General features: G+C 69.8%; 45 protein-coding genes and 1 pseudogene (1 of these 46 running past the window's edge). 11 read left to right on the forward strand and 35 right to left on the reverse strand.

Annotated features, from left to right (window positions below; all coding sequences use genetic code 11):
- Window positions 1–35: 35 nt before the first annotated feature.
- Complete coding sequence (locus ABZY11_RS10795) at window positions 36–1,151, reverse strand: GTP-binding protein (protein ID WP_356478807.1); 1,116 nt, start codon at window positions 1,149–1,151, stop codon at window positions 36–38.
- Window positions 1,152–1,172: 21 nt separating this feature from the next.
- Window positions 1,173–2,324 (reverse strand): citrate synthase/methylcitrate synthase, encoded by a 1,152-nt coding sequence (locus tag ABZY11_RS10800; RefSeq protein WP_356478854.1) that lies wholly within the window; start codon window positions 2,322–2,324, stop codon window positions 1,173–1,175.
- Window positions 2,325–2,443: 119 nt separating this feature from the next.
- Between ABZY11_RS10800 and ABZY11_RS10805 the strand changes: the two genes are divergently transcribed.
- From ABZY11_RS10805 to ABZY11_RS10815, 3 genes are all read left to right on the forward strand, one after another.
- The gene (locus tag ABZY11_RS10805) at window positions 2,444–3,760 is read left to right on the forward strand and encodes a citrate synthase (RefSeq protein WP_356478808.1); all 1,317 of its coding nucleotides are present in this window, start codon (window positions 2,444–2,446) and stop codon (window positions 3,758–3,760) included.
- 161 nt (window positions 3,761–3,921) lie between these two features.
- Window positions 3,922–5,688: a sensor histidine kinase gene (locus ABZY11_RS10810; protein WP_356478809.1), complete on the forward strand. Its 1,767-nt coding sequence runs from the start codon at window positions 3,922–3,924 to the stop codon at window positions 5,686–5,688.
- Window positions 5,685–6,368 (forward strand): response regulator, encoded by a 684-nt coding sequence (locus ABZY11_RS10815; protein ID WP_356478810.1) that lies wholly within the window; start codon window positions 5,685–5,687, stop codon window positions 6,366–6,368. Before ABZY11_RS10810 ends, ABZY11_RS10815 begins: the two co-directional genes overlap by 4 nt.
- Before the next feature lie 51 nt (window positions 6,369–6,419).
- Here the strand turns inward: ABZY11_RS10815 and ABZY11_RS10820 are convergent, their stop codons facing one another.
- The 6 genes from ABZY11_RS10820 to ABZY11_RS10845 form a co-directional block, all read right to left on the reverse strand.
- Complete coding sequence (locus ABZY11_RS10820; protein ID WP_356478811.1) at window positions 6,420–8,012, reverse strand: cation acetate symporter; 1,593 nt, start codon at window positions 8,010–8,012, stop codon at window positions 6,420–6,422.
- Complete coding sequence (locus ABZY11_RS10825; protein ID WP_356478855.1) at window positions 8,009–8,452, reverse strand: DUF485 domain-containing protein; 444 nt, start codon at window positions 8,450–8,452, stop codon at window positions 8,009–8,011. The genes ABZY11_RS10820 and ABZY11_RS10825 overlap by 4 nt, the downstream gene beginning before the upstream one ends.
- 143 nt (window positions 8,453–8,595) lie before the next feature.
- On the reverse strand, window positions 8,596–9,261 hold the full coding sequence (locus ABZY11_RS10830; protein ID WP_356478812.1) for a response regulator transcription factor: 666 nt from the start codon (window positions 9,259–9,261) through the stop codon (window positions 8,596–8,598).
- Entirely contained in the window at window positions 9,258–10,421 is a 1,164-nt protein-coding gene (locus ABZY11_RS10835; RefSeq protein ID WP_356478813.1) for a histidine kinase, read from the reverse strand. The genes ABZY11_RS10830 and ABZY11_RS10835 overlap by 4 nt, the downstream gene beginning before the upstream one ends.
- Complete coding sequence (locus tag ABZY11_RS10840) at window positions 10,418–10,936, reverse strand: DUF1453 domain-containing protein (RefSeq protein WP_356478814.1); 519 nt, start codon at window positions 10,934–10,936, stop codon at window positions 10,418–10,420. The genes ABZY11_RS10835 and ABZY11_RS10840 overlap by 4 nt, the downstream gene beginning before the upstream one ends.
- 128 nt (window positions 10,937–11,064) lie before the next feature.
- Window positions 11,065–13,185 carry a DNA topoisomerase IV subunit B gene (locus ABZY11_RS10845; protein ID WP_317862319.1) on the reverse strand — a complete coding sequence of 707 codons (2,121 nt, stop codon included), beginning with the start codon at window positions 13,183–13,185 and terminating at the stop codon, window positions 11,065–11,067.
- Window positions 13,186–13,620: 435 nt separating this feature from the next.
- On the opposite strand from ABZY11_RS10845, the gene ABZY11_RS10850 reads away from it, so the two are divergent.
- Window positions 13,621–13,854, forward strand: a complete 234-nt coding sequence (locus tag ABZY11_RS10850) for a hypothetical protein (RefSeq protein WP_024489001.1) — start codon at window positions 13,621–13,623, stop codon at window positions 13,852–13,854.
- A 109-nt stretch (window positions 13,855–13,963) separates the two neighbouring features.
- Here the strand turns inward: ABZY11_RS10850 and ABZY11_RS10855 are convergent, their stop codons facing one another.
- The 10 genes from ABZY11_RS10855 to ABZY11_RS10900 all read right to left on the reverse strand — a co-directional run bounded on the left by ABZY11_RS10855 (window position 13,964) and on the right by ABZY11_RS10900 (window position 27,559).
- The gene (locus tag ABZY11_RS10855; RefSeq protein WP_356478815.1) at window positions 13,964–14,785 is read right to left on the reverse strand and encodes a serine protease; all 822 of its coding nucleotides are present in this window, start codon (window positions 14,783–14,785) and stop codon (window positions 13,964–13,966) included.
- Window positions 14,786–14,918: 133 nt separating this feature from the next.
- A complete protein-coding gene (locus tag ABZY11_RS10860) occupies window positions 14,919–16,466 on the reverse strand; it encodes an RNA polymerase sigma factor (protein WP_356478816.1) in 1,548 nt (515 codons plus the stop codon).
- A gap of 324 nt (window positions 16,467–16,790) precedes the next feature.
- Window positions 16,791–17,678 (reverse strand): FadR/GntR family transcriptional regulator, encoded by an 888-nt coding sequence (locus ABZY11_RS10865; protein WP_356478817.1) that lies wholly within the window; start codon window positions 17,676–17,678, stop codon window positions 16,791–16,793.
- A gap of 124 nt (window positions 17,679–17,802) precedes the next feature.
- Window positions 17,803–19,707, reverse strand: coding sequence for an ATP-binding cassette domain-containing protein (locus tag ABZY11_RS10870; RefSeq protein ID WP_356478818.1), 1,905 nt, complete (start codon window positions 19,705–19,707; stop codon window positions 17,803–17,805).
- 112 nt (window positions 19,708–19,819) lie between these two features.
- The gene (locus ABZY11_RS10875; RefSeq protein WP_356478819.1) at window positions 19,820–20,584 is read right to left on the reverse strand and encodes an NUDIX hydrolase; all 765 of its coding nucleotides are present in this window, start codon (window positions 20,582–20,584) and stop codon (window positions 19,820–19,822) included.
- Window positions 20,585–20,942: 358 nt separating this feature from the next.
- A complete protein-coding gene (locus ABZY11_RS10880) occupies window positions 20,943–22,241 on the reverse strand; it encodes a DUF4192 domain-containing protein (RefSeq protein ID WP_356478820.1) in 1,299 nt (432 codons plus the stop codon).
- 135 nt (window positions 22,242–22,376) lie between these two features.
- Complete coding sequence (locus ABZY11_RS10885) at window positions 22,377–22,856, reverse strand: hypothetical protein (RefSeq protein ID WP_356478821.1); 480 nt, start codon at window positions 22,854–22,856, stop codon at window positions 22,377–22,379.
- A 1,091-nt stretch (window positions 22,857–23,947) separates the two neighbouring features.
- On the reverse strand, window positions 23,948–24,244 hold the full coding sequence (locus tag ABZY11_RS10890) for a sulfurtransferase TusA family protein (RefSeq protein ID WP_356478822.1): 297 nt from the start codon (window positions 24,242–24,244) through the stop codon (window positions 23,948–23,950).
- Entirely contained in the window at window positions 24,241–24,906 is a 666-nt protein-coding gene (locus tag ABZY11_RS10895; RefSeq protein WP_356478823.1) for a class I SAM-dependent methyltransferase, read from the reverse strand. Before ABZY11_RS10895 ends, ABZY11_RS10890 begins: the two co-directional genes overlap by 4 nt.
- Before the next feature lie 493 nt (window positions 24,907–25,399).
- Entirely contained in the window at window positions 25,400–27,559 is a 2,160-nt protein-coding gene (locus ABZY11_RS10900) for a RecQ family ATP-dependent DNA helicase (protein WP_356478824.1), read from the reverse strand.
- 379 nt (window positions 27,560–27,938) lie between these two features.
- Between ABZY11_RS10900 and ABZY11_RS10905 the strand changes: the two genes are divergently transcribed.
- Window positions 27,939–28,577 (forward strand): hypothetical protein, encoded by a 639-nt coding sequence (locus ABZY11_RS10905; protein WP_356478825.1) that lies wholly within the window; start codon window positions 27,939–27,941, stop codon window positions 28,575–28,577.
- Between the two features lie 66 nt (window positions 28,578–28,643).
- Here the strand turns inward: ABZY11_RS10905 and ABZY11_RS10910 are convergent, their stop codons facing one another.
- The 6 genes from ABZY11_RS10910 to ABZY11_RS10935 form a co-directional block, all read right to left on the reverse strand.
- Window positions 28,644–29,258 (reverse strand): hypothetical protein, encoded by a 615-nt coding sequence (locus ABZY11_RS10910; RefSeq protein WP_356478826.1) that lies wholly within the window; start codon window positions 29,256–29,258, stop codon window positions 28,644–28,646.
- 60 nt (window positions 29,259–29,318) lie between these two features.
- Window positions 29,319–30,029 carry a ribonuclease HII gene (locus tag ABZY11_RS10915; protein ID WP_356478827.1) on the reverse strand — a complete coding sequence of 237 codons (711 nt, stop codon included), beginning with the start codon at window positions 30,027–30,029 and terminating at the stop codon, window positions 29,319–29,321.
- A gap of 205 nt (window positions 30,030–30,234) precedes the next feature.
- A complete protein-coding gene (locus ABZY11_RS10920) occupies window positions 30,235–31,965 on the reverse strand; it encodes a DUF4173 domain-containing protein (protein ID WP_356478828.1) in 1,731 nt (576 codons plus the stop codon).
- A 217-nt stretch (window positions 31,966–32,182) separates the two neighbouring features.
- On the reverse strand, window positions 32,183–33,094 hold the full coding sequence (locus ABZY11_RS10925) for an ADP-ribosylglycohydrolase family protein (RefSeq protein ID WP_356478829.1): 912 nt from the start codon (window positions 33,092–33,094) through the stop codon (window positions 32,183–32,185).
- Between the two features lie 12 nt (window positions 33,095–33,106).
- Window positions 33,107–33,766, reverse strand: a complete 660-nt coding sequence (locus ABZY11_RS10930; protein ID WP_356478830.1) for a histidine phosphatase family protein — start codon at window positions 33,764–33,766, stop codon at window positions 33,107–33,109.
- A gap of 61 nt (window positions 33,767–33,827) precedes the next feature.
- On the reverse strand, window positions 33,828–35,438 hold the full coding sequence (locus tag ABZY11_RS10935; protein WP_356478831.1) for an ABC-F family ATP-binding cassette domain-containing protein: 1,611 nt from the start codon (window positions 35,436–35,438) through the stop codon (window positions 33,828–33,830).
- A gap of 151 nt (window positions 35,439–35,589) precedes the next feature.
- Between ABZY11_RS10935 and ABZY11_RS10940 the strand changes: the two genes are divergently transcribed.
- The gene (locus tag ABZY11_RS10940; protein ID WP_356478832.1) at window positions 35,590–36,249 is read left to right on the forward strand and encodes a TetR/AcrR family transcriptional regulator; all 660 of its coding nucleotides are present in this window, start codon (window positions 35,590–35,592) and stop codon (window positions 36,247–36,249) included.
- Between the two features lie 59 nt (window positions 36,250–36,308).
- Here ABZY11_RS10940 and ABZY11_RS10945 read toward each other — a convergent pair whose 3' ends face one another.
- Entirely contained in the window at window positions 36,309–36,914 is a 606-nt protein-coding gene (locus tag ABZY11_RS10945) for a YdbC family protein (RefSeq protein WP_356478833.1), read from the reverse strand.
- Window positions 36,915–37,003: 89 nt separating this feature from the next.
- Between ABZY11_RS10945 and ABZY11_RS10950 the strand changes: the two are divergent.
- A pseudogene (locus tag ABZY11_RS10950) lies at window positions 37,004–37,970 on the forward strand (DUF1152 domain-containing protein).
- A gap of 177 nt (window positions 37,971–38,147) precedes the next feature.
- A complete protein-coding gene (locus tag ABZY11_RS10955) occupies window positions 38,148–38,684 on the forward strand; it encodes a TerD family protein (RefSeq protein ID WP_356478834.1) in 537 nt (178 codons plus the stop codon).
- Window positions 38,685–38,778: 94 nt separating this feature from the next.
- Here the strand turns inward: ABZY11_RS10955 and ABZY11_RS10960 are convergent, their stop codons facing one another.
- The 5 genes from ABZY11_RS10960 to nrdR form a co-directional block, all read right to left on the reverse strand.
- Window positions 38,779–41,175 carry an excinuclease ABC subunit UvrA gene (locus tag ABZY11_RS10960; RefSeq protein ID WP_356478835.1) on the reverse strand — a complete coding sequence of 799 codons (2,397 nt, stop codon included), beginning with the start codon at window positions 41,173–41,175 and terminating at the stop codon, window positions 38,779–38,781.
- 186 nt (window positions 41,176–41,361) lie between these two features.
- Window positions 41,362–41,772: a VOC family protein gene (locus ABZY11_RS10965; protein ID WP_356478836.1), complete on the reverse strand. Its 411-nt coding sequence runs from the start codon at window positions 41,770–41,772 to the stop codon at window positions 41,362–41,364.
- Between the two features lie 10 nt (window positions 41,773–41,782).
- On the reverse strand, window positions 41,783–42,226 hold the full coding sequence (locus tag ABZY11_RS10970) for a helix-turn-helix transcriptional regulator (protein WP_356478837.1): 444 nt from the start codon (window positions 42,224–42,226) through the stop codon (window positions 41,783–41,785).
- Between the two features lie 191 nt (window positions 42,227–42,417).
- On the reverse strand, window positions 42,418–45,321 hold the full coding sequence (locus tag ABZY11_RS10975) for a vitamin B12-dependent ribonucleotide reductase (protein WP_356478838.1): 2,904 nt from the start codon (window positions 45,319–45,321) through the stop codon (window positions 42,418–42,420).
- A 160-nt stretch (window positions 45,322–45,481) separates the two neighbouring features.
- Window positions 45,482–45,994 carry a transcriptional regulator NrdR gene (gene nrdR, locus ABZY11_RS10980; RefSeq protein ID WP_356478839.1) on the reverse strand — a complete coding sequence of 171 codons (513 nt, stop codon included), beginning with the start codon at window positions 45,992–45,994 and terminating at the stop codon, window positions 45,482–45,484.
- Window positions 45,995–46,514: 520 nt separating this feature from the next.
- Between nrdR and lexA the strand changes: the two genes are divergently transcribed.
- Complete coding sequence (gene lexA / locus ABZY11_RS10985; protein ID WP_356478840.1) at window positions 46,515–47,309, forward strand: transcriptional repressor LexA; 795 nt, start codon at window positions 46,515–46,517, stop codon at window positions 47,307–47,309.
- A gap of 80 nt (window positions 47,310–47,389) precedes the next feature.
- On the opposite strand, the gene ABZY11_RS10990 is transcribed toward lexA, so the two are convergent.
- Genes ABZY11_RS10990 through ABZY11_RS11010 form a run of 5 tightly spaced genes read right to left on the reverse strand, consistent with a single transcriptional unit; the run spans window position 47,390 to window position 55,525 of the window.
- Window positions 47,390–49,360, reverse strand: a complete 1,971-nt coding sequence (locus ABZY11_RS10990; protein ID WP_356478841.1) for an ATP-dependent DNA helicase — start codon at window positions 49,358–49,360, stop codon at window positions 47,390–47,392.
- 38 nt (window positions 49,361–49,398) lie between these two features.
- The gene (locus ABZY11_RS10995; protein ID WP_356478842.1) at window positions 49,399–51,312 is read right to left on the reverse strand and encodes an IucA/IucC family siderophore biosynthesis protein; all 1,914 of its coding nucleotides are present in this window, start codon (window positions 51,310–51,312) and stop codon (window positions 49,399–49,401) included.
- Between the two features lie 60 nt (window positions 51,313–51,372).
- Window positions 51,373–52,197 carry a GNAT family N-acetyltransferase gene (locus tag ABZY11_RS11000; protein ID WP_356478843.1) on the reverse strand — a complete coding sequence of 275 codons (825 nt, stop codon included), beginning with the start codon at window positions 52,195–52,197 and terminating at the stop codon, window positions 51,373–51,375.
- Window positions 52,198–52,241: 44 nt separating this feature from the next.
- Window positions 52,242–54,116: an IucA/IucC family protein gene (locus ABZY11_RS11005; RefSeq protein WP_356478844.1), complete on the reverse strand. Its 1,875-nt coding sequence runs from the start codon at window positions 54,114–54,116 to the stop codon at window positions 52,242–52,244.
- A gap of 29 nt (window positions 54,117–54,145) precedes the next feature.
- Entirely contained in the window at window positions 54,146–55,525 is a 1,380-nt protein-coding gene (locus ABZY11_RS11010) for a diaminobutyrate--2-oxoglutarate transaminase family protein (RefSeq protein WP_356478845.1), read from the reverse strand.
- A 327-nt stretch (window positions 55,526–55,852) separates the two neighbouring features.
- On the opposite strand from ABZY11_RS11010, the gene ABZY11_RS11015 reads away from it, so the two are divergent.
- Together ABZY11_RS11015 and ABZY11_RS11020 are read left to right on the forward strand one after the other, a co-directional pair.
- Window positions 55,853–57,073, forward strand: coding sequence for a hypothetical protein (locus ABZY11_RS11015; RefSeq protein WP_356478846.1), 1,221 nt, complete (start codon window positions 55,853–55,855; stop codon window positions 57,071–57,073).
- A gap of 261 nt (window positions 57,074–57,334) precedes the next feature.
- Window positions 57,335–57,671 carry the 5' portion of a hypothetical protein gene (locus ABZY11_RS11020; RefSeq protein ID WP_356478847.1) on the forward strand. It continues 833 nt past the right edge of the window, so only the first 337 of its 1,170 coding nucleotides appear in the window; it begins with the start codon at window positions 57,335–57,337; its stop codon lies off the right edge, out of view.

The following is a 57,671-nucleotide window of genomic DNA, read 5'->3' on the forward strand; positions in this document are numbered from 1 at the left end:
GGTGTAGCCGGCCGGCCCGGCGGCGGCGCCCGGCGCTACGCGTCGTCGCCGGGCCGTTGTACGTACCGCAGGACGCCCCACATGCTTCGCTCATGTGCGGCGTCCTGCGTCGTGTCCGGGCCCGGCGCGGCGCTCTCGCGGCAGTCGGCCAGCTCCTTGTGCAGGGCCTGAGGGGCGATGCCCGAGCCGATCAGCACCAGCTGGGTGCGGCGTGGTTCGTCGTGCTTCCAGGGCTGCGGGTCGAACCGCAGGAACCTGCCGACCGCGTGCAGGACGTACTTGTTGGCCCGGTCGCCCACGCCGAAGTCGACGAACCCCTTGATCCGGTAGAGGCCCTGCGGCCGGGAGTCGAGGAAGTCCATCAGCCGGCGGGGGTTCATGGGCACGTCCGCGGTGAAGGACACGCTGTCGTACGCGGCGTGGAGGTGGTGCGCGTGCCCGGCTTCGCCCTCCGCACCGTTCCACTCCGCCTGGAGCAGATCCTCGAAGGTGAGCTGACGCGCCTTCTCCTCGCTGTCCGGCCGCAGTGCCGGGTCGAAGAGCAGCTCGGGGTCGATGCGTCCGTACGTGGCACGGATGACGGCCGCCGCGCCGCCGGCGGTGGCACCTGCCGCGGCGATGACATCGCCGATGCGGGTCAGTTCCTCGCTCCCGACCCGGTCGGTCTTGTTCAGCACGACGAGATCGGCGACGGCGAGATGGCGGTCGATCTCCGGGTGACGGTCCCGGGTGGCGTCGAACTCGGCGGCGTCGACGACCTCCACCAGTCCCCCGTACACGATGCGCGGATTGTCGCTGGCCAGGAGCATGCGTACGAGTTCCTGCGGCTCGGCCAGTCCGCTGGCCTCGATGACGATCACGTCGAGGCGGGCGGCGGGCCTGGTCAGCGTCTCCAGGAAGGTGTCGAGTTCGCCGGCGTCGACCGCGCAGCACAGGCAGCCGTTGCCCAGCGAGACCGTGGAGCCGACCTGGCCCGAGACCGTCATGGCGTCGATCTCGATGGCGCCGAAGTCGTTGACGATCACGCCGATCCGGTTTCCCGCACGGTTGCGGAGGAGGTGGTTGAGCAGTGTCGTCTTGCCCGACCCCAGGAACCCCGCAAGGACGATGACCGGGATCTGCTGCTTGCGGGGCGGGGACGACGGGTTCAACGGGGACCTCTCTCGGGGACCTCAGGGCACGGGGACCGGCTGCGGCGGGGGCGTACCGACGTAGCGGGCCGCCGGGCGGATGATCTTCGAGTCCTCCGCCTGCTCCAGGATATTGGCGCTCCAGCCGACCACTCTCGCCGCGCAGAACGTCGACGTGAACATCTCGCGCGGCAGCCCGCACAGCTCCATGACGACTCCGGCGTAGAACTCCACGTTGGTGTGCAGCTCCCGGCCCGGCTTGAGCTCGGCGAGGATCGCCTCGACCTGGTGCTCGACCTCGACGGCGAGGTCGACGAGCGGGCCGCCGAAGCCCTGGGCGATGCCCCGCAGCATCCGTGAGCGGGGGTCCTCGGTGCGGTAGACGGGGTGTCCGAAGCCCATGATCCGCTCGCCCGCGAGTACCCGTTCGCGGATCCAGCCGTCGATGCGGTCGGGGGTGCCGATGGCGTCCAGGGTGTCGAGTGCCCGGCTGGGTGCTCCGCCGTGCAGCGGTCCGGAGAGCGCGCCGACGGCCGCCACCAGGCAGGCCGCCACGTCGGCGCCGGTGGAGGCGACGACGCGGCCGGTGAACGTCGAGGCGTTGAAACCGTGGTCGATGGTGGAGATCAGGTACTGCTCCACGGCCCTGACGCGTGCGGGGTCGGGCACGGAGCCGGTCAGCATGTAGAGGTAATTGGCCGCATGGGGCAGGTCGTCGCGCGGCTCGACCGGTTCGAGGCCATGGCCGAGCCGGTGCAGGGCGGTGAGCACGGTGGGGACGGCGGCGCAGGCAGTCAGTGCGTCGGCGCGGCGCCGGTCGGCGTCGATGTCGTACACCGGCCGGAAGCCGGCCGAGGCTCCGAGCAGCGAGAGGGCGGTACGCAGACCGGCCAGGGGCCCGGAGACGGCACCCGCGCGCGCGATGGCGGGCAGCGCCTCGTGCACCTCGGCGGGCAGCCGGCGCAGAGCGGCGGTACGGGCGGCGAATTGGGCACGGGCCGCGGCGTCGGGCAGCGTGCCCTCGAACATCAGGTACCAGACGTCCTCGAAGCTGCGGGTCTGTGCCAGTTCGATGGCCGAGTACTGCCGGTAGTGGTAGAAGCCCTCGCGTCCTCGGACATCGCCGAGGGCCGTGTCGGTGACGACGACACCTGCGAGTCCTCGGGGTACATCGAGCGGGGTTCCGCTGGTCATGGTCGGCATCTCTTCCTCCGTGAGCGTCCCTGCGGGTCTCATTAATATTGATTTCGACCTTCCATGATTGACTTGAATCCTGTCAACATTGATTCAATCAACATGGATACGGTTGCGACATGAAGGATCAAGCAACACCCGGCAACGGTCCGGAGGCGACGGCTCCGCGACGGCTCAGCACCCGGGAGACGGCCGAGCGGCTCGGGGTGAAGCCCGAGACGGTGTACGCGTACGTCAGCCGGGGCCAGCTGAGCAGCAGGCGCGCTCCGGGCGGACGGGGCAGCACCTTCGACGCCGCGGAGGTCGATGCGCTGGCCCACAGCACGGGCCGCAGGACTCCCTCCCCCGCCGCCGGTGACCTGGTCTTCCGTACCGGCATCACGCTGATCGAGGACGACCACTATTACTTCCGTGGTGTCGACGCGACCGAGCTGGCCCGGCAGTACGCCTACGAGGAGGTCGCCGAGTGGCTCTGGACCGGCGAGCTGCGGCCCGGTGTCCGCTTCACGGCACCGGCCGAGGCGCTGTCCGCGGCGCGCCGGGCGGTCGACGCGCTGCCCGCGCACAGCGGGTCGACGGACCGGTTGCGGGTGGCGGTGGCCGCCGCGGCGACGGCCGATCCGCTCCGTTTCGACCTCTCGCGCGAGGCGGTGCTCGCCGGCGCGCGGAACCTTGTTCCGACCCTGGTCGGTGCACTGCCCATGGTCGGAACCGCACCGCCGGCGGCCGGGGAAACCGAGGGACGGGCGGCGGCGAACGGCGCCGGACTGGCCCGGCAGCTGTGGCCGAAGCTCACCGCCTGGCCGGCCGACGAACCGTTTCTCGCCGCACTGGACACCGCCCTCGTCCTCCTGATCGACCACGATCTCGCGGCTTCGACACTGGCCGCCAGGGTCGCCGCATCCGCCCGCGCCCATCCGTACGCGGTGGTCTCCGCGGGTCTCGGAGTCCTGGAGGGCCCGCTGCACGGAGCGGCGAGCGGGCTGGCGCACCGGATGCTGACCGAGGTCCTGGAGCGGGGCAGCGCGGTCCCGGTGGTCGCGGACCATCTCCGTACCGGACGCAGAGTGCCCGGACTCGGCCACCGTCTCTACACCGCGGAGGATCCTCGGGCGCGTGCGCTGTTCACCCTGCTCGCGGAGGTGCCGCAGGCGGCCGGGGCGCTCGCCGCGGCGCGCGACGTGGTCGCCACGACGGCCCGGCACGCTCCCCTGCACGCCAATGTCGACCTGGCGCTCGCCGTGCTCTCGGTCTCCTGCGGCATGTCCGCCGAGGCCGGCGAGACGGTGTTCGCGGTGTCCCGCACGGCCGGCTGGATCGCCCATGCCCTGGAGGAGTACGGAGAACGGCCCCTGCGGATGCGGCCCAGCGGCCAGTACGGCGGCCCCCGTCCGCCTCAGCCGCTGCCCACCGCCACGGGTGAACCACCGCAATAGACGGCTCGCACGAGGCGCAGTCGCGATGGCCGGCCCGGTGCGGTTCATGGGGACCGAGTCGTCGGCGGGCACCGGAGGCCGCAGGGATGTGGAGCGCCGGAAGTCGACGCATTACGAGGGGAATTTCAGAAAGCACCGGAATGCCCTTTACCGTTCATACGATGAGCGCCCCACCGCCCACCGCCAGGAGAGCACGCCGGCTCGGCTGGCCGCAGCGGGTCTTCTCCCAGGTCCTGCTGATGCAACTGGCCATCGCCACCGGCGTCACCGTGCTCGCCACCGGCCTCTTCCTGGCGCCCCTCAGCGCCCAGCTCGACGACCAGGCGATGCGCCGTGCCCTGGCCATCGCGCAGAGCACGGCGGCCCAGCCGCAGATCACCGATTCGCTGCTCGCCACGGACCCGTCCCCCACCGGACCCGTGCAGTCCGCGGCCGAGCGGGTCAGGCGCGCCACCGGCGCCGAGTACGTCGTCGTCATGGACCGGCGCGGGGTGCGCTGGTCGCACACCGACGCCGACGAGGTCGGCAAGGTGGTCTCCACCGACCCGAGCGACGCGCTCGCGGGCCGGAACGTCATGGAGATCGACAGCGGGACGCTCGGCCGCTCGGCCCGCGGGAAGGTGCCGCTGCGCGATGAGGCGCAGCACATCGTGGGCGCCGTCTCCGTCGGTATCGCGTACGACAGTGTCCGCGCCCGGCTCCTCGCCGCGATCCCCGGGCTGTTCGCCTACGCGGGCGGTGCGCTCGCCGTCGGGGCACTGGCCGCCTATCTGATCTCCCGGCGTCTCCAGCGGCAGACCCATGACCTGGCGTTCTCCGACATCTCCGCGCTGCTGACCGAGCGCGAGGCGATGCTGCACGGGATCAGGGAAGGAGTCGTCGCGCTCGACCGGACGGGCCGGATACGGCTGCTGAACGACGAGGCGCAACGGCTGCTCGGGCTCGGCCCCGACGCGGCGGGCCGCCCGCTGGACAGCGTGCTCGGCGCGGGACGGACGGCCGATGTGCTGGCGGGCCGGGTGCTCGGCGACGATCTGCTGACGGTGCAGGGCAACCGGGTTCTGCTCGCCAACCGGATGCCGACGGACGACGGCGGTGCCGTCGCCACCCTCCGCGACCGCACCGAACTCGAACGCCTCGGCCGCGAGCTCGACTCGACGCGCGGCCTGATCGACGCGCTGCGGGCCCAGGACCACGAGCACGCGAACCGGATGCACACGCTCCTGGGACTGCTGGAACTGGACATGCACGAGGACGCCATGGAGTACGTCACCGAGGTCGTGGGCGTCCACCGGGCGACCGCCGAGCAGGTCACCGAGAAGGTGCACGATCCGCTGCTGGCCGCACTCCTGGTCGGCAAGGCGACCGTGGCGGCGGAGCGCGGTGTCGCCCTGCGCATGGCCCCGGGGACGCTGCTCCCGGACCGGCTGGTGGACCCTCGCGGGCTGGTCACGGTCGTCGGCAACCTCGTGGACAACGCACTGGACGCGGCGGCCGGAGCGGACGGCGCTCTGGTCGAAGTGGGCCTGCGCGCCGAGGGTCGTACGGTGGTGCTGCGAGTCCGCGACAGCGGCCCCGGGGTTCCGCCCGAACAACGCGAATCGATCTTCACGGAGGGCTGGTCGACGAAGGAACTCCCGGCGCACGGCAAGCGCGGCCTGGGCCTCGCCCTGGTGCGGCGGCTGGCGGAACGGCAGGGTGGCAGCGTCACCGTCGACGGAGCCGCGGACGGCGGCGCCGAGTTCACCGTCGTGCTGCCGGAGGCCCTTGCCGACACGGACCTGACGGAACCGGGCCTGGCGGAAGCGGACCTGACGGAAGCAGAAGTGCCTGAATCCGACGTGACTGGACCGTCAACGACCGAACCAGGGACTGCCGGACCGGAAATGACCGCATCGAATACCGGCATCACGGGAGAAACACAGTGATCGAAGTCCTGGTCGTGGACGACGACATCCGGGTCGCGAAGGTCAATGCGGCCTATGTCTCCAGGGTGCCGGGATTCCGGGTGACCGCCCAGGCGCACTCCGCCGCCGAAGCCCTCGCCACGATCGAGAGCCGGCGCGTGGACCTGGTGCTGCTGGACCACTACATGCCCGACCGCAACGGCCTGGCCATGGTGCGGGAGCTGCGCAGGCTCGGCCACCACACCGACGTGATCATGGTGACGGCGGCGCGCGATGTCGCCACTGTGCAGGAGGCCATGCGACACGGCGCCCTTCAGTACCTGGTGAAGCCGTTCGCGTACTCGGGGCTGCGCACCAAGCTGGAGGCGTACGCGGCGCTGCGCCACACGCTGGAACGCGGTGGCGAGGCCGAGCAGGGTGAGGTGGACCGGCTCTTCGGCGCCCTGTGGGCGGCCGGCGAGCCCGATCTGCCCAAGGGGCACTCGCCGACCACGGCGGAACTGGTCAGGCAGGCGCTCCGGACCGCGGACGGGCCGCTCTCCGCGCAGGAGATCGCGGAGAGCGCCGGCATGAGCAGACAGACCGCCCAGCGCTATCTGAAGCTGCTGGAACGAACCGGCAGGGTGCGACTGACGCTGCGGTACGGCGAGACGGGCCGCCCGGAACACCGCTACACCTGGTCCACCGGCACACAGGCCTGACCGCTTCTCCGGACCCGTCCGTATGGTGCGGTGTGGTGCGGTGGCGTGGGGCTATACCGCACCTGCCCCGGTCAGTGCGCGGACCTCGGTCTCCGCGTGCTTGGCTTCGTCGGGCGGATCGGTCGAGGTGACCGTTCCGACCCAGCCGGCCAGGAAGCCCAGGGGGATGGAGACCAGCCCGGGGTTCTCCAGCGGGAAAAGCTGGAAGTCGACGCCGGGGAAGAGCGAGGTGGGGCTGCCGGAGACAACCGGGGAGAGCAGCACGAGCAGCACGGCGGGGATCAGCCCGCCGTAGACGGACCAGACCGCGCCCCGGGTGGTGAAGTTCCGCCAGAACAGGGAGTACAGGAGCACCGGAAGGTTGGCCGAGGCGGCGACGGCGAAGGCGAGCCCCACCAGGAACGCCACATTCAGGTCCTGGGCGACCAGACCGAGCCCGATGGCTGCCACCCCGATCGCGGCCGCGGCCACCCTGGCCACGGCGACCTCGCTGTACTGCTTGGAGTCCGGGCGCCTGAGCGAGGCGTAGAGGTCATGGGCCACGGAGGCGGACGAGGCGAGGGTGATCCCCGCGACGACCGCGAGAATGGTCGCGAAGGCGACTGCGGCGACCACGGCGAACAGGATCGCGCCCCCGGTGGACCCCTCACCACCGCCGAGCTCCATGGCCAGCAGCGGAATCGCGGTGTTGCCCGCGGCGTTGGACGCCCGCACATCGGCCGAGCCGACCAGAGCGGCTGCCCCGAATCCGAGCGCGATCGTCATCAGATAGAAGCTGCCGATGAGTCCGATCGACCAGACGACCGAACGGCGGGCCGCACGGGCGGTCGGTACGGTGTAGAAGCGCGACAGGATGTGCGGCAGCCCGGCGGTACCCAGTACCAGGGCCAGCCCCAGGCTGATGAAGTCGATGCGCGCGGTCCACGTTCCGCCGTACCGGAGACCTGGCGCGAGGAAGCGGCTTCCGTGTCCGCTCCGATCGGCGGCGGAGTTGAGCAGGGCGTTGAAGTCGCCGTGGAAGCGGAGCAGGACGAGAACAGTGAGCACGACCGCTCCCCCCATGAGCAGAACGGCCTTGACGATCTGGATCCAGGTGGTGGCGCGCATCCCGCCGAGCGATACATAGATGATCATGAGCGCCCCGACACCGATGACGGTCCAGGAGCGGGCGGCGCCGCTCGTACCGCCGAGAAGCAGAGCGACCAGGCTGCCCGCACCCACCATCTGTGCCACCAGATAGAGCACGGAGACGGTGACGGACGAGGTGCCCGCCGCGATCCGGACCGGGCGCTCCGCCATCCGCGCCGCCACCACGTCGGCGAGCGTGAACCGGCCGCAGTTGCGAACCAGTTCGGCGACCAGCAGCAGGACGACGAGCCAGGCGACGAGGAAGCCGACCGAATAGAGCATGCCGTCATAGCCGAAGAGGGCGATCAGACCGGAGATACCGAGGAACGATGCGGCCGACATGTAGTCACCCGCGATGGCGAAACCGTTCTCCATGGGGGAGAACAGGCGGCCGCCTGCGTAGAACTCCTCCGCCGAGCCATGGCGGTTACGGCTCACCCGGGTGGTGATGGCGAGCGTCACTGCGATGAAGGCGCTGAACAGCAGGAGCGCCAGCGTCTGGTGGTTGCCGCTCAACGCCCGACCCCCCGCGTCATCTCCTGTGTCTCCCAACGCAGATCGAGTGCGGCCCGGTCCCTGCGCAGCCGTGCGTGGCGCGCGTACGCCCCGGTGACGAGGAAAGTCGTGAGGAACTGCCCGAGCCCCGCGACCATCGCGACATTGACCGCCCCCGCCACCGGGCGGGCCATCAGTCCGGGCGCGGTGATCGCGGCGACGACATAGACGAGGTACCAGGCGAGGAAGGCGAGGGTGGCGGGAATGACGAACCGCCGGTACCGGCGGCGCACTTCCTGGAATGCCGCGCTGCGCTGCACCTCCAGATAGATGTCGGCCGCACTGTGGCCGCGCCGCGGGTCCGCGGTCCCGGGTGGTCCGGCGGGAGCGAAACTCCCCGTACCGTCCAGCTCGCCCCATCCGGAGGCCAGCGCGTCGTACCACGGGTCGTCGAGTCGCATCGCTGCGGCCTCACGCCCTGCTTCCTTCTCCACGGAACAACTCCCCTTGTCCACGGACCACTTCGGCCGTGTACCCAAGAATGGGCAGATCGGGAAGATCCCGGGCACTTCATTCGCCGGTCTTCACCTCTTCAGGTGACGGTTCATCCGGGCGGCTGTGCGAGACCCCGAACGTACGCATAGCGGACGGCCTGTGCCCGGTCACGCACTCCGGCTTTGGCGAAGAGGTTGTTGATGTGGCTTTTCACGGTGGCCTGCGAAATATGCAGTCTGCGGGCGATCTCCAGATTGGACAGGCCCTCCGCGATCAGCACCAGCACTTCCAGCTCACGTGGCGTCAGTCCGTCGGGCAACTGTGGCTCGGGGGCCGTCGGGGGCAGCGGCGGGCCCGTGGTCACGCGCTCCAGCAGCCGGCGCTGCACGCTCGGCGAGAGTCCGGCCTCGCCGGACAGCACAGCCTGAATGGCCCGCACGATCTCTTCGCCCCCTGCATCCTTGGTGAGATAGCCGCGGGCTCCGGCCCGCAGCGCGGGGAAGAGCGAGTCGTCGTCCGCGAATGTCGTGAGCACCACCACCTGCGTCCCTGGATGGTCCCTGCGGATCCGCCGCGTCGCCTCCGCCCCGTCGCACCGGGGCATCCGCAGATCCATCAGCACGACATCGGGGGCCAGTTCGGCCACGAGCGCCACGGCCTCCTCGCCGTCCTTCGCCGATCCGACCACCTCGATTCCGGGCAGCAGCCCCAGCAGCATCACGATCCCTTCACGCACTACCGACTGGTCGTCGGCGACCACGACCCGCGCGTTCACGCCGGCACCCGCAGACTCACCACGAAACCCTCCTCACCGGGGCCGGCCTCCAGCGTCCCGCCCATCAGCTCGGCCCGTTCCCTCATCCCGAGCAGACCGTATCCGGAGCCACTGCCGGACAGCTCTCCCTCGGGTCTTCGTCCACCCGAATCCCTGACCTCCAGGGCGACTTCGCCCGGCAGATACTCCAGCAGCACGAGAACCCTGGCCCCCGGTGCGTGCTTGCGCACATTGGTCAGGGCCTCCTGCGCCACCCTCCGGACCGTCTGCGACGCCTCGGCGGTCAGCGTCCGCTGCTCACCCGCCACACTGACCTGGGCCGGATCCGCGGCCACCAACTGCCGCAGGAAGTCCTCCACGGGAGAGACCTCCCCCCGGAGTGCGGAGAGCGCCTGGCGGGTCTCCACGAGCCCCTCACGCGCCATGGAGCGCGCGGCCACGACCCGTTCCAGCACTCGGTCCCGGAACTCCCCCGCGGGCTCCCGCTCGATCAGCAGCCGCGCCGCTTCCAGATGCACCAGCTGCGCGGAGAGGCTGTGGGCGAGCACATCGTGTATCTCCCGCGCGATCCTGGCCCGCTCGTCCAGCGCGGCCGTCTCGGCCTCCGCCGCGCGGGCCGCACGCTCCTGCACAAGGAGCCGCTGGGCACTGCCCCGCGCCTCGGCATCCAGCCGGAGCACGTAGCCCGCCAGCGAGAGACCCACTGTGGACATGGCGGTGGAAAGCCAGCCATCGGTGTTGACGGCGGCGTACGCGCCGAGTGCGACGGCCGTGGCCGGGAGGCCCGCCGTGAGCGGCAACCGCTCCAGTGCGGCGACCGCGCAGCCGCACCACAGGATCACCGCGGGCACACTGGCACCGGCCTGTTGCGCCCCGAATGCCGCCAGCATCAACAGCGCCAGCAGTCCGAGCGACGGCCACAGCCGGTGTTCCAGGCTGGTCCGGAAGAACGCCCATGAGGCGAGCGCACAGCCCAGTACGCCCACCAGACCGAGCACGATCTCCCAGGGCCCGAACTGCCCGCCGCTGAATGTGCCCCAGAGCATCGCGGTGAGCAGCCCCACCCGGACGGACCAGGTGATCGCCTTTCGCGGACGGGTGCTGCTCGTCCCCGAGAGAGCCTCCACGGACGGCCAGCTGGTCCAGGTCGTGCGCGTCACACGCGGTCCTTCCACACCGGCCGCGACATCATCCCGTCGGCGACGCCGCCGTACGCCGGACGCATCTGCCCGGCCCGCCACATCAGCACACCGCCGCGCACCGCCAACGTCACCGCGAGGGCCGACAGCAGGGCCGCGGTGCCCTGGTGTATGCCCATCAGTGCGGCAGCCCCGTAGAGGGCCGCCCGCAGCGCCAGTCCCCCTGTCCAGACGAAGGCGGTGACCTTGGTGCCCTTGCTCCACAGCGAGCCGTCCGCCTCGCGCCACAACCGGGTGGTCCAGGCCCAGCCGGCGCCTGTCACGAGCCCCACCGCCAACTCCGCGCCCAGGATCGTCGTGGACAGCGCCGCGTGACGCGGATCCACCAGTCCGGGCTCGCGCAGCGACAGCACGAGAAGAACGCCCGGCGCGATCCACCAGCGCCTGTCGTCCGAGAGCTGCCGTGCCGAGCACTGGCGAACGACGACGACAGCGATCACTGCGCCGATCACCAGGATGTTGACGAGCCCTGACATGGCTGCCTCCGATGTGCGGGAAGGTTGAACGCCTTCGACGCTACGGAAGCGGCCGGGCCAGAGCATCGGCTCAGGGGTTGATCACGGGTGGAGGCGCCGTCTCCACCCGCGGGTGGAGACGGCGTCGCTCAGACGTCGATGCGCGAGCGGTCCAGGGTGGCGGCGGAGCTGGTGATGAACTCCTTGCGCGGCGCCACCTCATTGCCCATCAGCAGATCGAAGACCTGCTCGGACGCTTCCAGGTCGCCGATGTTGATCCTCCGCAGGGTGCGGTGGCGCGGATCCATCGTGGTCTCCGCCAACTGGTCGGCATCCATCTCGCCCAGGCCCTTGTAGCGCTGGATCGAGTCCTTGTACCGGACGTTCTTCCGCTGGAGCTCCAGCAGCCGCTGGCGCAGCTCGTTGTCCGAGTACGTGTAGATGTACTTGTCCTGACCCTTCTTCGGCTGGACCAGCTCGATCCGGTGGAGCGGGGGCACCGCGGCGAAGACCCGTCCGGCCTCGACCATGGGCCGCATGTACCGCTGGAAGAGCGTCAGCAGCAGGACCCGGATGTGCGCGCCGTCGACATCGGCGTCCACCAGCAGGACGATCTTCCCGTAGCGAGCGGCGTCGATGTCGAAGGTCCGTCCGGACCCGGCTCCTATGACCTGGATGATCGCACCGCACTCGGCGTTCTTCAGCATGTCCGAGACGGAGGCCTTCTGGACATTGAGGATCTTGCCCCGGATCGGCAGCAGCGCCTGGAACTCGCTGTTCCGGGCGAGCTTCGCCGTACCGAGCGCGGAGTCGCCCTCGACGATGAAGAGCTCACTGCGGTCCACGTCGTCGCTGCGGCAGTCGGCGAGCTTCGCCGGCAGCGAGGAGGACTCCAGCGCCGTCTTGCGACGCTGCGCGTCCTTGTGCTGGCGGGCCGCGATGCGGGTCCGCGCGGCCGCGACGGCCTTGTCCAAGACCGCCCTGGCCTGGGCCTTCGCGTCGCGCTTCGTCGAGGTCAGGAACGCCTTGAGTTCCTTGGCCACGACGTTGGCGACGATTCGGTTGGCCGCCGAGGTGCCGAGCACCTCCTTGGTCTGGCCCTCGAACTGCGGCTCGGCCAACCGCACGGTGACCACCGCGGTGAGGCCCTCCAGCGCGTCGTCCTTGACGATGTCGTCCTCGGCGACGCGGAGCAGCTTGGCGGAGCGCAGCGCCTCGTTGACCGTCTTGGTCACGGAGCGCTCGAACCCGGTCACATGGGTGCCGCCCTTGGGGGTGGCGATGATGTTGACGAAGGACTTGAGGTTGGTGTCGTACCCGGTGCCCCAGCGCAGGGCGATGTCGACCGCGAGCTCACGCGTGACCTCGGTCGCCGTCATGTGACCGCGCTCGTCCAGGACCGGCACGGTCTCCTTGAAGGTGCCCTGCCCGGTCAGGCGCAGGACGTCGCAGACCGCCTTGTCCTGAGCGAGGTACTCGCAGAATTCGCTGATTCCGCCGTCGAAGCGGAAGGTCTCCTCGGTCTTGCCCTCGCCGTCGAGCCCGCGTTCGTCACGGACGACGATCGTGAGGCCCGGAACGAGGAAGGCCGTCTGCCGCGCCCGCTGGTGGAGCGTCTCCAGATTGAGCTTGGCGTCCTTGAGGAAGATCTGCCGGTCCGCCCAGTAACGCACCCTGGTACCGGTGCGCGCCTTCGGCACCCGCTTGCCCTTGAGCAGGCCGTTGGCCGGGTCGAACGGGCTGTCCGGCCCCTGCTCGGTGAAGATCCCCGGGACTCCGCGCCGGAAACTGATCGAATGCGTCGCGCTGCTGCGGTCGACCTCGACGTCGAGCCGGGCGGAGAGCGCGTTGACGACGGAGGCACCGACGCCGTGCAGGCCGCCCGACGCGGCGTACGAGCCGCCGCCGAACTTTCCGCCGGCGTGCAGCTTGGTCATCACGACCTCGACGCCGGACAGGCCCGTCTTGGGCTCGACGTCGACGGGGATGCCCCGCCCGTTGTCCCGGACCTCCACGGAATTGTCGTCGTGGAGGATGACCTCGATGTGATCGCAGTATCCGCCCAGGGCCTCGTCGACGGAGTTGTCGATGATCTCCCAGAGGCAGTGCATGAGTCCGCGGCTGTCGGTGGACCCGATGTACATCCCAGGGCGCTTGCGAACGGCTTCGAGCCCCTCGAGTACGAGCAGATGCCGCGCGGTGTAGTTGGAACCGTCTCGGTCTGCTCCGGTCAGCAGCGCAGTGGACGGCACGGACGTATCGGCGGTCACGCGGTTCGCTCCTCGCTGAATTTCATTTGGGGCCCAGTGGGTAACGGGCTCGGCTTCGGTCGCCGCTGAGAGGGTACCGAGGCCTGGTAGAGCGGTTGTAACGCCACCCTTCGACAACCCTCACACTAGTCCAGCCTCGCATGCATGTTCGATCCCTCGTAGGAGTGACGCGAACATCACGTTCCCTTCCAGGCATGAACCATTTAGGCTCCGGGCACGTCCTCATGAACAAACCGGCAAGCCAGCCGGGAGGATCCCACCAAGACAAGCAATGCGAAACCGTAGCGCTACGCAATACGGCACATTCGCCGCCAACCGGCAACAGACAGCCATCTCGAGAAGAAGTTTCGAAGAAAAGCCACGAGCGGGAACGTTTTCGGCCTGGTTGGATGTTGACCCTGGTACGACAGCTCGTCGAGCTAGAGAAGAGGCGACGTGACTACTGTTCTGACCCCCGCGAGCCCGCTGACCGCAGCAGACCGCTGCGACCGTTGCGGCGCCCAGGCATATCTGCGCGTCGTCCTGATCAGCGGCGGTGAACTGCTCTTCTGTGCCCACCACGGTCGCAAGTTCGAGCCGGAACTCAAGAAGATCGCCGCGGAAATACAGGATGAGACGGACCGGCTCACGGCTGTGCAGGCCCAAGCCGCCGAAGAGGAACAACACTGACACCTCGCATCCACGACGAGCAAGGGCCAGGTCCCGGACCGGCCGACGGGCGGCCCCCCGAAGGGGGCCGCCCGTTCTCGTACCTACGCTGTGATGCTGTTCAGCTGCCTTACGGCATCCAGCCGATCGCAGCGGAGATCCGCGTGTACACGCCGGGACTCCCCGCCCGGGCACAGCCGTTCCCCCACGACACCAGACCGATGAGCCGCCCACGGGCCACCAGCGGCCCGCCGCTGTCGCCCTGGCAGGCGTCGTGCCCGCCCAGCAGTTCGCCCGCGCAGAGCATCGCTGAGGCGTCGTACGTACCGTTTCTGCCGCCCTGGTAGGCCTGCGCGCACGCGGCGTCGGGCAGAACGCTCACTTTCGCGGACCGCAGTGACGACGCGTAGTCGCTGTTGCCCGTTGTGTCACCCCATCCGTAGACGGCCGCCTCGGTGCCCGGTGCGTACGCCGCGTCACCGGATTCGGCCATCGGGATCACGCTCTTCTCGGGGAGCGCGTCGGCGAGAGTGAGCACGGCCAGGTCCCCCGCGTTCGTGGTGGGGTTGAATCCCGGGTTGGTCCACGCCTCCCGTACGGGTACCTCCTGGCCCCCGGTCGCGCGCAGGATGTCGCGGCCCGCGATGACCCGCAGATCGCGCACGCTGCCGATATCGGCGCCGAGCGCCTCGCGGCTCAGGCAGTGCGCAGCGGTCAGCACCTTCTTCGGCGCCACCACGACGCCGCCACAGAACTGGCCGGCGCGCGCTTCTCCGAACCGGTCAGGGCTGGACAGTGCCACAACCCAGGGGCTGTCCTTGACGTGTGCGGGCTGACCACCGATGACAATGCCGTCCTCGGCCGCCCGGGCGGGAGATCCGAGCGGTATCAGGGCTGCTGCGGCGACCAGGGCGAACGCCCCGGTCAAGGCGCGGGAGACGGTACGGAACATGCGCACTCCTGACTCTGTGGTGAACCATTACCACCCAGAGTCATCCCGCCCGTCGTCGACCGCACGCGCTGATAGGCCGAGGGCCCGGCTCCCCCATGGGGATCCGGGCCCTCGGTCCATTTACTCCTGCGACCTAGTCGAGGTAGTCGCGCAGCACCTGCGAACGCGACGGGTGGCGCAGCTTCGACATGGTCTTCGACTCGATCTGACGGATGCGCTCACGCGTCACGCCGTAGACCTTGCCGATCTCGTCCAGGGTCTTCGGCTGGCCGTCGGTGAGGCCGAAGCGCATCGAGACCACACCGGCCTCACGCTCGGAGAGCGTGTCGAGCACCGAGTGCAGCTGCTCCTGGAGGAGCGTGAAGCTGACCGCGTCGGCCGGGACGACCGCCTCGGAGTCCTCGATCAGGTCACCGAACTCGCTGTCCCCGTCCTCACCCAGCGGGGTGTGGAGGGAGATCGGCTCACGACCGTACTTCTGGACCTCGATGACCTTCTCGGGGGTCATGTCGAGTTCCTTGGCCAGCTCCTCCGGCGTGGGCTCACGGCCCAGGTCCTGGAGCATCTGACGCTGCACACGGGCGAGCTTGTTGATGACCTCGACCATGTGCACCGGGATACGGATGGTGCGGGCCTGGTCGGCCATGGCGCGGGTGATCGCCTGACGAATCCACCAGGTGGCGTACGTGGAGAACTTGTAGCCCTTGGTGTAGTCGAACTTCTCGACCGCGCGAATCAGACCGAGGTTGCCTTCCTGGATGAGGTCCAGGAAGAGCATGCCGCGACCGGTGTAGCGCTTGGCCAGCGACACCACGAGACGGAGGTTGGCCTCCAGCAGGTGGTTCTTGGCGCGGCGGCCGTCCTCGGCGATGATCTCCAGCTCGCGCTTGAGCTTCGGAGCGAGCTTGTCGGAGTTCGCCAGCTTGTCCTCGGCGAACAGGCCCGCCTCGATGCGCTTGGCGAGCTCGACCTCCTGCTCGGCGTTGAGGAGGGGAACCTTGCCGATCTGCTTCAGGTAGTCCTTGACCGGGTCGGCGGTGGCGCCGGCGACGGCGACCTGCTGCGCAGGTGCGTCGTCCTCGTCGTCGTCGGAGAGGACGAAGCCCTTGTTCTCGCCCTCGCCCTCCTCTTCCTCGCCCTTGCCGGCCTTTACTTCCTCGACCGCCTCGTCGCCGTCGAGGAGCTCGTCGTCCTGCTTTCCGGACTTCTTCGTTGCTGTCTTCTTGGCCGCCGTCTTCTTCACGGCGGTCTTCTTGGCAGCCGTCTTCTTGGCTGCTGCCTTCTTCGCAGGGCCGGCCGTGGCAGCGTCGTCAGCCACCACGTCCACGGTCTCTGCCGATGTGGCGGCAGTGGCCGCGACCGTCCTGGTCACGGTTGTCTTGGCCGCGACAGTCTTGGTGGCGGTGCGCTTGACCGGGCTCTTTGCAGCGACGCTCTTGCGGGCACGTTTGGACGGCTCCGCGGCACTGACCATCAGCGTCACACCCTCTTCCTCGAGGATCTGGTTGAGGCTGCGCAGAACATTCTTCCACTGGGTTGGCGGAATCTGGTCAGCCTCGAAGGCCCGACGCACGTCATCGCCGGCGATCTGCCCATCAGCCTTTCCCCGCTCGATGAGCGCCATCACAGACTCGGACTCGGCGATCTCCGGCGGGAGCGTACGGGATGTGCTGGCCGACACGAACAACCTCTCGGAACGATGGAAACGGCTTCCGGCCCGGCCCTGGAAAGGACTGGAGCCGACGACCGCCGGGCTGGGAATGTACCGGCGGCGCGGGTTTGGCCTCAGAACTGCACAGCGCACTGAACGGCTGCTGTATTCCTTCCGCGGCGGTCACCTCTTAAGTCATCGCGCTGTTTCGAGGAGTGTTACGCCCAATCCGCGTGGCCCGAGTCACACCTCATTTGCGACGAACGTGACCGAGGGCGCTAAATCCCCGCAACTGTGTCGCCGGACCGTGGCGGCCCGGCGACACACGGTTCGTACACCCTGGCCGTGTTGCGCTCAGTGCTCGCGAGGTGCGGGCACCACACGCTCCACCTCGGGGTGGACGACGAGCAGTTGACGCATGGCCGCTTCGGCGCCCGCCGAGTCGCCGGACGCGAGGGCATCGACGATCCGGGCGTGGTGGCCGAGGGATGCCTCGGTGGGGCGGTCACAGCCTGTGACCGGACCACCCGAGACCTGCAGTGCCGCGGCAACGATGCCGGAGAGGTGCTCCAGCATGCGATTGCCCGCCGCCTGGATGAGCAGGGAGTGGAACTCCGCATCGGCCCGGGAGCAAGTGATCGTGTCGCCCTGCCCGACCGCATGCCCCATGATCTCGACCATGTCACCGAGGCGCTGCTGAATGTCCTCGCGGCCATGACCCGCGGCAAGACGCGCGGCGAGGGGCTCAATCGTCCACCGGAGCTCGCCGAGCTCGCGGCGCTGATCCTCGCGCTGAGGACCGAAGGCGCGCCATTCGATGATGTCGGGATCCAGCAGGTTCCAGTCACTGACGGGGCGGACCCGGGTACCCACGTTGGGCCGGGCACTGACCAGTCCTTTGGCCTCGAGAACACGCAGCGATTCACGTACGACGGTGCGGGAGACCTCGAAGCGCTGACCGATCTCTTCCGGCACGAGAGGGCGGTCGGCGCCCAGGTCGCCGGAGACGATCATCTGACCCAGCTGCTGAACGAGTTGGCCATGGAGGCCGCGGCCGCGGCTGGCCGAGCCCCGTCGGCTCACCCGGCCGAGGTCGGTGTCGGGACCGTCCCAGGAGCGAAGAGCGGCACGCTCGCCGGCCGGCGCCTCCACATACGGGTAGCGATCGAGTTCACCCGGGCCGGCGAGGCCGGAATCGGCGGAGCGGGCGGCGGTCATCATGGTGTGCGCAAGGGTACTCACGCATCCTTTGTCGGCGCAGCTCACCCGGCTCTTGAGGTCTTTGGTGAAAAGCACACGAAAGGGTGATCGGCGCCAGCCCCCCAATTGACGCTTTACTGGTATAAACCGGGCACCTTTAAGAGGGTTACGAGGCCTGACCCGATCCAGCGGCGCTCTGGGACCGCCAACGGGCCCTGCCGTGAAGGCTGGTGAACAGATAGGCGCAGACCAGGACCGACAGCGACAGCGCCAGCGCGGCTCCCACCGGATGCGCCACGGCACCCACAGCGAGGGCCACCCATCGGTCCGTCTCGTGCGGCCAGCGCGGCCACATCAGCTCGCGGAGTCTGACCGGAAGCCCGGCCACCGGACGGGATCCCGGCACCGTCAGCACCTTCTGGACAAGCGGTACAACAAGCACAGGAACGGCAAGTACCGCGGCGACACCGGCCGTCGTCACCCTGAAGACTCCGGCGGCCAGAAGGCCCGCCCAGGCGCAGCCCACGGTCAGCGCCACCCAACTCGCGCCCAGGGAGACCGAATTCGGCGGGGCCTTGATCCAACCGTGGCCGTACACGAGACGAAGAGTTTCGGCGGAGACCAGTACGACAGCCAGAGCGAGCACCACGGCGACGCCTGCGGACACCACCAGTTTGGCCAGAAGCAACCCGAGGCGGCGGGGAACGGTGCCGCGGCCCGCAGCGAGCGCGGGGTAGCGGAATTCATCACCGAACGAGAGGGAGCCGAGCAGTCCGGCCCCGATCGCCGCAGGCGGCAGGGGCAGCAGCGACGGCCAGGCCGCCAGCACCTTCGGCAACGGAGCATGGCCGGTGCGGGCGAGGAGCACGGAGAGCCCGACGGAGAGGACCAGAACAGCGGCCATGATCAAGGTTGTTGTTCTGACGCCGAGCAGACGGCGCAACTCGTATCGCAGCGGATGAAGCGGACCGCGGGCCGGGCGGCGCCGGATGGGAGGCGCCGGTTCCGGTACCGACGCCCGCGCGGCCGGTCGCGGCTCGCGTGATCCTTCGTTGCCGTCCTGCCCGGCGGGGCCCGCGGGATCTACTGAATCTGCGCGATCTTCGGGACCTCCGAGTTCCCTGGAGGCTGCCGGATCGGCGGAACCTGCGGGCTCCGTGGGGTTCACGCCGCCCCGGGTCGATGTGGCGCCGGTATCGCCGGTATCGCCGATTTCGTCGGCCAGTTGATGTACCGGAAGCCCGTGCCGGAACGCGGTGTCACCGATTTCCGCGCAGCTGGAGCCGTACACCGCGAGGCGGCCGCCGGATTCCGTGACCACCTCGACCGAGCGCCGGGCCGCTCTGGCCTCGCGGCTGACTACCGCCGCGAGGCGGGCCGCGTGCGGGGTCCGGACGGCGACCCGGGGGCGGAGGCGGGTCCGGGAGAAGTCGCCGGCATCCTGGTCGGCGACCAGGCGACCGTCGTCGATGGTGACGACACGGTCGGCGGCCCGCGCGGCCTCCTTGGGGTCCGTCGTGGTGTACAGAACGGTCCCGCCCCGGGCCGCATGGGCCTGCAACAGCTCATGCAGCCAACACCCCTCGCGTGAAGCGAGGCCTTCCGCCGGATCGTCGAGGACGAGCGTGTGCGGATCGCCGAGCAGCGCCGAAGCGAGGCCGAGCCGTCGGTCCATGCCGAGCGAGAGCGTGCCGATGCGCTGGTCCCCGAGCCCGGCGAGACCTACGAGCTCAAGCAGTTCATCGGCCCGCGTCGCTCGTACCCCCGCGGCAGCGCAGAGCATCCGGAGCTGACCGCGAGCGGTACGGACCGGGTGCCCCGGCACGTCTCCGAGCAGCACACCCACCTCACGCGCGGGGTACGGGATCCGGTGCATCGGCCTGCCCCGGAAGTAGGTGACCCCCCGCCCCGGGTCGAGCTCGAGCATGAGGCGGAGAGCTGCGGTCTTGCCCGAGCCAGGGGCGCCCAGAAGTGCGGTGACGTGGCCTGGCCGGGCTTCGAAGGTGAGATTGTCCACGGCGGCCCGAAGACCGCGGCGGGGGGCGCTGGTGAGTCCGAAGGCCTGGAGCATCGCTTCTCTCGCGGAAGGTGAGACCGCTCGGCGGCAGGGCGGGTACCGCAGAAAGATAACGCGACATATCCGACTTTTTGTGCAGCACCAGTCCTGTGGGCGTTCCGCGAGGTCAGACTTCCGGCCTCAGCATCGGGGGGTTGAGCACGGTGGCCGCACCGGCCCGGAAGAGCTGGGCCGGGCGTCCTCCCTGGCGAGTGGTCGTCCCGCCGGTGGGCACCAGGAAGCCAGGGGTGCCGGTGACCTTGCGATGGAAGTTCCGCGGGTCGAGAACCACTCCCCACACCGCCTCGTACACCCTCCGGAGCTCGCCGACCGTGAACGCCGGAGGGCAGAAAGCGGTGGCCAGGGAGGAGTATTCGATCTTGGAGCGGGCGCGTTCGACTCCGTCGGCCAGGATCTGCGCATGATCGAAGGCCAGCGGGGCCTGGTTTTCACCCTCGTGGCCGAAGCTCCCGCCCGCCCCGAGCAGATCCTCGACAGGCGCCCATCGCGCACTGTTCGCATCGCCACCCGCCCGCGGAGCGGGCAGATCAGGTGCCAGGGCGAGATGGGCGACGCTGACGACTCGCATCCGCGGGTCACGACCGGGGTCACCGTAGGTGGCGAGCTGTTCGAGGTGGGCGCCGTTCCCGATCGCCGGGGCTGCCGGATCCTGGGCACACAAGCCGGTCTCCTCGACTAGCTCGCGCGCTGCTGCGGCTCCGAGATCCTCGTCGGCTTTGACGAAGCCTCCGGGCAGCGCCCATCGCCCCTGGAACGGTGGCTCACCACGGCGTACCACCAGCGCGCAGAGCGCGTGGCGGCGCACCGTGAGCACGACCAGGTCGACGGTGACAGCGAAGGGCGGGAAGGTCGACGGGTCGTAGGGCGGCATGCGGTGATCATAGTCGTCTGCCTGACGATAAACACTCCCTTCGCAATGCTCGTCCAAGAGCTCTTTCGGGCCGACAGGAGCCGGCCCGGAAACACATCGTCGGTGCCGGACCGCCATCGGCCAGGGCCGATCGCCCACAGATCCGCCACGGGGCGACCACCCGCGCCCCGGTGATCACCGAGCCCGAGCACCATCGCGACTCCCCCGAGGCCGATGACGTAAACGGAACTCTGGACGCCCGCGTCGTGTCCTGGCGCGGCGCCGGGCCGCTTGCGCCGCCACGGGACCGCGGAGGCCCGGTAGGGATCTCAATACGTGGCGGTGACGCGAGGTGTCGTGGAGCGACGGGGTATGCGAGTCATCCGTCATCACCGGACACACGCCGGCTGGGGGCGGCTTGCCCGGACCGACGCCGGGCGGCCGCGGATTCGGGACGGGCGGAGCTCGACGGCGTCTTCTTCCGGCGCGCGGCGGTCGGCCGCGCCGCGCGAGGTCGCGCACCCCGGTCCGGCCGGTGCCCACGCCGCCCCGTACGTGCACTGCGCTCCCCGCGCAGGCATCGGCGCAAGGTCTCCGGGTCGAGGCCCTGGTTGCACGCCTCATGAAGAAGTTGGGCAAAGGTGTACGCGGGATCCATCCGCAGGGCGAGCCCCAGAGCAACCCGCGCGCCCGGTTCGTCGCCCGTCGACCACGAGACCCATCCGGCCAGGGTCAGCGGCGCCGCGGCATGCTCCTCGTACGGTGCCACGCAACGACGGGACAGTGCGCGCCAGAGCCGCAACGCCGAACCCGCTTCCGGACCCTCCATCCATTCCGCGGCCCTGTCGCGGGTTTCCCGGTCCTGCAGGCCGAGAATGACTGCGGCTGCCTCGTCATGGCTGATCAGCCGGTCGTCATTGATGTCCGAGGCGGAGGGCGTTGCCACCGGCCCCTCCCTGAGGCGTTTCATGAGCTGCCGGGCAAGGTCCAAGGTTTCCCGGGCCACATCCTCGCGTCCCACTTCATCGAGGAGTTTGGGCACCAGCTCGGCACCCGCCGAGTCGAGTGCGCGTTGCTGGTCTGCCGCCGCCGAGGTCTGCAGAGGTGCGAGCCTCGCCTCCATCTCCCGCAACGTTCCACGCACTTGAATGCCCGCGTACGCGGCGGCGGCCGCCATCACCGAGGTGCCGGGCAGGGCCAGCTGGTTGCCCTCCGTCGGGCAGCAGCGCTCGTCGGGGCAGCAGTAGGACCAGTACCGGCCGTCGGAGATGCAGAGCGCTTCGAGCACCGGTACGTCCAGTGCGCCGCAGGCCGTACGCAGGCGCTGGGCGAGCGGCCTCAGCCGCTCCATGGTCTGACTGCCGGACTCTCCCTCGGTGGGATCCTGGCAGAGGAAAATGACGATCGCGTCAGGGCGTTCACCACGCCGCTCGCTCCCCTTGATCAAGCACTCGGCAAGCTGCTCGGCGACGGGCGCCCATTCTTGAGGTGACTGCGGGATACCGAGCCTGAGTCGGCCGCCGAAGCGACCCCGGCCGCCGTGCAGGGCGACCATGATCACGCTGTCGTTCGGGTGAAACCCCATGAGATAGGGGAGGGCATCGGCGAGTTCGGCAGGTCCTCGCAGGGTGATCTGCTGCTCATCGGCCGGACCGGTGGATTCGTGGTGCTGGTTCATGGCATGACCGTCCCGCGAGCGGCCGGATTCCGCGACCCCTGTGGATAACTTTTTCCACAGGGTCGCGAGGGCGTTCGCGTTCTGTCGTAGCCGTCGGGTTGCATGGAGGCATGACCAACGCACACCTCACAGAATTCAGGGCCTCGGCCGATTCCGTACGTGCCCGACTCGTCGGGCACGCCTCAGTCGCTGCATGGTTGCGGGGCACTCGTCACCGGCAGGCGCCCCACCCGGGCCGAACCGGATGATCCCGCCCGGCCGGTTCAACGAGGCTGCCTCGTAGACGAGCGCGGACGCGCCGCGTTCCGCGCGTAGGGGATGAAAGGTTCTGTCCCCGGACTTCACGCCCCAGACGAGTTTCCCGGTGCCGAGGTCGTAGGCACCGCCCCTGTCGTTGCCCCCTAGGCAGACGACCCCCTTGCCGACAACGGTGCCTGGGCAGTTCTTGATGCTCTCGCCCGATTCCCCGGCGTCGGTGCAGTGCGTGAAATCCTTCGGCCTGGCGTCGATGGTGGTACGGAGCTTGCCGCCCGGCCCCAGGGCGACGACCCGCCAGTTGTCGGTGCGATCCTCGAAGTGGAGGGTGGTGAAGACGACCGGATCGGCGGAGAGCACCTTGCCGGCCTTCCAGCCTTCCAGCCCGGCTGGGTCCTGAAGCGCCAGAGAACCTTGCCGGTGCGCGGGTCGATCTCCTGGAGTTGGCTGTAACTCCTGTCTCCGACGGCGCTGATCGCGCAGTCGTAGCTCACCAGGAGCCGGGCACCGCCCGCCACGTCGTTGGGGTAGCACTTCCCACGCTTCTCCATGGGAATGTCGTAGAGCTTGGCTCCGTCGCCGACCCGGTAGACGGCGGCACTCCTGTTCTGGAAGATCGCGGGGGTGTCGCCGCTGTTGGCGCTCTTCACGACGATCGTGTCGTCCCTGGAGCCGGTCGCGATGGGCTCCGGCCCAGCTGTTCTTGTCCACCGGGGCGACCTTGCCGTCCGGGGTCGGATTGACCGTTGTCTCACAGACAGGGGTGGGCAATGGCATGCTCCACGCCTCGAAACCGTCCGAGAGGCGGTAGGCCGTGACCTTCTTGTGCACGGCCTGGACGACGGTGTCGCCGAAGATCCACAGGTCGTGGAGCGTGATGCTGCGCCGGGGCACTTCTCCGCCACCGGCGAGGCGGTGCCGCCCGGCCGGTCGTCGATGACGGCGTACACCCCTCCACCCGCCATCAGGAGCAGCAGAACGACGACGGTGGCGATCAACGGCCCCTTGCTGAAGCGTCCGAGGCGCGCGTCGGCGGCCGTGATCTGGATGTGCGGCGGGGGTACTTGCGCGCCTTGCGGGCCGTCTTCGCCAGATCGAACTGGGAGCGCGGACGGGCGACGTGGATCGGTGCGGGCATGACTGGGTTCTACGGCGGGACGATTGCGCCCGCCGGCAGGTCGCGCCAGGACGCAGCCGCGTACCGAGCCCGCTGGTCGTCCGGCGGTGTGGCCACGACGGACTGGGGAACGTCGCGTTGCCGAACCGGGCGCCGACCGCGTCGAACTGGAAGCTCTCGATGATGTGTGGGCTGGTTTCGCTCCGCGGCGAGCCGTCGCCAGTTCTGCCGGGGGCGCTCGCCGGTTGCCGGTGGCTCCGGATGTCAGAACCGGCGGAATGCCGCCCGAGCCACATCCGCAGCCCTGCCGGGCCTCAGGACCTTGGTCACGACGTCACTCGGTCGGAGCGGTGTGCCAGGGAGCGCCAGGGAGAGTCGGGCGAGCTTCGGCAACCAGCCGCAGCGCGTACATCGGGGGTTCTCCGGGCACCGGGCCGAGGTAGTCGTGGCCGGTCATGTGGCACCAGGCCGGCAGATCGAGGGGTGCGGCGGGGTCGGTCGCGGTCACGTGCACCACGGTTCCTGGAGGCGCGCCGTCGATCTGCTTGCGCAGGCGCAGCAGAAGTGTGACGCAGAGCAGTCCGGTGCCGTCGATGGTGATGTCGGCGGCCGGTATCGGGTCGCTGTTCATCGGGGCAGGGTTTGGGTGACGCGCCAGAGGCGCCGCGGAAGGTCGCCTTCCTCGAAGGCGTGGATTTCGTTGGAAGTCCAGCCGTCGGCGAGGGCGTCGACGAGCTGGCGGGGGAAGAAATGTACGGCGAAGCCGCCTTGTTCGTAGATGTCGTCTCCGTGGGCAATGCCGGCGCCGAAGTGGGCGTCCCCGGTGTGGCGGACGGTGTATACGAAGGTCCCGCCAGGACGCAGCACGCGACGGACTTCGCCGACGAGGGCGTGGATCTCCTTGGTGGAGAGGGCCATGCACAACAGCATGTGCGCGAAGACCGCGTCGACCGAGGCGTCCGGCAGGGGCAGCGGTTCGCGCACGTCGTGGAGTGTGGTGGTCACCCGCTCGGCGACGCCCTGGGCGTGGGCGGCCTGTCGTAGCTGGTCCAGACCGACAGGACTGAAGTCGGTGGCCTGGACGGTGAAGCCCTCTCGGGCGAAGTACAGGGTGTCCCGACCGTGTCCGGCACCCAGCTCCAGCACATCGGTCGCTCCGGCCACGCGGAAGACCCGTGCGGCGTGAACGGCGGGTGCCGAGGGCTGCTCGCCGTACATGCCGGGGTGGACGGTGTAGGTGTTCTGCCAGTGCTGCCGCTGTACCTCGGCCAGCCCCTGTGCGTCATCGCTCATGTCTGTTCGCTCCCACGCAGGATCTGCCCAACACCCTAGAACGTGCTGGCCAGGGCCCCAACAGGTCCGTCCCCAGCCGGGCGACGCACGAGGCGGGGCCGGACCCGTCGATGCCGGGTGTCACGGCGGATCGGGTGCGGCAGTTGCGGCCAGGGCTGCGCCCGCAGTGGTCGGGCCTCCATGACGTGACGGCAGTGCAGTCGGCGCCGCCGGGGTCGGTCGCGGTGGGCACGCAGCAGCCCATGCCCTGCCTGGCGTCGCGGCCCTCCCGCGGGCCGAGTCGACGGTGACGTACGGCGCGGTCCCATCACCAACAAATACGACGGGGCCACCAGACCATCTGGCGTTTCCGATCCGGGGATCCGACAGTCACCAGCGCGGTCCTGCGGTCCGTCCCGACAAGCACTTCCCGGGCGTCGTCGAGCGTGGGCCGAGCCACGCATGGGCCAGCGCCCTTCGGCAGGCCTGCCGCAGCGACACGCGCGTGAACAGCTCAGCCTGCCGCAGCCAGGACCAGTGGAAGAACCTGGTCGCTGCCTGCCTGCCTCAGCAGGCGGGCAGCGACGGCGAGGGTCCAGCCGGAGTCGGTGCAGTCGTCCACGAGCAGGACGGGGCCGGGAGTGCGGGCCAGGGCGTCGGTCAGCTCCTCCGGGACGGCGAAGGTGCCGGAGAGCGCCCTGAGGCGTTGGGCGGAGTTGCTGCGGCGTGCCGCGTGCGCGCCGTTCGGCCCGGTGTACGTCAGGGTGCCGAGGAAGGGGAGGCGGCCGATGGACGCGATTCCCTGGGCGAGGGAGCCGACCAGTTGCGGGCGGGTCAGGGACGGTACGGCGACGACTCCCACCGGCCGGGCAGTGGCGTCCAAGACATTCGGCGCCCAGCCGCCCGAGGAGCGCGCCCAGTCGGCGAGGACCGCCACCGCGGCCTGCAGGACATCGTCGGGGACCGGCCCATCGGGCGCGTTCTCGGCCAGCAGCGGGCGCAGTCGGTTGCCCCAGCCGATGTCCGAGAGCCTCCCCAGGGCCCGCCCGGTGGAGCACTGTTCCTTGGCCGGGATACGGCCCTTGAGGTCGATGCCCAGTGCGGGCATCCCCGTCGGCCACATCCGGCGCGGCTCGACCTCCACCCCCGGACGATCCAGTTCCTTCGTCGCGCCTGTCAAAGTCTCCGCCGAAACGGCCGAATCGGCCCAGGCCCCCGCGCAGTTGTCGCAACGGCCGCACGGGGCCGCCCCCTCGTCGTCCAGCTGCCGGCGTAGGAACTCCATCCGGCACCGGGCCGTGCTCGCGTAATCACGCATGGCCTGCTGCTCGGCTGCCCGCTGCCGCGCCACCCACGCGTAGCGTTCGGCGTCGTACACCCACTCGGCTCCCGTGGCCGTCCAGCCGCCCTTCACCCGCTTGACCGCGCCGTCGACGTCCAGCACCTTCAGCATCGACTCCAAGCGGGTACGCCGAAGATCCACCGCGGCCTCCAGGGCCGGCACGGACAGCGGCCGTCCGGCACCGGCGAGGGCCGAGAGGGTCTGTCGCACCTGGGCCTCGGGCGGAAAGGCGGTGTCGGCGAAGTAGCGCCAGATGGCCTCGTCCTCCTTGCCCGGCAGCAGCAGCACATCGGCGTGGGCCACCCCGCGCCCCGCACGGCCCACCTGCTGGTAGTAGGCGATCGGCGAGGACGGCGAGCCGAGATGGACCACGAAGCCCAGGTCCGGCTTGTCGAAGCCCATGCCCAGGGCCGATGTCGCGACCAGTGCCTTGACCCGGTTCTCCTGGAGGTCGACCTCGGCCTGCAGCCGGTCGGCGTTCTCCGTTCTTCCGGTGTACGAGGCGACGCGGAAGCCGCGCTGCCGCAGAAAAGCGGTGGCCTCCTCGGCCGCGGCGACGGTGAGGGCGTAGATGATCCCGGAGCCCGGCAGCTCGTCCAGGTGCTCGGCGATCCAGGCCAGGCGGTGCGCGGCGTCCGGCAGCCGGACCACACCCAGCCGCAGGCTTTCCCGCTCCAGCGGACCGCGCAGCACCAGGGCCTCGCCTGCGCCGGTACCCAGCTGATCGGCCACATCCGCGGTGACCCGGGCGTTCGCGGTCGCGGTGGTGGCCAGCACCGGCACGCCGGGAGCGAGCTCGGCCAGCATCGCCCGCAACCGGCGGTAGTCGGGCCGGAAGTCATGCCCCCAGTCGGAAATACAGTGCGCCTCGTCCACCACCAGCAGACCGGTGGTGGCCGCGAGTTTGGGCAGCACCTGATCGCGAAAATCCACAGAATTGAGACGTTCCGGGCTTACGAGGAGTACGTCGGTGTCGCCGCGTTCGACCTCCTCGTAGATGGTGTCCCACTCCTCCGGGTTGGCCGAGTTGATGGTGCGCGCCCGGATACCGGCCCGCGCCGCCGACTCGACCTGGTTACGCATCAACGCCAGCAGCGGCGAGACGATCACCGTGGGCCCGGAACCACGCCGACGCAGCAGAGCGGTGGCGACGAAGTACACCGCCGACTTGCCCCAGCCCGTGCGCTGCACCACCAGGGCACGCCGGCGCTCCTCCACCAGAGCCGCCACTGCCTGCCACTGGTCCTCCCGCAGCCGCGCCGAACCCCCCGGGTCCCCGACGAGCTCGGCGAGGATGGCATCGGCTTCGGCGCGGAGCTCCAGGTTGTCCATGCCCCCATGCAACCCGATGGCAAGGACAATCGGCGAATCCACCCCACAAGACACCCGGCTGATCTCCCGGACGCCCGCCGGAGGTCGACGGCGACAGCGGGACTGTCGCGGCCGGGCGGGCCGAGGGGGTGTTTCCGCTGGTCCTCGCCGTTCAGGTGGGACGGGAGGAGTCATCCGGGCACGGCGTGGGCAGGGATATCAGAGTCATTCCGGCTGATACCCGTCAGCTGTGCCAATTGCTCGTTGCCGCCCGCCGATACGCCAGGAAGAATTGGACTCGCTCCCCGCACAGTCCCTTTCGCGGCCCGGAAGGGCTGTGCCGCGGTGCGCCCTCACTCGACCCTGCCCGCACCATGGGCGCGTATGCGAAGGGAGGATCGTGACCTTCGGATTCGCTCCGTCCGCAGCCACTTCTATGTCGGCGTCCTCGGCATCCGCCGACTCCGCCAACCGTCTTGCCAGGATGCTCGAACCGGCCGAGTGGGCCGAAGCGGGCATACCGTTGCTGCGCAGCCCCCGCGAGGTCGTCAGCGGACTGCACGCCCGGCACAGACCGACCCCGGCGACCGCCGTGGTCGCCGTGCTCGACCATGAGGAACGCCTCACGGCCAGCGCCTCGTTCGCCCGCCGCTCCACAGCCGCGGACGGCTGGGAGTTCCGCAACGCACTGCTGGCCCATCTGCGCCGGGTCATCCCGCACGATCTCCGCCGCCGCACGCCCGTCCGTACCGCGGTGCTTCTCTACTGCCGTGAGGGCGACGAGCGTTGGACGGAGGAGGACGGGGCGTGGATGTGGGGCCTGCGGGATGCCTGCACCCTGCACGGTCTGCGGTGCGGCGCGTACATCACGCTGACCCACGGCGGTTGGCAGGTGCTGGGCGAGGGCCGTGGCGGGCGCCGTCCCAACTCCACGTCGCAGCCGTCCGCTCTCGCCGACACCTCGCTCGGCCAGGATCCGGCTCCGCTGCGCACCGGCGGCGGTGCGGCGCAGGCACTGCGGCGCACCGCGGCCCGCTGACCGTAACCCCGGGCCCGGCCGCCCCGTCGGGCAGCCGGGCCGACACGGTCGTGGGTGCCCTGCGGGTCAGACTCCGGCACCGAGCACGGCGTTGATCCGCTGCGGGTCCCCGCACACGATCAGCAGTGCTCCGGCGCGCTCCCGCGCCCCGGTCAGCGCTCCGGCGACGGCGTCACCGCCGTTGACGGCGACGATCACCACCGGGCGGGTCCGCACCCGGTCCGCGGCAGCGGCACCGGCGAAGAAGACATCGTCGCCGGCCTCGTGCTGCGCCCAGTAGGCGGCCTCGCCGAAGGACAGTTCGTGCGCGGCCCACGGGTGCTGCTCGCCGGTGGTGAGCACCAGGATGTCGCCGGGTGCGCGGCCGGAGTCGAGCAGCAGGTCCACTGCTTCGTCGGCGGCATCGAGTGCGCCGGCCGCCGAGGCCGGGATCAGCTGGATCTGCGGTGCGGAACGATTCTCCGCCTGGTCCGTCTGGGGTCGGCCGGGGGTGGGGTGCGGGCGCTGCGCCGGGGGCGCGGGCCTCGCGGGGCCGGGTCCGGGACGACCGGGACGCGGCGTGGCCGCTGAACGCGGACCGGGTACAGGACGGGGGGTCGACGCGGTGCGGCCGGCGGCCGGAGTGACGCGGGGACCCTGGGCGCTCTCGTGAATCTGAGGCTCCTCGGGGATGAGAGGCATGGGTGGTTGTCTATCAAACGCCGGCGCACGGGGCGTCGGCGGGTGGGTACATGTGCGCGATCAGAAGTCGAAGCCGAGCTGGCCCCCGCTTTCCAGTGCAGCCGCCTCGGCGGAGATGCGGACCTTCTTGAGGTGCTGCCACCTGGGCAGCGCGTCGAGGTAGGACCACGAAAGACGGTGGTGGGGTGTCGGCCCCCACTCCTCCAGCGCGGCCCTGTGTACGGGCGACGGGTAACCGGCGTTGGCCCCGAAGGCGAACTCGGCGTACTCGCCGGAATCCGCGCCCAGTTCGGCCATCATCGTGTCCCGGTGGACCTTCGCGATCACCGAGGCGGCCGCGACCGCGATACAGGACTGGTCGCCCTTGATCACTGTGCGGACCCGCCAGGGCTGTCCCAGGTAGTCGTGCTTGCCGTCGAGAATCACCGCGTCCGGCCGCACCGGCAGGCCTTCGAGGGCGCGTACGGCGGCTAGGCGCAGCGCGGCCGTCATCCCCAGCTCGTCGATCTCCTGCGGAGAGGCATCGCCGAGACCGAATGCGGTGACCCAGCGCTCCAGCAACGGTGCCAGCTCCGCGCGACGTTTGGGGGTGATCAGCTTGGAGTCGGTGAGTCCGGCCGGAGGTCTGCGGAGGCCGGTGACGGCCGCGCACACGGTGACCGGTCCCGCCCACGCTCCGCGTCCGACCTCATCGACACCGGCGACGGTCTTGGCACCAGTGGTAGCGCGCAGCGAGCGCTCGACGGTGTGCGTGGGTGGTTCGTACGGCATGGCGCCTGTCAGCGTACGCCGATGGGGCGGCCGACAACACCCCGGGGCGCCCGTCGGACGCCCCGGACTCGTGACACGGCGCGGACAGCGTCGCGGCACAGCCGTGGACGCCGGCATTCCGTACGACGGGGCGCCCCGGGAAGGCATGTGCCGACGTCGTTGCGCGCGACGGCGCGGCCGCCGCATGCAACGCGGCTCGGCCCGGTCAGTACGGGTCGTACGGATCGTTCTCGTCACCGTCGCGATCACTGCCCCCGATGCCCGTACGCGACCCGGAGCAGGACCGTGTCGGGTCGGCCGGACTCCGCTTCCGCAGAATGTCCCGGGCCTGTGCCTCGCCCCAGCTGGTGGCGTACCAGGAAGAGTCGTCGGAGCGCAGCGACCCTTCGATGTCCATGAGGGCGCAGGAGCGCAGTGGTTCGGGCAGTGTGTCCAGGGCCGGTACTGCGTCGGCCGAGAGGCCCCGGAGGTAGCCGATGTCGATCGAGTGACCGTCGCGGTACCGCTGGACGTTCTGCTCCGCGATCAGTCCGTCGGGCGAGACCAGTCCGAACGCGAGGACACCGACGGCCGCGCTCGCGGCCACGGCACGCGGCAGCAGGCGGGCACCGAACACCCCGGCGGCCATGATCAGGACGAGCACCACGCCCAGCCAGAGTTCCACCGCGGCCACGGATATCCGCAGCCGCGTCAGACCGTACGCGTCGACGTAGAGGTCCATCCGCCTCAGCGCGGAGGCCACAACGATCAGGGTGAGCAGGCACAGCACGCCGAGCACGCTCCGGACGAGGGTGCGGTCGCTGCCCCGCCCGCGAGGGGCCCAGCGCAGGGCGAGTGCGATCACCAGCAGTGTGAGGAGTGTGGCCCAGAGAAGCTGCCAGAAACCCTGCCGGGCGTATGCGGAATAGCTGAGACCGGGCTCGGCCATCACCTTGTCGTATCCGCCGAGCAGCACGGTGAGCTGGACGGCGACGAAGACGGCGAACAGCAGGTTCAGTACGACGAGCGGCAGGGCCCACTCCAGTCGCCCGCGAGGCTTCCCCCGGCGGACCGTGATGCCGTCCCAGCGCACCGGAGCTGCTGCGGCGTACGCGGCGGCGAGCGCGCCGGCCAGGCCGACCAGGAAGAGGAGGAACCGCCACGGGGTGCCGCTGAGCGACACATCGGGCATCAGACTGCCGAGCACGTCGGCGAAGGCGGCGTCGGCGCTCGCGAACAGCGCCCCGAACACGATGAGCAGGACGATCGCCACCGCGACGCTGCGGAGGATGACCCCCAGCCGGCCACGGGAACCCGTCATCCGCGCGCGCACGCCCCGTGCGCCCCAGGCCAGACCGTCCGCGATGGAGCTGAACAGGCCCAGCGAACCCAGAAACACCCCGAGCCAGCTTCGACTGCCGTGCAGGGCCAGTGAGCCCAGCGCGACGGCCGACACGACGGCCAGGAAGACGGGCCAGCCGGCGTCCCGGAGGGCCGGGACGGCGAGGAGCGCCAGTCCGCCGACCGCCCAGAAGGCCGTCCACGGGCGGAGGCGGCGACCGGCCGTCCGCGCGGCGAAGAATGCCCCGAGCGCTGCGGAGACCGCGACGATCAGTGCGTTCGGGCCGAGACCGTCACCCAGCAGCAGGGCGCTCAGCATCGCCGTGACGATGACGGAGCAGAGCGTCGCGCCGCGGATGGCGGCGGGCGCCGCCGGGCGCAGCGTCGACAGCGCGGAGGGCTGAGGGCTGCTCTGCCGCCAGGGGTTGGGCGGATGCGGCTGCCCACCCCGCTGCGCGTATCCCGGCACTTTCGGCGGCTCGGAGGTGGTGTCGCGGGGCTCCGGCACCGAAGCCTTCGACCATGCGATCCGCTCGGACGTTCCGGCCTGCCCCGACGCTTCGGACGGCTCTGGGGCGTCTGCCGGCCGGGGCGTTTCTGACGTGTGATCGGACATGGGACCCCTCCCCTACCGAGGTCCGCACACACCGCCCGCAGGGCAGCGGCTGGGGGCACCCCGGCGTCTCATTTTTGGCGCACGCCCGTCTGGATGATCATCAACGGCGGCGTGGCCGAAAGAGTAGCTTCCGCTCACTGTTCCGGGCCGTGCGGGAGGGAGCTGTGGCAGTACCGTGACAGTCGGGTGGCCCCAGCAGGCGTTCCGTGGTGCCGCCCTACCGCGGGAGCCAGCCCGGCAGTTCTTCCGTCCGTGCCGTCCAGCCTGCCGGTGGTGCGCCTGCCCCTCCCGCCGCGACGACCCCGCCGACGATCGCGCAGGTCGTGTCGACGTCTCCGCCCGCTTGGGCGGTCACCCAGAAAGCCTGCTCGAAATCGCCGAGGCTCCGCGCCGCAGACCAGAGGGCGAACGGAACGGTGTCATGTGCACTGGTACGCCGACCGTTGCCGAGGACCGCTGCGACCGTCCCGGCGTCGCCGTAGTCGAGCATGTCGCGTGCCCGTCGCAGTCCGGCACCGACGGCGCTGCGCGGTACGAGCGCGATGACGCCGTCGAGCAGTTCAGCCGGGGTGGGCGGCCCGGTCGTCGCCGCCGCCAGCGAGGCGGCCGCCGCGACGGCCATCGCGCCCACGACCGCCTCGCGGTGCTGGTGCGTGGTGTACGAGGAGATCTCGGCCTGGTGTGTGGCCTGCTCCGGGTCGTCCGCGTACCAGGCGCCGAGCGGCGCGATGCGCATCGCCGAGCCGTTGCCCCAGGAGCCCTGGCCCTGGAACAGCGCGGACGCCAGCTCCCGCCAGTCACCGCCCTCCCGGACCAGCCTGAGCAAGCGGTTCACGGCGGGGCCGTACCCACGGTCGAAGTCATGATGATGGGCGAAGGAACGGGCGAGCGCGTCCTGGTCGATCCGTTCGTGCTCCGCGAGCACGGCCAGCACCGAGCACGCCATCTCGGTGTCGTCCGTCCACTGCCAGGAGCCGGGGGGAAGTTCCCGCCGCTTCAGCAGCGGATAGTTGGCGGGCACAAAGAACTGGGAGCCAAGTGCGTCTCCCACGGAAAGCCCGCGCAGGCTGGCCAGGGCGCGCAGGAAACGTTGGCCGGAAGCACCGGAAGCAGAGTCAGCGGTTGTCATCGCCCTTCCACTCTATCCGGTGATGCCGTACGGCTCAGGGGTACGCCAGCGCTCGAACGGCCGGTCAAGGGTGTAGCGCCCGTCCTCGCCGAGCATCAGCGTCCGGGTCTCCCCATTGCCCGGATTGGACAGTGACTCGAATTCGGCAACCGACCAGTGGAACCAGCGCATGCAGAACAAGCGCATGGTCAGTCCGTGCGTGACCAGCAGAACGTTCTGCGGGTGGTCGGGCGCCTCGAAACTCCGGTACAGGCTCTCCAGAAAGGCCCCCACCCTGTCGTACACATCGGCTCCGGACTCCCCCTGCGCGAACCGGTAGAAGAAGTGGCCGTACGCGTCCCGGTACGCCTTCTGCAGGCGCACGTCGTCGCGGTCCTGCCAGTTGCCCCAGTCCTGCTCCCGCAGCCGCGGCTCCTCCCGTACCCGCACGTTCTCGAGGTCCAGGCCGAGGGACCTGAATGTCTCGTGGGTGCGGCGGTAGGGCGAGACGTACACGCTGACCCGCTCGCCGTCGAACAACTCCCGCAGCCGCACGCCCGTCTCCCTGGCCTGCCTCAACCCTGTCGCGGTGAGCCTCAGCGCATGGTCCGGCTCACGCTCGTACACCGTGTCGTCGGCATTGCCCTCGGACTCCCCGTGCCGGACGAGGACGATGCGTTTCGGTCGTGCCATGTACCGACCCTAGGGCCTGTCCGACCCTGATCCGCCGGACAGGCCATAGGTCGGCTGCGGCTCATTCGAGCAGCTGTCCGGACTCCATCCGACGGATGTCGCCGGTGAAGCGGCGGCGCAACAGCCGGTCGTGCGAGACCACGACCAGCGCACCCTGCCAGTGGGCCAGCGCTTCCTCCAGTTCCTGTACGAGTCCGGGTGCGAGGTGGTTCGCCGGTTCGTCGAGCAGCAGCAGATCCGCGGGCCGGGCCAGGAGACGAGCGAGAGCGAGCCGTCTGCGCTGCCCCGCCGAAAGCGATCCGACCGGTACTCGGAGGTCGCGGGAACGGAACAGTCCGTACGAGAGCAGCAGTTCCTCCTGTTCGTCATCGGTGAGCGGCAGTCCTCGGCCGAATTCCGTGAGCACACACTCCGCCGGGCGGTGCACCGGTATCTCCTGCGCGAGGTAGCCGATCCCGCCGCGCCGGACCACGCGCCCCGTGTCCGGGGCGAGCACGCCCGCCATGACTCGGAGCAGAGTGGACTTCCCCGCCCCGTTGCCGCCGTGGATCAGCAGTCTGTCGGCTGCCGCCACGGAGAGCCGGTCGACTGCGAGTCTGTCGCCGACCCTTGTGCCGATCAGGGACACAAGGTCTCCCCCGGTCGCGCCGGCCGTGGGCAGTACGGCGAAGCGCAGGGGGTCCGGCGGCCTGGGGACGGGCTGTGCCCTCAGCCGCTCCAGTCGCTTGCGAGCGTTGCGGACCCGGCCGGACACCGAGGCCTGGACCCGGCCTGCGGCCCGGTCGTACGCCATTTTGTTGTTGTCCTTGATGGCGCGGCCGATCGCGACGCCGTGGGCGGTGGTCGACGTGTACTCCTCCAGCTGCGCGGACTCCTCGCACCACTGGGCATAGGACTGCTCCCAGCGTTGCCGTGCGGCGCTCTGCTCGGCCCGGAATCCCGCGTAGCCACCGCCGTAGCGCACGACCGTCCGTCGGTCGGCGTCGACCTCCAGCACCGCAGTGGCGACGTGCTCCAGGAAGACCCGGTCGTGGGACACGGCGACCACGGTGCCGGTATGGGACTGCAGGGCACTCTCCAGCCAGTCGAGCGCGGTTCCGTCCAGGTGGTTGGTGGGTTCGTCGAGCAGCATCACTTCGGGGGACGCCGCGATCAGGCAGGCAAGGCCCAGTCTTGCCTGCTCGCCGCCGGAGAGACTGTCGAGCTTCCTGACCGGCCCTATGTGCGCGAGGCCGAGGCCGTGCATCGCCTTGTCGACGCGGGCGTCCGCTTCGTATCCCCCGCGCGACTCGAACTCGGCGAGCAGGTCTCCGTAGGCGGCGAGCGCGGCATCGTCGGCCGCACCGAGATCCGCCTCGGCCTCCCGCAACTTCCGCTCCATGGCGCGCAGTTCCGCCAACGCGTCGTCGATGGTGTCCTGGACCGTGCGATCGGGCGGCAGTCGTGGAGTCTGGGCCAGCAGGCCGGTGCCGCGGCCGGCGAACCTGAACACACTCCCGGAATCGGGCTGTTCGAGCCCCGCGAGGAGCCGGAGCAAGGTCGTCTTCCCCGCGCCGTTCTCCCCCACGATGCCGATCCGCTCACCCGGGCGCACGGACAGCGAGACATCGTCGAGCAACAGTCTGTCGCCGCGGGACATGGTCACGCCGCGCAGAGAGATCTGGGTAGTCAAGGGCTCCTCCCAATCGAGTCGACCAGAGAACAGCGGAAAAGCGGAAAAGCACGGCAAGGACAGGGGGACCGCGCAGGACAGTTAACGCAATCGATGTCGCATTAAGGTGAGTGTGGCACACTGGAGCCCACTAACGCAACAGGAGTAGCAATTGACTGAACAGAGAACCTCACCGCCGGCCGACCCGCCGCCGCCCCCGCTCGCTCCCGGCACCCGTCGCCCCGGCGGCAGAACCGCCCGTACCCGAGCGGCGGTCCGTGATGCCGTCCTCACTGGCCTGGCGGAGCACGGCTACCCGGGCCTCACAGTCGAATACGTCGCGGAGCATTCCGGCATCCACAAGACCACCCTCTACCGCCGCTGGGGAAACCTCGAAGGGCTCCTCGTGGACGCCCTGGACCTGGCCGGAGAGGACAGCTGGACACCGCCCGACACCGGAAGCCTGGAAGGAGATCTGCGCGCCCTGGCGCACACGACGGCCGCCTCCTTCGAGGACTCCACCGCAGCGGCCGCACCGACCGCGTTCATCGCCGCGGCCTTCCATTCCGAACGCGCCGCAAAGGCGCTGAACGCCTTCTACACAGAGCGGTTCGCCCGCTGCGAGGCCATCGTCGCGCGCGCCGTGTCCCGGCGCGAACTGGACCCGCGCACGGACGCGGGAGCGCTCGTCAGGGCCGTGGTCTCGCCCCTGTTCTTCAGGCTGTTCATCACCCGCGAGCCGATGGACGAAGCGCTGGCCGACCGGTCCGCCGACGCGGCACTGGCAGCCGCCCGCGCCGGAGTCTTCAACTCCCCGGCGGAGTCCGCCTGATCGGCCGCCCGGAGGGCCCCTGGCTCACCGCTCCGGCGACACCGGTCCAGCCAGGCCGGTCACACCGTCCACGACGGCTCCAGCTGAACGACGTCTCCCGCCAGTTCCGCCACGTCGTCCTCGGTCTGCGCCCGTTGCGACAGCCGCTCGATGCTCCCCGCCCGATACTTGCCGCGCTCGGCACTCGACTGCCACATGGACAACACGAGGAACTCGTGCCCCGGCGCCTCCCCGAACACCCCTCGCAGCATGCCGGGCGATCCGGCCATCGCCGGATTCCACACCCGCTCCTGCATCAACGCGAAGTGCTCCACCCGGTCCTCGCGCACCTTGCTGTGCGCCACCCGGACCACATCCGCATCGGTGAAGCGCGGCTCGAAGCCGGTCTTCACATCGAAGCGGTGCTCGAACAGCTTGACCTGGATGCCGCTGTACGTACCGGACTGCGCGGCGGCCAGGCCGTCGTGTGCGCGCGCCATGAACGAGTCGTAGAAGACGCGGTTGTCCCAGAAGGCGAAGACGTGCGCCACATCCGGACGCCCCCGGCTCCACCCGCCGCCCTGGCCCCTGAATCCGGGCTCACCCAGCAGCTCCGCCCATTTCCGCTGCCCCCGTTCAAAACCTCGACGGTCCACCACGGTGCAACGAATCCACTTGACCAGCACCGCGCCATCGTACGGTGCCGGGCGTGGCACCGGTCACGCTCTGATGGAGTACGCCCGAAGTGACCGCGATGAACCGCAGAATGATCTCCATGGTCTCGCTGCACACCAACCCCCTGCTCGCCCGGCTCGAATCCGCGGAACGTGTCCTCGTCGCAGGGGCCGGCGGCGGCTTCGACATCTACGCGGGACTCCCCATCGCGCTCTCCCTGTTCCACCAGGGCAAGCGAGTACAGCCGGCCAATCTGTCGTTCAGCGCTCTCGAAGGACTGCCCCTCGAATCCCGGCTCGCCCCGGGAGTCGCCGCCATCACCCCTGAAACAGCCCTCCACCAGGCGTACTTCCCGGAACGCACGCTCGCCCAGTGGCTCGATCTGCACGGCTACCCGAACACGGTCCACGCCTTCTCCCGTGTGGGCGTACAACCGCTGCGTGCCGCCTACCGGGCGTTGATCGAGAAGTACGAGATCGACGCGGTCGTCCTGGTCGACGGCGGTACGGACATCCTGATGCGCGGCGACGAATCCGGCCTCGGCACCACGGAGGAGGATCTGACCAGCGTGGCCGCGCTCGCCGCAATCGACGTACCGGAACGCCTCGTTGTCTCCATCGGCTTCGGCATCGACGCGTACCACGGGGTGAGCCACGTCTCGTGCTGGAGAACATCGCCGCACTCGAACGCGACGGTTCCTGCCTCGGCGCGTTCTCCGTATCCCGTACGACACGTGAAGGCGCGCTGTTCGTCGATGCCGTGGCACACTCCCAGCACGACACGCCCGACCACCCCAGCATCGTGAACGGGTCGATCGCCGCCGCCGTCCAAGGAGCTTTCGGGGACGTCCGATTCACCTCGCGCACCCGTGGCAGCGAGCTGGCAGCGAGCTGTTCATCAACCCTCTGATGACGCTCCGCTTCGCCTTCGAGCTGGACGGGGTCGCCCGCAACTGCCTCTGTCTCGACCGCATCGAGAACACCCGTCTCATCCGTCAGGTCAGCAGCGCCATCGAGAACTTCCGGGACGAGGTCAAGCAGCGGCCGCCGCGCCGCATTCCGCACTGAACCGGAGACGCAACGAGACCACCAGCCCACGAGGCCCCAGACCATGACGAACCGATGGCCCGATGGCCCGATTTCATCGCCGAAAACCAAGCCGGTTGGCTCCACGGTCGGTTACGGACATGATCGGGTGATGCGAACGGCCCGACGGCCCAGCAGCAAGCCAGGGAGGCAAGTCCGATGAGCACGCCCAACAAGGACATGGACAAGGTCGAAGTCAGACTCAAATGGGATCCCAGCCCTTCGGGAACCCCCGCACATGACCTCGACATCATCGCGGCGACCTACCTCGCCGAAGCACCGTACGGCAGCCCCGCGTACCTCGTGCACTTCGACAGCCGCTCACCCGACGGCACCATCACCCTCAACCGCGACAGCAGGACCGGCCAGGGCCTCGGCTTCGACGAGGTGATGACTCTGGAGCTGAACCGGCTGTCGACCGCGTACACCCGGGTCGTCGTCGGGGTCGCCATCCAACAGCGCGACGGCCGCAGGACGTTCGCCGAGATAGCGAACACCGGTGTTCAGGTCCGGGAGGGCTACACGAACCTGGCGGAGGACGACTTCTCCGCGGTCGGCGCGGCCACCGCGGCGACCGTGGCCGAGTTCGTCCGGGGCGCCGCCGGGGCCTGGGAGTTCCACGGCACGGTCCGGGGCTTCGACGGCGACCCCAATTTGTTCGCCGGAACGATGGGCAGCCGTACGCCCGGCACGTGACACGTCACAGCACGCGGTCCCGTCCCAGCGCTGCGGGAGTACGGCCTGCCCGGCCTCGCACGGTCGTTTCGCACGTCCGCGCGAGGCCCCTCGGTCAGGCTCCGACGTAGTCCGCGAGGTGCTCGCCGGTGAGGGTGGAGCGGGCGGCCACGAGGTCGGCGGGGGTGCCCTCGAAGACGATCCGGCCGCCGTCGTGACCGGCGCCGGGGCCCAGGTCGATGATCCAGTCGGCGTGCGCCATGACCGCCTGGTGGTGCTCGACGACGATGACCGACTTGCCGGAGTCGACCAGCCGGTCGAGCAGACCGAGCAGTTGCTCGACATCGGCGAGGTGGAGGCCGGTGGTCGGCTCGTCGAGGACGTACACACCGCCCTTCTCGGCCATGTGGGTCGCCAGCTTGAGCCGCTGCCGCTCGCCGCCGGACAGTGTGGTGAGCGGCTGGCCGAGGCTGAGGTAGCCGAGGCCGACGTCGGCGAGCCGCTCAAGGATCTTGTGCGCGGCCGGTGTGCGGGCCTCTCCGGCGCCGAAGAACCCCTCGGCCTCGGTCACCGACATCGCGAGCACCTCGCTGATGTCGCGGCCGCCGAAGCGGTAGTCGAGCACCGATGCCTCGAACCGCTTCCCCTCGCACTCCTCGCAGGTGGTGGCGACGCCCGCCATCATCGCCAGATCGGTGTAGATGACACCGGCGCCGTTGCAAGTCGGGCAAGCGCCCTCGGAGTTGGAGCTGAACAGCGCCGGCTTCACGCCGTTGGCCTTGGCGAACGCCTTGCGGATCGGGTCGAGCAGCCCGGTGTACGTCGCCGGGTTGCTCCGTCGCGATCCGCGGATGGCGCCCTGGTCGACCGACACCACATCCGCGCCCTCGGGGATCGAGCCGTGCACGAGCGAGCTCTTGCCGGAGCCCGCGACGCCGGTGATCACGGTAAGCACGCCGAGCGGAATGTCGACGTCGACGCCCCGCAGGTTGTGTGCCGTGGCGCCACGGACCTCCAGCGCCCCGGTGGGCTTGCGCACCGTCTCCTTGACGGCCGCCCGGTCGTCGAGATGCCGGCCGGTGACGGTGTCGCCGGCCCGCAGCCCCTCGACGGTGCCCTCGAAGCAAACGGCGCCGCCCGCCGTACCCGCGCCGGGTCCGAGGTCGACGACATGGTCGGCGATCGCGATCGTCTGCGGCTTGTGCTCCACGACGAGCACTGTGTTGCCCTTGTCCCGCAGCCGCAGCAGCAGGTCGTTCATCCGCTGGATGTCATGGGGGTGCAGGCCGATGGTGGGTTCGTCGAAGACATAGGTGACGTCGGTGAGCGAGGAGCCGAGGTGGCGGATCATCTTGACGCGCTGCGCCTCGCCGCCCGACAGCGTGCCCGACGGCCGGTCCAGCGAGAGGTAGCCGAGACCGATCTCCACGAACGAGTCGAGGGTCCGCTGGAGCGCGGCGAGCAGCGGGGCCACCGACGGATCGTCGAGGCCGCGCACCCACTCGGCCAGGTCGTTGATCTGCATCGAGCAGGCGTCGGCGATGCTCATCTTCTTGATCTTCGACGAGCGGGCCTCCTCGCTGAGCCGGCTGCCCGCGCACTCGGGGCAGGTGGTGAAGGTGACCGCCCGCTCCACGAACTCGCGGATGTGCGGCTGCAGCGCCTCCTTGTCCTTGGACAGGAACGACTTCTGGATCTTGGGGATCAGCCCCTCGTAGGTGAGGTTGACGCCCTCGACCTTCACCTTGGTCGGTTCCCGGTAGAGGAAGTCCTGCATCTCCTTCCTGGTGAACTTGCGGATCGGCTTGTCGGGGTCGAGGAGGCCGGACTCGGCGTAGACCCGCACGGTCCAGAAGCTGTCCGACTTCCAGCCGGGGATGGTGAACGCGCCCTCGGAGATCGACTTGGAGTCGTCGTAGAGCTGGGTGAGGTCGATGTCCGAGACCGTGCCGCGGCCTTCGCAGCGCGTGCACATGCCGCCGGTGCGGGTGAAGGTCCGCTTGACGGTCTTGGTCCGGTCGGCACCGCGGTCGACCTTGAACGCACCGCTCGCCTGGACCGAGGCGACGTTGAAGGAGAACGCCTGGGGCGAGCCGATGTACGGCTTGCCCAGCCGACTGAAGAGGATGCGCAGCATCGCGTTGGCGTCGGTGGCGGTGCCGACCGTGGAGCGCGGGTCGGCGCCGAGGCGCTGCTGGTCGACGGTGATCACGGTCGTCAGGCCGTCGAGCACGTCGACCTCGGGCCGTGCGAGAGTCGGCATGAAGCCCTGCACGAAGGCGCTGTACGTCTCGTTGATCAGCCGCTGCGACTCCGCGGCGATGGTGCCGAACACCAGCGAGCTCTTGCCCGAACCGGAGACTCCGGTGAACACCGTCAGCCGGCGCTTCGGGATCTCGATGCTGACGTCCTTGAGGTTGTTCACGCGCGCGCCGTGCACGCGGATCAGATCATGGCTGTCGGCAGCGTGCGGCGCAGGCGACTGCGTGTCCGCCCTCTTGGCCATGCTCATCGTGTCTCCATCTGTCGGGCGGAGCCGCCCTCGCGGTCTCCGTCTGTGTCGCCTGGCTCGATATCACCCGATTCGAGCAATACATCTGATTCTGGTTCTGGTTCTGCCGCGTCTTCGTGGGTCCGGTCGCGGCAGCGGTCCGCCGTCCGTCCCGATCGGCGGGCGTGGCCGCGATCGCCGTACGGTTCAGCGGACCTCGTTGATGCGGACGAGATTGCCCGCGGGATCACGGAAGGCGCAGTCGCGAATCCCGTACGGCTGCTCGGTCGGCTCCTGGACGACCTCGGCGCCGCCGGCCTGCAGCCGATCGAAGGTGCCGTCGAGGTCGGCGGTGGCCAACGTGATGATGGCGTAGGTGCCCTTGGCCATCATCTCGGTGATGGTACGCCGCTCGTCCTCGGTGACCCCGGGGTCGGCGGCCGGCGGGTGCAGGACGATGGACGTGCCGGGCCGGCCGGCGGGGCCGACCGTGATCCAGCGCATCCCGCCGAATCCGACGTCGTTGCGGACCTCGAATCCCAGGATGTCCCGGTAGAAGGCCAGCGAGGCGTCCGGGTCCTCGTGCGGAAGGAAGCTCGAATGAATCGTGATGTCCATGAACGTCACGCTAATCGCGGCCCGGTGACCGCGCTTCTCGATTCCTGACCGGTCTGGTCACCTGCTTCGCCACACACGACGGCAGCCCCGCGGTCGCCCGCGCGGCCTCGCGTCGGTAGGCGCTGGGCGGCATGCCCACCAGCTCGGTGAAGCGCGTGCTGAAGGTCCCCAGCGACGAGCAACCGACTGTGAAACAGACCTCGGTGACGCTGAGATCACCACGCCGCAACAGCGCCATCGCCCGCTCGATGCGCCGCGTCATCAGGTAGCCGTACGGCGACTCCCCGTACGCCTGCCGGAACGCCCGGCTCAGGTGTCCCGCCGACATGTGCACACCACGGGCGAGCGCCTCGACGTCCAGCGGCTGCGCGAACTCCCGGTCCATCCGGTCCCGGACACGGCGCAGTCGCGCCAGGTCGCGCAGGCGCTGCGCCTCATCGGGTTTGCTGGTCACCTGCGAGATCGTGCCACACCGCGAGGACCGCCGCGCGCCGATGCGTTCGCGACCGAGTACCGGCTCACGGACGGGGATGTTCCGGACACGCGGGAGGGCGCCGACCAGAAGTCGACGCCCTCCTTGAGCTGTGGTTCAGCTACCGGGACACATCATGCGGGATGACACGTCCCCCGCGATTCCGCGGCCGGTCAGCTGCAACCGCTGGTCGAGCCGCAACCCTCGCAGATGTAGCAGGATCCGGCGCGCTGCATCTTCGTACCGCAGGAGAAGCAGAGCGGCGCGTCCGCGCTGATGCCCAGCTGCATCTCGACGAGCTCCGCCGAGGTGTGCGCGGTCTTCGGGGCGGGCTTCTCCGCCTCCTGCACCGCGGCCACCGCCTTCAGAGGCTCCGTCCGCACCGGGGCGGACTGGGCCAGGGTCTCGACGTCCAGTTCCTCGTCCTCGATGGAGGGCTCGTACGAACCCGTGTCGAGGTGGCGCTGACGCTCCTCGGCCGAGTGGATGCCGAGCGCCGAGCGGGTCTCGAAGGGCAGGAAGTCCAGCGCGAGGCGGCGGAAGATGTAGTCGACGATCGACTGCGCCATCCGCACGTCCGGGTCGTCCGTCATGCCGGCCGGCTCGAAGCGCATGTTGGTGAACTTCGAGACGTACGTCTCCAGCGGGACGCCGTACTGCAGGCCGACCGAGACGGCGATGGAGAAGGCGTCCATCATGCCCGCGAGGGTGGAGCCCTGCTTGGACATCTTCAGGAAGACCTCGCCGAGACCGTCGTCCGGGTAGGAGTTGGCGGTCATGTAGCCCTCGGCGCCGCCCACCGTGAAGGAGGTGGTGATGCCGGGACGGCCCTTGGGGAGACGCTTGCGGACCGGGCGGTACTCGACGACCTTCTCGACCGCGGCACGGATGGTGTCCTCGGCCTTGGCGGTGACTGCATCCGCTGCGGACTTTCCCTTCTCCTTGGTCTTGGCGGAGAGGGGCTGACCGACCTTGCAGTTGTCGCGGTAGATGGCGAGCGCCTTGACGCCCATCTTCCACGCCTCGAAGTAGACCTCTTCGACGTCCTCGACGGTGGCCGTCTCCGGCAGGTTCACCGTCTTGGAGAGCGCGCCGGAGATCCACGGCTGGATCGCGGCCATCATGCGCACGTGACCCATCGCGGAGATGGAACGCTCGCCCATCGCGCAGTCGAATACCTCGTAGTGCTCGGTCTTCAGGCCGGGGGCGTCGATCACATTGCCGTGCTCGGCGATGTGGGCGACGATCGCCTCGATCTGCTCCTCCTGGTAGCCCAGGCGGCGCAGGGCCTGCGGGACGGTGCCGTTGACGATCTGCATCGAGCCGCCGCCGACCAGCTTCTTGAACTTGACCAGGGCGAGGTCGGGCTCAAGGCCGGTGGTGTCGCAGGACATCGCGAGACCGATGGTGCCGGTGGGCGCGATGACCGAGGCCTGCGCGTTGCGGAAACCGTTCTTCGCGCCGAGCCGGACCACGTCCTGCCAGGCCTCCGTGGCGGCGGCCCAGATCGGGTTGTCCAGGTCGTCCATGTGGACGGCCGCGGCGTTGGCGTCGGCGTGCTGCTTCATGACGCGCTGGTGCGGCTCGGCGTTGCGGGCATAGCCGTCGTACGGGCCGACGACCGCGGCGAGCTCGGCGGATCGCTTGTACGAGGTGCCGGTCATCAGCGAGGTGATGGCACCGGCGAGGGCGCGGCCGCCGTCGCTGTCGTAGGCGTGGCCGGTCGCCATCAGCAGGGCGCCGAGGTTGGCGTAACCGATGCCCAGCTGGCGGAAGGCGCGGGTGTTCTCGCCGATCTTCTGGGTCGGGAAGTCGGCGAAGCAGATGGAGATGTCCATCGCTGTGATGACCAGCTCGACGACCTTGGAGAAGCGCTCGGACTCGAAGGACTGGTTGCCCTTGCCGTCGTCCTTGAGGAACTTCATCAGGTTCAGCGAGGCGAGGTTGCACGAGGTGTTGTCCAGGTGCATGTACTCGGAGCAGGGGTTCGAGCCGTTGATCCGGCCGGACTCCGGGCAGGTGTGCCAGGCGTTGATGGTGTCGTCGTACTGGATGCCCGGGTCGGCGCACGCCCAGGCCGCCTCGGCCATCTTGCGGAAGAGGGACTTGGCCTCGACCTCTTCGATGACGTCGCCGGTCATCCGGGCACGCAGCCCGAACTTGCCGCCGGACTCGACGGCCTTCATGAACTCGTCGTTCACGCGGACCGAGTTGTTGGCGTTCTGGTACTGGACGGACGTGATGTCGTCGCCGCCCAGATCCATGTCGAAGCCCGCGTCGCGCAGGGCGCGGATCTTCTCCTCCTCCTTCACCTTGGTCTCGATGAAGTTCTCGATGTCGGGGTGGTCGACGTCGAGGATGACCATCTTGGCCGCGCGCCGGGTGGCGCCACCGGACTTGATCGTTCCGGCGGAGGCGTCGGCCCCGCGCATGAAGGAGACCGGACCGGAGGCGTTGCCGCCGGAGGACAGCAGCTCCTTGGAGGAGCGGATACGGGAGAGGTTCAGGCCGGCGCCGGAGCCGCCCTTGAAGATCATGCCCTCTTCCTTGTACCAGTCGAGGATCGACTCCATGGAGTCGTCGACGGCCAGGATGAAGCAGGCGGAGACCTGCTGCGGCTGGGGCGTTCCGACGTTGAACCAGACCGGCGAGTTGAAGCTGAAGATCTGGTGCAGGAGGGCGTACGCCAACTCGTGCTCGAAGATCTCGGCGTCCGCGGGAGAGGCGAAGTAGCCGTGGTCCTCGCCGGCCTTGCGGTACGTCTTCACGATCCGGTCGATGAGCTGTCGCAGACCGGTCTCGCGCTGCGGGGTGCCGACGGCCCCGCGGAAGTACTTGCTGGTGACGATGTTGACCGCGTTCACCGACCAGAAGTCGGGGAACTCGACGCCACGCTGCTCGAAGTTGATCGAACCGTCGCGCCAGTTGGTCATGACGACGTCACGGCGCTCCCACGCCACCTCGTCGTACGGATGTACGCCGGGGGTGGTGTGGACGCGCTCGATACGCAGACCCTTGCTCGACTTGGCTCCCTTGGCTCGGGAACCTCGTGCCGGGCCGCTCGCCGTCTCTGTCATGCCGCCTCCCATATGTGGGCAAAAACACCCTAAAGTGCCCAGAACTTCCCGGGGCACTGTCTGTCTCTGATGCCTCGGGCGCCACGCAGAGCGCCCGGAGCAGGTCTATGAAGCCGCCTTGCCGCCGATCCACGGAACCGTGACGACCGGCCGGCGCCGATCAGTCGGCGGCGACGGAGGGAACGGGGACCTCAAGGATCTCGCCCCTCCCTCGTTCCTCCACGGGAGGCCGCCGCTCACGGAGTTCCGTGATGGCGGCCTCGAAGTCTTCGAGTGTGTCGAACGCCCGGTACACGGACGCGAAGCGCAGGTACGCGACGAGGTCGAGTTCCTGCAGGGGGCCGAGGATGGCCAGGCCCACGTCATGAGTGGTCAGCTCGGCACTGCCGGTGGCACGCACCGCCTCCTCGACCCGCTGGCCGAGCTTGGCGAGGGCGTCCTCGGTGACCGGCCGGCCCTGGCATGCCTTGCGCACGCCGGAGATGACCTTGGTGCGACTGAAGGGTTCGGTCACACCGCTGCGCTTCACCACCATCAGCGAGCAGGTCTCCACCGTCGTGAAACGGCGGGAGCAGTCGGGGCACTGGCGGCGGCGTCGGATCGATGTCCCGTCGTCGGTGGTGCGACTGTCGACGACCCGGCTGTCGGGGTGCCTGCAGAAGGGGCAGTGCATGGCTCCCAACCCTCCTTCACAGCACGACTGAATAGCCTCTCCAGGGCCCGCAGGGCCCCTCGAAGCTGTCACAAGCATAGGCGATGGCCGCACCCTCGGCGGACCGGGGACCACAACTTCTGGGCGGCTGGAACAATCCAACCACTAGATCTTGGGTTTGGCTGCGCATTCGGCCCTACCGCGTGTCGCGCATCACGAGCGATCGGCAGGCAGCGTACGACCGCAGACGAGGGTACGGGAACAGTCCGGCCGCCAGGATTGCGGGGCTCCCACTGTCGGACTCGAACAACGACTCGACGACCACCCCGCATCGCGGCGCCACAACGGCGGCCGCTACCGTAAAAGCCCGAATTACAGGCCGACCCGGACCACCGTCCCGGTCTCTCGGCCATCGCACATACACCCGGCAGAGAACGCACGGCAGACTTTTATTCGTTTTTCACTCGAACGTGTGTTTGGCGCAACCTTTCGAAAGCTACTACCGTTGTCCAGCTAGGGAGACCATTCGAGAGGGGCCGACGTGACCACCACCGCAGACAGTGCCACCATCACTGCCCAGGACCGCTCCCAGAGCCGATTCGAGCCGGTGCATGCCATGAATGACTCAGTCACGAACATGGAGGGGCCGGAGTCCGCGCGCCCAGCGCGCTCCTTGCCCGGCCGACCTCCTGGAATCCGGGCGGACAGCTCGGGGCTCACGGACCGGCAGCGGCGAGTGATCGAGGTGATCCGGGATTCCGTGCAGCGGCGTGGCTACCCGCCCTCGATGCGGGAGATCGGTCAGGCGGTGGGCCTGTCCAGCACGTCCTCCGTCGCCCATCAGCTGATGGCCCTGGAGCGCAAGGGCTTCCTGCGCCGTGACCCCCACCGCCCGCGGGCGTACGAGGTCCGCGGTTCGGACCAGCCCAGTTCGCAGCCCACCGATACGACCGGCAAGCCCGCGGCGTCGTATGTGCCGCTGGTCGGCCGGATCGCGGCCGGTGGCCCGATCCTCGCCGAGGAGTCGGTCGAGGACGTCTTCCCTCTGCCCCGCCAACTCGTCGGTGACGGCGAGCTGTTCGTGCTGAAGGTCGTCGGTGACTCGATGATCGAGGCGGCGATCTGCGACGGCGACTGGGTCACCGTACGCCGCCAGCCCGTCGCGGAGAACGGCGACATCGTGGCAGCCATGCTGGACGGCGAGGCCACGGTCAAGCGGTTCAAGCGGGAGGACGGCCATGTCTGGCTGCTCCCGCACAACTCCGCCTACCAGCCGATCCCGGGCGACGAGGCGACGATCCTCGGCAAGGTGGTTGCTGTACTGCGGCGGGTGTGACGCTCGCCGGTTCCGACCGGGCCCCGGGATCCACTGCGCCGATCCCGGGGCCTGCCTGTGCCACCAGGCACCGGAGCGGACTACTTGCCGTCGGCCTTGGCCGCCGCATCGATCGCCGCGAGTGAGCGGCGCGCCTGGTTCCGGTCGGTGGTGTACCAGAAGTCGGGCAGCGAGGCGCGCAGATAGCTGCCGTACCGGGCGTTGGCCAGGCGCGGATCGAGTACGGCGACCACGCCCTTGTCGCCGGTGGCCCGGACGAGCCGGCCGGCCCCCTGAGCCATCAGCAGCGCGGCATGTGTCGCCGCGACGGCCATGAACCCATTGCCGCCCGCCTCCTCGACCGCCTTCTGGCGCGCGCTCATCAGCGGATCGTCGGGACGCGGGAACGGGATCCGGTCCATGATCACCAGCTGGCAGCTGGCCCCCGGCACATCGACGCCCTGCCAGAGCGACAGCGTGCCGAACAGGCAGGTCTCGGGATCGGCGGCGAAATTCTTGATCAGCTCTCCGAGCGTCTCCTCGCCCTGGAGCAGGATCGGCTTGTCCAGCCTGCCCCTCAGCTCCTCCGCGGCGGCCTGGGCCGCCCGCATGGAGGAGAACAGCCCGAGGGTGCGCCCGCCGGCCGCCTCCACCAGCTCGGCGAGCTCGTCCAGCATGTCGGTGCGGGAGCTTTCCCTCCCCGGCGTGGCCAGATGCCTGGCGACGTAGAGGATGCCCTGCTTCGGGTAGTCGAACGGTGAGCCGACGTCGAGCCCCTTCCACTGCGGAAGGTCGTCGCCCGCGGTGCCTTCGGGGGCCAGGCCGAGCGAGGCTCCCACCCCGTTGAAGTCCCCGCCGAGCTTGAGTGTGGCCGAGGTGAGGACGACGGACCGCTCGGCGAAGAGCTTCTCGCGCAGCAGCCCCGAGACGGAGAGCGGTGCGACCCGGAGGGAGGCGCCGAAACGGTCATGGCGCTCGTACCAGACGACGTCGAATTCCGAGCCCTGGGTGATGCGCTCGGCGACGCCATGGATCGTCTCCACCGAGGCCAGGGCCTGCTTGCGGACGGCGTCCTCGTCCTGGACGGACTTGTCCCGGGTGTTGCCCAGGGCCGAGATCACCGTACGCGCGGCGTCGCGCAGCGCCAGCAGTGCGTAGCCGAGGTCCTCGGGGACCTCTTCCAGGCGGCCCGGGAGCGCCAGCTCCATGACCCGCTCGAACCCTTCCGACGCGGTCTGCAGCGCGTCGGCCGCCTTCTCGTTGACCAGCTTCGCCGCGCGGCGCACCGCGCGGTTGACCTGGCCGGGGGTGAGCTCGCCGGTGGCCACCCCGGTGACCCTGGAGACCAGCTCATGGGCCTCGTCGACGATCAGCACCTCGTGCTGCGGGAGCACCGGCGCGCCCTCGATGGCGTCGATGGCGAGAAGGGCGTGATTGGTGACGACGACATCGGCGAGCTTGGCCCGCTCACGGGCGAGCTCGGCGAAGCACTCCGCGCCGTACGCGCACTTGCTGGCGCCCAGGCATTCGCGGGAGGAGACGGAGACCTGTGCCCAGGCACGGTCGGAGACCCCCGGAGTGAGGTCGTCGCGATCGCCGGACTCGGTCTCGTCGGACCAGTCCCTCAGCCGGAGCAGATCCTGGCCGAGCTTGCTCGACGGGGCAGCGGCCTCGAACTGGTCGAAGAGCCCCTCCTCCTCGTCCTGCGGCACCCCTTCGTGGAGCCGGTGCAGGCAGAGGTAGTTCGACCGGCCCTTGAGCATGGCGAAATCGGGACGCCGACGCAGCAGCGGATGCAGGGCGTCGACGGTGCGCGGAAGGTCGCGCTCCACGAGCTGACGCTGGAGTGCCAGCGTGGCCGTGGCCACCACAACCCGCTCCCCGTGCGCCAGCGCGGGCACCAGGTAGCCGAGGGACTTGCCCGTGCCGGTGCCGGCCTGGACGAGCAGATGGGAATTGTCGTCGACGGCCTCGGCAACGGCCTCGGCCATGGCGGCCTGGCCGGGTCGTTCCGTGCCGCCGACGGCGGTCACGGCGGCGTGCAGGAGCTCGGGGAGGGATGGCTTCGTCATAGCCCGACCAGCGTACGGGGCGCCACTGACAACAGCGGTCACTCCCGGACTCCGCCGGCGGGGTGGAGCGGGTTGGGAACGGTCCCGTGGATGGCCGCGTGCGGGCGCTGGGGCCGGTCCCGGTAGCCGTCGACGTGCAGGCGGTTGCGGTTCAGACAGAGACGTTCGATGCGCGGTGTCAGCAGGTCGAACATCTCGAACCGCTCCTTGAGCTCGGGAAAGCGGGCCTGGTGGCGGAGGATCTCGGCCCGGACGAGTGACCAGAAATCGCCCTCCGGAACTCCCAGCTGTTCCTCGCACAGCGAGGACAGGAAGCGGAACACCCCGATGAACAGTCCGGAGTGGATGAACTGAGTGAGGAACGAGGGTTCCTCGGTGAGCAGGATGCGGCGGACGTCCTCGGGCATCGAATCGTGCTCCGGCAGCGGCCGTGCGCTGATGTTCACATCGTCGACGAAGTCCTTGATCGCCAGGCGCACCGGTACGTCGTGGTCGTCGAAGACCACGATGGCGTTCTCGCCGTGCGGGGAGAAGACCGTGCCGTACCGGTAGAGGAAGTGCAGCAGCGGCGGCAGCAGGGCGGCGAAGAGGTGGGTCAGCCAGGCGGTGGGCGTCAGCCCGGAGCGGGCGACGAGCTCGGCCGTGAAGGCGCGGCCCTGCGGGTCGGTGTGGAGCAGCGAGGCAAGGGTCCGGGCCCGCTCCCCGGGCGCGAGCCGGGGCTGGAGGGGCTCGCGCCAGATCGCGCCGAGGATCTCCTTGAACTGGTACGGGACCTCGGGAAGGTGGTCGTAGAGCGGGTGCTCGACCGTCACCGAGGCCACCTCGCCGAGCAGGATGACCCGGCAGGTGTCACGCAGAAAGGCGTCCTGGTCGCGCAGGCCGTGGACCCAGGTGGTGACGGCGGGGGCCGCGAGGGTGCGTTCGGTCGGCAGTCCTCGCCAGACCAGCGTGTTGAGGATCGACAGGGGCAGCTTGACGGTGTGCCGGTCGGGGCGGGCCACGTTGCTGAAGGTGCGGATGGACTGCTGCGGCAGCCTGAGGTCCGCGTCGGCGTGGAGCGGAACGATGTCACCGGCGGCGATGGCGGGGGCGAAGACCGGAACGATCCATTCGTCCCACTGCCAGGGGTGTACGGGAAGGCAGAGATAGCTGTCGGGATCGAGGCCGCGGGTGCGGAGCACGGTGGCGAAGGAGTCACGTACGGACGGGTCGAGCTCCTGTGCGTACAACTGCTCCGGGGCGGTCAGACCGGCCACTCCGCGGTAGGCGGCGATCCTCGTGGAGACCGCGATCCACGGCAGCGTGAGGGGCCTGCGGGCCTCGGGGGTGTAGCGCGAGGCATCGGTGGCGGAGAAGCCGAGGCGGCCCTTGTTGGCGACGAGCCAGGGGTGGCCGGTCTGGTGGCCCTCCAGCTCGGCGTAGTCGAGGTCGGCCAGCCGGGCCGCGGGGAGCGCGGTGTGGTCGAGCCGGGCGTCGGCGGTGAGGGTGGTGGTGATCTCGCGGATGAGGTGCCCGAGGGTGGCGCCGTCGATGTCGAGGAGGCGGCGGGCGCGGACGAGGAACTGCAGCGGATCACGGAAGGGGACGGCGCCGGTGTCCGGGTCACCGGGTGTACTCCCGTGTGTCTCCGGACCGGGGGCGCTCCCGCACGAATCCGGACCGGAGGCGCTCGCGCGCGTCTCCAGAATCGAGTCCGGGGCGATGCGCCAACTCCCGTACACGCCCCGCCGGGCACGGAAGCCGAGGGTTGTGCCGTCGTCGAGTCCGAGGGTGTACGTATCGCCTCCGCCGGGCTGCCCGACCGGCTCGATGACTTCCTCGTAGGCGAATTGACCGAGCATCTTCGCGAGCAGTCGGGCGGCGGCTCCGTCCCAGACCGTCCGGTTCAGTTCTGGCGTGCTGAGCAGCTCGGCGGACTCCGCTGAATCATGGCTCGCGGGATATTTCGGCACGGGGACTCCTCGGGATGGAACCGATGGGGTTCGAGCGGGGTGAGTGATGCAGCAGTTCGTTCACAGTTGGGCACGATGGTTTCGGTCGCGGACCATCAGGGCGGCTCGTTTGTCGGGGAGTTCGAGTTCCGCGGAGAAGCGGAATCCGGCACTCAGAAATGCGGATACGGACGGGGTGTTGCGCAGATCGGGTTCGGCGACAACCCGCGCACACTGGGGACGGTTGTCGAGTACGAGGTCGGCGACGGCCCGCAGCAGGGTGGTGCCGACGCCACGTCCGCGGTTGTGCACACCACCGATGAGCAGGTGGATTCCGGTGTCGTGCGGACGAGCGGGGTAGTGCCGTGCCAGCGGGTCGAGATCCGCGCGGTAGATCTCCCAGTAGCTCATGGGGATGCCTGCCAGTACGCCGAGGCAGGGGACGCTGCGTCCGTCGCCGTCGAGTTGGGGACGCAGATGCGCGGCTGTGACGGCTTCGGGTCCGGCGAGTTCCCAGAAGGCCGCGACCGCGGGGTCGTTCATCCAGCGACTCAGTACGGCGAGATCGCGTTCCAGCCGCACGGGGACGAGCTGGAAGACTCCGGCCGGGGTGGTGACCGGTCGCCAGTCGGCCGGACGGTCCAGCAGATCGGAGGCGGCCGCCCTGCTGATGGCCGGCGGTGTGTCCGCTGCCGGGCCCGCGTCGCCCGGGACGGACGACGCGGGTGACGGGAGCGACGCGGGCGCGCCGGGCTGCAGGTGCGGCGCCGCGGTGGCCGGTGTGTCCGCCCCGAACAGGGCGAGGAGTTCTTCGGAGAGCTCCAGGTCCAGGGTGTCCTCGGCACCGGTGTCGGCCTGTGGGGCAGGGCCGGTCGCGGCGTCGATGTGCGCATCGGCGGGAGCCACGGTGTCGCTCTCCTCTCGGCGGTTCAAGCGGTGGTCATGTTCCCTCAGGAACACAGGGGGTTGGCAATGGTGACGTAGACGGACTGGGTGTCGACGGGACCGACGAGTTCGTCCAGGCCGTGCATCCGGGTCAGCAGGTTGGCCTTGCACCGCAGGTGGGACTTCTCCAGCAGGTGCGTGGGGAGCGGGGAGCCCAGGGCGGCGACCGAGCCGAGGAACCGGCGGAAGGCCGCGACGAGTACGCGTTCGTCGGCGAGGTGCTGGGCCCCGAACGCTCCGATCAGGCCGAACACGTTGTTGATGCCGAGGTAGTAGGCGAAGCGTTCGTCGGTGACCTCGTCGGAGACGAAGGTGTCGCTGGCCGATCCGATACCCGCGAGCCGGTGCTCCAGCGCCGCGCGGTGGGACTCGCGGAAGTAGTAGCCCTGGTTGTCGCGGTACCGGCCGCCGACGGGCCAGCCCTCGGCGTCGAGCAGTACCAGGGTGTTCTGCTGGTGGGCTTCGAGGGCCACGCCCGCGTGGGCGTCGAGCCAGAGCACGGGGCCCACGACCCGGTTCAGGTAGCGCAGGAACCACTCGGCGGCGACCGCGCCCACGGTCCGTCCGGTGGCGGCGGCCAGGGAGAGCACGATCTCGGCGAGGCGTGAGTGCATGCCCGTCCTGCCCTGCCACGGGCGCGGGGCGGTCAGGGCCGCGATGCAGACCGCGTCGTCGTGCGGCCCGAACGGATTGTGGCGCAGCATCACGTCGAGGCCCTGCACGGGTTCGCCGTCCGGGCCGTCGACGGCGAGCCAGGCGGGGTCGCGGACGATGTCGAATCCCGGATGGGCGGCGTGCCACTGCGTGGCGAGCCCGCTGCGGAGCAGCCGGTGGACCTCCACGCCGCGGTGGAGTTCCTTGCGGAGGTTCTCCCGGCGGGAGTTGGTGATGCGTACGCCGAGGGAGAGCTTGAGCATGACCTCGACACCGGGCCGGTGCACGGTGCGGACGGAGGAGGTGGGGTGCCAGCGCCGGCCGTGCGGTCCCAGGTCGTGGAGGAGTCCGGCGTCGAGCAGGGCGGCCACTTCGGGACGGTGCGCGAGTTCGCGGGCCTGCCAGGGGTGGAGCGGAATCGGTGCGGTGTTGTCGGGGAGGCGCAGCCCCTCGGCGTGGGAGGCGACCAGCTCCGTGGCCGGGACGGGCCGGCCGCCATCGGTCCAGGCGGAGTCGGTGGCCAGCACGGACCGGTCGACGGCCATCCAGTTCAGCGGGAAGGAGCCGTGCGTCTCGGGTGAGTAGAGGCGCGATTCGGCGTCGGAGAGCCCTTCGCGGCTCTTGGGGGTGGGGTGGAGCGGATGTCCGAGCAGAAGTGACTGCTCCGCGGTGAGGAAGAGGTCCGCTTCGGCCGGGGCGTGGGGGGCGCGGCGCCGCTCGGCGATGAAGCCGGCGGTTCGCCGTACCGAGTCGGCCACCCGGGCCACCATGTCGGCCCCCTCGTCGCGGTCGGCCTCGCGGCCCAGGAGAGCGGCGATCGTGACGGCGTCGGTGGGCGGTGCTCCTTCGGGTGCCCCCTCCAGGGCGGGCGGGCCGAAGCGGTGCCAGCCGGTGGCCGACCAGTAGCGAACGGGGACGAGCAGGGCCGTTCCACTGGCGGGGAGGGGGACACGGAGGGTGTGCCCGTCCGGCCGGGGCAGGGCGGTTTCCCGGACCCAGCAGCGCAGCAGATTCTCCGTGCCCGCCGCGTCGGCGGCCCGCAGCGGGTCGGGGTGGTCGAGCGGGTCGGCCGTCGCCCCGACGGTGGCCGCGGACTTCGGGGTGTACCGCTCGTCGGGCGGTGCCGTCATCTGGCGCGGCACGGTGGACTGCTCGACGACGAGTTGGCCGGTGAGCTGCGGGGAGGGGGGAGAGCCGTCGGCCTGGGGGGCGGGGGTGGGGTTCACGGCGGTCTTTCTCGTGAGGGTGTCCGGAGTCAGCGGATCGACCCGGTCGTGGTGCGGCGGTGCGGCAGGCGCTCGGCGGCTGCCAGGGCGTCGGCGAGGCGGTCCACGACCGCTGTTGCCTGTTCATCGGTGAGGGTGAGGGGAGGCAGGAGGCGTACGACGGTGGAGTCGCGTCCGCCGAGTTCGACGATGAGCCCGCGGCGCAGGCACTCCTGCTGGACGGCGGCGGCGAGGGCGGGGGCGGGCGGCGGCTCGGGGCTGTCGCCGGACGCGGTGGCTTCCGGGTCGACCAGCTCGATCCCGATCATCAGGCCGCGTCCGCGTACGTCACCGATGGCGGGGTGGTCGGTGGCCAGCGCCTGGAGGCGGGCGAGCATGCGGGCGCCGAGGGTGGCGGCGCGCTCGGCGAGGCGGTTCTCCCGTACGAAGGCCAGGGTGGCCGCGCCTGCCGCCATCGCGAGCTGGTTGCCCCGGAAGGTGCCGGCGTGGGCGCCGGGCTGCCAGGTGTCGAGTTCGGAGCGGTAGACGATCACGGCGAGCGGGAGGGAGCCGCCGATCGCTTTGGAGAGCACCATCACATCGGGCACGATCCCGCTGTGTTCGACCGCCCAGAAGGCACCGGTGCGGCCGACGCCCGTCTGTACCTCGTCGGCGATCAGGGGGACGGAGCGGGCCCGGGTGATCTCCCGCATCCGGCGCATCCAGCTGTCGGGGGCGGGGTTGACTCCGCCCTCCCCCTGTACCGGTTCGAGGATCATCCCGGCCGGTGCCGGTGTGCCTCCCTTGGGATCGTCCAGGAGGTTCTCGGTCCACCGGGCGGCGATCTCAGCGCCGCGCTCCCCGCCGACGCCGAAGGGGCAGCGGTAGTTCCGCGGGAAGGGCAGCCTGGTCACCCGTACGTCCTCGGCACCGCCCGAGGCGGCGAGGGCTCCCGCTGTCATCCCGTGGTAGGCGCCGGTGAAGGCGAGCAGGCCGTTGCGGCCGGTCGCGCCGCGTACCAGCTTGAACGCAGCCTCGACCGCGTCCGTGCCCGCCGGTCCGCAGAACTGGATCCGGGCGTTGTCCGCGAACTGCCGCGGCAGGGTGGCGAACAGCTCCGTGGTGAAGGCGTCCTTGACCGGGGTGGCGAGGTCGAGCACATGCAGCGGCGCACCCGAGTCGATGACCTTCTTGATCGCCTCCAGGACGACCGGATGGTTGTGTCCGAGCGCCAGGGTGCCGGCTCCGGAGAGACAGTCGAGGTACCGCCGCCCGTCCGCGCCCTCGATGGTCAGCCCGCGGGCCCGCACCGGCACGATCGGCAGTGAACGCGCATAGGTACGGGCGGCGGATTCGCGCAGCGACTGGCGGCGCAGGATCCCCTCGTGCACCGCCGGTGCTGCCACCGGGGCTGGTTCGGTCACGGCCACGGCTGCTGGTCCTCCCGCTGTAACGGTTGCGTTGCACATCGGTACGTCGGCGCGCGGACGGACTACGGGGATGAACGCTTTCCCCGGGTCCCTCGCCCCTACCAACGACGCCAAGCGCGGCGGATCACGGGTAAATCGGAAGATCCTTGCGGGGCGGAACCGCGGCCCTGCCGGTCGCCGTCCCCATCGGCACCGGCATAGTGGGGGCCGCACAGGACCTCGGGCAGCCGTCCGGAAGTCCGCAGGGTGTTCGGAGCAGGTGGCTCGGAGCAGTACCGCAGTGCAGTACAGAAGTGTTGAGTTACGAAGTCCCAGGGGGATCACCACATGCGACTCATTCGACCGGTTCTCGCCGCACGTCAGGGGAGGGCACGCCGCCGGTCCTCGTCGGTGCTCGCCGTGGCCGCGGTCACCGCGGCCCTCGCGCTCACCGCCACCGCCTGCGGGCCCGAGGAGGACAACGCGAGTGACAAGCCGGGCGTCCCCGCCGGCCAGTCCTCGGACGGCAAGATCACCATTTCGGACGATCTGAAGGACCGGCTCAAGGAACACGGGATCGACCTCGACCAGTGGAAGAACGGCGAGTGGAAGAACTGGGACAAGGACAAGTGGCTGCGTGAGGCCAAGGACTTCGTCAACCCGATCATCGAGGACCTCTGGGACCCGGACCGGATGCGGGACGCGGACAAGTCGCCGGAGAAGCCGGTCGACAACGACATCTCGGGCGATGTGGGCGTCACGGACCCGACGCCCGCGCCGGTCCGGGCCGCGGGCGTCCGGACGCCGTACCACGCCAACGCCGCGGAGTCCGGGAAGCTGCTCTTCGACGGCCCCGAGGGCTCCATGGTCTGTTCCGCGACCGTGGTGAAGGACCCGGCGCACCCCGGCAAGTCCAACCTGGTGTGGACGGCCGGACACTGTGTGCACGCCGGCAAGAAGGGCGGCTGGTACCGGAACATCGCCTTCGTGCCCTCGTACAACAACCAGGGCCTTTCCATGGCCGAGCTGAAGAAGGCGACCAAGCAGGAGATCGCCCCCTACGGCGTGTGGTGGGGCACCTGGGCGCAGACGTCCGACCAGTGGATCTCGCAGGGGTCCTCGATGGGCGGGCAGGGCGCGCCGTACGACTTCGCGGTGCTGCACGTCGCGCCGGAGAAGGGCTCGACGGGCAAGTCCCTGGAGGAGACGGTCGGTTCCGCGCTGCCGGTCGAGTTCAATGCCCCGGCCGTGCCGAAGATCGCCGGTATGACGGCGACCGGCTTCCCGGCCGCTCCGCCGTACGACGGCCAGAAGGCGTTCCAGTGCGTGGACAAGCCGGGCCGGCTCTCGCTGGCCGCGCAGGACCCGACGATGTACCGCATCGGCTGCACCATGACCGGCGGTTCCTCCGGCGGTGGCTGGGTCGCGGAAGGCCAGGACGGCAAGCCCGCGCTGGTCTCGAACACCTCCATCGGGCCGGTGACGGCCGGCTGGCTGGCCGGGCCTCGGCTCGGCAAGGAGGCCAAGGGCGTCTACGAGTCGGTCAGCAAGAAGTACGCGGGACAGTGACGACGGACCGTCACCCGGCCGGTCCCCGGTGAGGGTGACGGCACATCAGGGGTCCCCGGCGCGGCAGTCGCGCGCCGGGGGCCCCTTTCCGTCGTGCGGCGCCACCGGTCGGCCGCGCCCCGTGCGGTCCGCACCGCTGTGGCGGGGAGCACGCTCCGGACCGTCATAGGGTGGCCCCTGCATCTGCGGTGGCCGCTGGTCCGGCCACTCAAGGGCATGACACGTTCATGGCAATCTCGGAAATTTCAGGGGAAACCTTCCATGCGATCCATACGTCCGCTGCTCGCCGCGACCGGGCTCGTGGCCGCGCTCGCGCTGACGGCCACGGCCTGTGGTCCGAGCGAGGACAACGCGACCGGCAAGCCCGCCGCCGACTCCGCGGGCAGGCAGGACGCCGGCGGCTCCCTGCCCGACGGTCTGGCCGAGACGCTGAAGAGGCATGGTGTCGACCCGGAGAAGTGGAAGAACGGCGAGTGGAAGAACTGGGACAAGGACAAGTGGCTGCATGAGGCCAAGGACTTCGTCAACCCGGTCATCGAGGGGCTGTGGAAGCCCGACCGGATGAAGTCGGCCAAGGACCCGGCGAAGACCATGGCGG

Origin of the sequence: Streptomyces sp. NPDC006510 (assembly GCF_040611955.1) — a bacterium.
In the GTDB taxonomy this organism is placed as follows: Bacteria; Actinomycetota; Actinomycetes; order Streptomycetales; family Streptomycetaceae; genus Streptomyces.

What these genes read in the sequence shown, in the direction of transcription:
- ABZY11_RS11015 (WP_356478846.1), top strand. Translation starts at nt 55,853, where the DNA reads ATGCGACTCATTCGACCGGTTCTCGCCGCACGTCAGGGGAGGGCACGC.
- ABZY11_RS10895 (WP_356478823.1), bottom strand. Translation starts at nt 24,906, where the DNA reads ATGAGCGATGACGCACAGGGGCTGGCCGAGGTACAGCGGCAGCACTGG.
- ABZY11_RS10925 (WP_356478829.1), bottom strand. Translation starts at nt 33,094, where the DNA reads ATGACAACCGCTGACTCTGCTTCCGGTGCTTCCGGCCAACGTTTCCTG.
- ABZY11_RS10975 (WP_356478838.1), bottom strand. Translation starts at nt 45,321, where the DNA reads ATGACAGAGACGGCGAGCGGCCCGGCACGAGGTTCCCGAGCCAAGGGA.
- ABZY11_RS10890 (WP_356478822.1), bottom strand. Translation starts at nt 24,244, where the DNA reads ATGAACAGCGACCCGATACCGGCCGCCGACATCACCATCGACGGCACC.
- ABZY11_RS10915 (WP_356478827.1), bottom strand. Translation starts at nt 30,029, where the DNA reads ATGCCGTACGAACCACCCACGCACACCGTCGAGCGCTCGCTGCGCGCT.
- ABZY11_RS10870 (WP_356478818.1), bottom strand. Translation starts at nt 19,707, where the DNA reads ATGCTCCAGGCCTTCGGACTCACCAGCGCCCCCCGCCGCGGTCTTCGG.
- ABZY11_RS10990 (WP_356478841.1), bottom strand. Translation starts at nt 49,360, where the DNA reads ATGACGAAGCCATCCCTCCCCGAGCTCCTGCACGCCGCCGTGACCGCC.
- ABZY11_RS10805 (WP_356478808.1), top strand. Translation starts at nt 2,444, where the DNA reads ATGAAGGATCAAGCAACACCCGGCAACGGTCCGGAGGCGACGGCTCCG.
- ABZY11_RS10810 (WP_356478809.1), top strand. Translation starts at nt 3,922, where the DNA reads ATGAGCGCCCCACCGCCCACCGCCAGGAGAGCACGCCGGCTCGGCTGG.
- nrdR (WP_356478839.1), bottom strand. Translation starts at nt 45,994, where the DNA reads ATGCACTGCCCCTTCTGCAGGCACCCCGACAGCCGGGTCGTCGACAGT.
- ABZY11_RS10960 (WP_356478835.1), bottom strand. Translation starts at nt 41,175, where the DNA reads ATGAGCATGGCCAAGAGGGCGGACACGCAGTCGCCTGCGCCGCACGCT.
- ABZY11_RS10910 (WP_356478826.1), bottom strand. Translation starts at nt 29,258, where the DNA reads ATGCCTCTCATCCCCGAGGAGCCTCAGATTCACGAGAGCGCCCAGGGT.
- ABZY11_RS10880 (WP_356478820.1), bottom strand. Translation starts at nt 22,241, where the DNA reads ATGAACCAGCACCACGAATCCACCGGTCCGGCCGATGAGCAGCAGATC.
- ABZY11_RS10855 (WP_356478815.1), bottom strand. Translation starts at nt 14,785, where the DNA reads ATGTTCCGTACCGTCTCCCGCGCCTTGACCGGGGCGTTCGCCCTGGTC.
- ABZY11_RS10875 (WP_356478819.1), bottom strand. Translation starts at nt 20,584, where the DNA reads ATGCCGCCCTACGACCCGTCGACCTTCCCGCCCTTCGCTGTCACCGTC.
- ABZY11_RS10825 (WP_356478855.1), bottom strand. Translation starts at nt 8,452, where the DNA reads ATGCGACTCGACGACCCGTGGTACGACGCGCTGGCCTCCGGATGGGGC.
- ABZY11_RS10920 (WP_356478828.1), bottom strand. Translation starts at nt 31,965, where the DNA reads ATGTCCGATCACACGTCAGAAACGCCCCGGCCGGCAGACGCCCCAGAG.
- ABZY11_RS10900 (WP_356478824.1), bottom strand. Translation starts at nt 27,559, where the DNA reads ATGGACAACCTGGAGCTCCGCGCCGAAGCCGATGCCATCCTCGCCGAG.
- ABZY11_RS10965 (WP_356478836.1), bottom strand. Translation starts at nt 41,772, where the DNA reads ATGGACATCACGATTCATTCGAGCTTCCTTCCGCACGAGGACCCGGAC.
- ABZY11_RS10955 (WP_356478834.1), top strand. Translation starts at nt 38,148, where the DNA reads ATGAGCACGCCCAACAAGGACATGGACAAGGTCGAAGTCAGACTCAAA.
- ABZY11_RS10930 (WP_356478830.1), bottom strand. Translation starts at nt 33,766, where the DNA reads ATGGCACGACCGAAACGCATCGTCCTCGTCCGGCACGGGGAGTCCGAG.
- ABZY11_RS10840 (WP_356478814.1), bottom strand. Translation starts at nt 10,936, where the DNA reads ATGTCAGGGCTCGTCAACATCCTGGTGATCGGCGCAGTGATCGCTGTC.
- ABZY11_RS10800 (WP_356478854.1), bottom strand. Translation starts at nt 2,324, where the DNA reads ATGACCAGCGGAACCCCGCTCGATGTACCCCGAGGACTCGCAGGTGTC.